This window comes from Pseudarthrobacter sp. 01T43, assembly GCF_056398665.1.
The window spans coordinates 57,672-114,100 of sequence record NZ_JBFTPV010000007.1 but is presented as its reverse complement, the minus strand read 5'-3'; the positions used below and the strand labels follow the sequence as shown (position 1 = coordinate 114,100).

General features: G+C 65.3%; 50 protein-coding genes, 7 tRNA genes, 1 pseudogene and 1 riboswitch. Of the genes and pseudogenes, 20 read left to right on the top strand and 38 right to left on the bottom strand.

What is annotated here, in order from left to right:
- Positions 1-449: 449 nt before the first annotated feature.
- From AC1DIM_RS09535 to AC1DIM_RS09500, 8 genes and pseudogenes are all read right to left on the bottom strand, one after another.
- Positions 450-626 (bottom strand): annotated as a pseudogene (locus AC1DIM_RS09535) (aldo/keto reductase); the annotation flags it as partial.
- 101 nt (positions 627-727) lie between these two features.
- The gene (locus AC1DIM_RS09530) at positions 728-1,663 is read right to left on the bottom strand and encodes a carbohydrate kinase family protein (RefSeq protein ID WP_477710239.1); all 936 of its coding nucleotides are present in this window, start codon (positions 1,661-1,663) and stop codon (positions 728-730) included.
- A 119-nt stretch (positions 1,664-1,782) separates the two neighbouring features.
- Positions 1,783-3,291: a glycoside hydrolase family 32 protein gene (locus AC1DIM_RS09525; RefSeq protein ID WP_477710238.1), complete on the bottom strand. Its 1,509-nt coding sequence runs from the start codon at positions 3,289-3,291 to the stop codon at positions 1,783-1,785.
- 113 nt (positions 3,292-3,404) lie between these two features.
- Positions 3,405-5,012, bottom strand: coding sequence for an ABC transporter substrate-binding protein (locus AC1DIM_RS09520; RefSeq protein WP_477710237.1), 1,608 nt, complete (start codon positions 5,010-5,012; stop codon positions 3,405-3,407).
- A gap of 77 nt (positions 5,013-5,089) precedes the next feature.
- Entirely contained in the window at positions 5,090-6,049 is a 960-nt protein-coding gene (locus tag AC1DIM_RS09515; protein ID WP_477710236.1) for a carbohydrate ABC transporter permease, read from the bottom strand.
- 7 nt (positions 6,050-6,056) lie between these two features.
- Entirely contained in the window at positions 6,057-7,031 is a 975-nt protein-coding gene (locus AC1DIM_RS09510) for an ABC transporter permease (RefSeq protein WP_477710235.1), read from the bottom strand.
- A complete protein-coding gene (locus AC1DIM_RS09505; RefSeq protein ID WP_477710234.1) occupies positions 7,028-8,071 on the bottom strand; it encodes a LacI family DNA-binding transcriptional regulator in 1,044 nt (347 codons plus the stop codon). The genes AC1DIM_RS09510 and AC1DIM_RS09505 overlap by 4 nt, the downstream gene beginning before the upstream one ends.
- Positions 8,072-8,763: 692 nt before the next feature.
- A tRNA-Leu gene (locus tag AC1DIM_RS09500) sits at positions 8,764-8,845 on the bottom strand.
- A 203-nt stretch (positions 8,846-9,048) separates the two neighbouring features.
- On the opposite strand from AC1DIM_RS09500, the gene AC1DIM_RS09495 reads away from it, so the two are divergent.
- Positions 9,049-9,654 carry an ANTAR domain-containing response regulator gene (locus tag AC1DIM_RS09495; protein ID WP_275213687.1) on the top strand — a complete coding sequence of 202 codons (606 nt, stop codon included), beginning with the start codon at positions 9,049-9,051 and terminating at the stop codon, positions 9,652-9,654.
- 126 nt (positions 9,655-9,780) lie between these two features.
- Here AC1DIM_RS09495 and pyk read toward each other — a convergent pair whose 3' ends face one another.
- The 11 genes from pyk to hisI all read right to left on the bottom strand — a co-directional run bounded on the left by pyk (position 9,781) and on the right by hisI (position 25,075).
- Complete coding sequence (pyk, locus tag AC1DIM_RS09490) at positions 9,781-11,265, bottom strand: pyruvate kinase (protein WP_477710233.1); 1,485 nt, start codon at positions 11,263-11,265, stop codon at positions 9,781-9,783.
- Positions 11,266-11,351: 86 nt separating this feature from the next.
- The gene (locus AC1DIM_RS09485; protein ID WP_477710232.1) at positions 11,352-12,809 is read right to left on the bottom strand and encodes a glutamate synthase subunit beta; all 1,458 of its coding nucleotides are present in this window, start codon (positions 12,807-12,809) and stop codon (positions 11,352-11,354) included.
- A complete protein-coding gene (gene gltB, locus AC1DIM_RS09480) occupies positions 12,802-17,412 on the bottom strand; it encodes a glutamate synthase large subunit (protein WP_477710231.1) in 4,611 nt (1,536 codons plus the stop codon). The genes AC1DIM_RS09485 and gltB overlap by 8 nt, the downstream gene beginning before the upstream one ends.
- Positions 17,413-17,676: 264 nt before the next feature.
- Positions 17,677-18,858, bottom strand: coding sequence for a prolipoprotein diacylglyceryl transferase (gene lgt, locus AC1DIM_RS09475; protein ID WP_477710230.1), 1,182 nt, complete (start codon positions 18,856-18,858; stop codon positions 17,677-17,679).
- A 5-nt stretch (positions 18,859-18,863) separates the two neighbouring features.
- Positions 18,864-19,670: a tryptophan synthase subunit alpha gene (gene trpA / locus AC1DIM_RS09470; protein ID WP_477710229.1), complete on the bottom strand. Its 807-nt coding sequence runs from the start codon at positions 19,668-19,670 to the stop codon at positions 18,864-18,866.
- Positions 19,670-21,097: a tryptophan synthase subunit beta gene (trpB, locus tag AC1DIM_RS09465; RefSeq protein WP_477710228.1), complete on the bottom strand. Its 1,428-nt coding sequence runs from the start codon at positions 21,095-21,097 to the stop codon at positions 19,670-19,672. The genes trpA and trpB overlap by 1 nt, the downstream gene beginning before the upstream one ends.
- A 74-nt stretch (positions 21,098-21,171) precedes the next feature.
- A complete protein-coding gene (gene trpC / locus AC1DIM_RS09460) occupies positions 21,172-21,993 on the bottom strand; it encodes an indole-3-glycerol phosphate synthase TrpC (protein WP_477710227.1) in 822 nt (273 codons plus the stop codon).
- Entirely contained in the window at positions 21,993-22,280 is a 288-nt protein-coding gene (locus AC1DIM_RS09455) for an HGxxPAAW family protein (RefSeq protein WP_477710226.1), read from the bottom strand. Before AC1DIM_RS09455 ends, trpC begins: the two co-directional genes overlap by 1 nt.
- A gap of 116 nt (positions 22,281-22,396) precedes the next feature.
- A complete protein-coding gene (locus AC1DIM_RS09450; RefSeq protein ID WP_477710225.1) occupies positions 22,397-22,999 on the bottom strand; it encodes a Trp biosynthesis-associated membrane protein in 603 nt (200 codons plus the stop codon).
- Positions 22,996-24,564: an anthranilate synthase component I gene (locus AC1DIM_RS09445; protein ID WP_477710224.1), complete on the bottom strand. Its 1,569-nt coding sequence runs from the start codon at positions 24,562-24,564 to the stop codon at positions 22,996-22,998. The genes AC1DIM_RS09450 and AC1DIM_RS09445 overlap by 4 nt, the downstream gene beginning before the upstream one ends.
- A gap of 103 nt (positions 24,565-24,667) precedes the next feature.
- A complete protein-coding gene (hisI, locus tag AC1DIM_RS09440) occupies positions 24,668-25,075 on the bottom strand; it encodes a phosphoribosyl-AMP cyclohydrolase (RefSeq protein WP_477710223.1) in 408 nt (135 codons plus the stop codon).
- 136 nt (positions 25,076-25,211) lie between these two features.
- Between hisI and AC1DIM_RS09435 the strand changes: the two genes are divergently transcribed.
- Complete coding sequence (locus tag AC1DIM_RS09435; protein ID WP_477710222.1) at positions 25,212-25,856, top strand: TIGR03085 family metal-binding protein; 645 nt, start codon at positions 25,212-25,214, stop codon at positions 25,854-25,856.
- Between the two features lie 74 nt (positions 25,857-25,930).
- Here AC1DIM_RS09435 and hisF read toward each other — a convergent pair whose 3' ends face one another.
- The 14 genes from hisF to AC1DIM_RS09365 form a co-directional block, all read right to left on the bottom strand.
- Complete coding sequence (gene hisF / locus AC1DIM_RS09430; RefSeq protein WP_477710221.1) at positions 25,931-26,707, bottom strand: imidazole glycerol phosphate synthase subunit HisF; 777 nt, start codon at positions 26,705-26,707, stop codon at positions 25,931-25,933.
- Between the two features lie 12 nt (positions 26,708-26,719).
- On the bottom strand, positions 26,720-27,580 hold the full coding sequence (gene hisG, locus AC1DIM_RS09425) for an ATP phosphoribosyltransferase (protein ID WP_477710220.1): 861 nt from the start codon (positions 27,578-27,580) through the stop codon (positions 26,720-26,722).
- A 90-nt stretch (positions 27,581-27,670) separates the two neighbouring features.
- Positions 27,671-27,934 carry a phosphoribosyl-ATP diphosphatase gene (locus AC1DIM_RS09420; RefSeq protein WP_028270786.1) on the bottom strand — a complete coding sequence of 88 codons (264 nt, stop codon included), beginning with the start codon at positions 27,932-27,934 and terminating at the stop codon, positions 27,671-27,673.
- A 109-nt stretch (positions 27,935-28,043) separates the two neighbouring features.
- Positions 28,044-28,529 (bottom strand): 6,7-dimethyl-8-ribityllumazine synthase, encoded by a 486-nt coding sequence (gene ribH, locus AC1DIM_RS09415; protein WP_477710219.1) that lies wholly within the window; start codon positions 28,527-28,529, stop codon positions 28,044-28,046.
- 17 nt (positions 28,530-28,546) lie between these two features.
- Positions 28,547-29,278: a GTP cyclohydrolase II gene (gene ribA / locus AC1DIM_RS09410; RefSeq protein WP_477710218.1), complete on the bottom strand. Its 732-nt coding sequence runs from the start codon at positions 29,276-29,278 to the stop codon at positions 28,547-28,549.
- A gap of 10 nt (positions 29,279-29,288) precedes the next feature.
- The gene (gene ribB / locus AC1DIM_RS09405; protein WP_477710217.1) at positions 29,289-30,005 is read right to left on the bottom strand and encodes a 3,4-dihydroxy-2-butanone-4-phosphate synthase; all 717 of its coding nucleotides are present in this window, start codon (positions 30,003-30,005) and stop codon (positions 29,289-29,291) included.
- Positions 30,002-30,637: a riboflavin synthase gene (locus AC1DIM_RS09400; protein WP_477710216.1), complete on the bottom strand. Its 636-nt coding sequence runs from the start codon at positions 30,635-30,637 to the stop codon at positions 30,002-30,004. Before AC1DIM_RS09400 ends, ribB begins: the two co-directional genes overlap by 4 nt.
- Positions 30,637-31,755 (bottom strand): bifunctional diaminohydroxyphosphoribosylaminopyrimidine deaminase/5-amino-6-(5-phosphoribosylamino)uracil reductase RibD, encoded by a 1,119-nt coding sequence (gene ribD / locus AC1DIM_RS09395; protein WP_477710215.1) that lies wholly within the window; start codon positions 31,753-31,755, stop codon positions 30,637-30,639. The genes AC1DIM_RS09400 and ribD overlap by 1 nt, the downstream gene beginning before the upstream one ends.
- A 175-nt stretch (positions 31,756-31,930) precedes the next feature.
- Positions 31,931-32,085: riboswitch (FMN riboswitch) on the bottom strand.
- A gap of 40 nt (positions 32,086-32,125) precedes the next feature.
- A complete protein-coding gene (gene rpe, locus AC1DIM_RS09390) occupies positions 32,126-32,806 on the bottom strand; it encodes a ribulose-phosphate 3-epimerase (RefSeq protein ID WP_477710245.1) in 681 nt (226 codons plus the stop codon).
- 18 nt (positions 32,807-32,824) lie between these two features.
- Positions 32,825-34,390, bottom strand: coding sequence for an RsmB/NOP family class I SAM-dependent RNA methyltransferase (locus tag AC1DIM_RS09385; protein ID WP_477710214.1), 1,566 nt, complete (start codon positions 34,388-34,390; stop codon positions 32,825-32,827).
- The gene (gene fmt / locus AC1DIM_RS09380; protein ID WP_477710213.1) at positions 34,387-35,307 is read right to left on the bottom strand and encodes a methionyl-tRNA formyltransferase; all 921 of its coding nucleotides are present in this window, start codon (positions 35,305-35,307) and stop codon (positions 34,387-34,389) included. Before fmt ends, AC1DIM_RS09385 begins: the two co-directional genes overlap by 4 nt.
- Positions 35,304-35,897 (bottom strand): peptide deformylase, encoded by a 594-nt coding sequence (gene def, locus AC1DIM_RS09375; protein WP_477710212.1) that lies wholly within the window; start codon positions 35,895-35,897, stop codon positions 35,304-35,306. Before def ends, fmt begins: the two co-directional genes overlap by 4 nt.
- Positions 35,898-35,994: 97 nt before the next feature.
- Entirely contained in the window at positions 35,995-36,855 is an 861-nt protein-coding gene (locus AC1DIM_RS09370; RefSeq protein WP_477710211.1) for a cytochrome, read from the bottom strand.
- A gap of 93 nt (positions 36,856-36,948) precedes the next feature.
- Positions 36,949-37,020, bottom strand: a tRNA-Val gene (locus tag AC1DIM_RS09365).
- Positions 37,021-37,248: 228 nt separating this feature from the next.
- Here AC1DIM_RS09365 and AC1DIM_RS09360 point away from each other — a divergent pair.
- The 6 genes from AC1DIM_RS09360 to AC1DIM_RS09335 all read left to right on the top strand — a co-directional run bounded on the left by AC1DIM_RS09360 (position 37,249) and on the right by AC1DIM_RS09335 (position 38,299).
- Positions 37,249-37,321: transfer RNA gene (locus tag AC1DIM_RS09360), tRNA-Gly, on the top strand.
- Positions 37,322-37,367: 46 nt separating this feature from the next.
- Positions 37,368-37,438, top strand: a tRNA-Cys gene (locus tag AC1DIM_RS09355).
- A 41-nt stretch (positions 37,439-37,479) separates the two neighbouring features.
- Positions 37,480-37,554: transfer RNA gene (locus tag AC1DIM_RS09350), tRNA-Val, on the top strand.
- Positions 37,555-37,612: 58 nt separating this feature from the next.
- A tRNA-Gly gene (locus AC1DIM_RS09345) sits at positions 37,613-37,685 on the top strand.
- 43 nt (positions 37,686-37,728) lie between these two features.
- Positions 37,729-37,800, top strand: a tRNA-Val gene (locus tag AC1DIM_RS09340).
- Between the two features lie 244 nt (positions 37,801-38,044).
- Positions 38,045-38,299, top strand: a complete 255-nt coding sequence (locus AC1DIM_RS09335; RefSeq protein ID WP_477710210.1) for an antitoxin — start codon at positions 38,045-38,047, stop codon at positions 38,297-38,299.
- A gap of 168 nt (positions 38,300-38,467) precedes the next feature.
- Here the strand turns inward: AC1DIM_RS09335 and zapE are convergent, their stop codons facing one another.
- On the bottom strand, positions 38,468-39,505 hold the full coding sequence (zapE, locus tag AC1DIM_RS09330) for a cell division protein ZapE (RefSeq protein ID WP_477710209.1): 1,038 nt from the start codon (positions 39,503-39,505) through the stop codon (positions 38,468-38,470).
- A gap of 213 nt (positions 39,506-39,718) precedes the next feature.
- Between zapE and AC1DIM_RS09325 the strand changes: the two genes are divergently transcribed.
- The 3 genes from AC1DIM_RS09325 to ybaK are packed head-to-tail and all read left to right on the top strand — an operon-like array spanning position 39,719 to position 41,619.
- On the top strand, positions 39,719-40,630 hold the full coding sequence (locus AC1DIM_RS09325) for a sulfurtransferase (RefSeq protein ID WP_477710208.1): 912 nt from the start codon (positions 39,719-39,721) through the stop codon (positions 40,628-40,630).
- 10 nt (positions 40,631-40,640) lie between these two features.
- Positions 40,641-41,102 carry a SufE family protein gene (locus tag AC1DIM_RS09320; protein WP_477710207.1) on the top strand — a complete coding sequence of 154 codons (462 nt, stop codon included), beginning with the start codon at positions 40,641-40,643 and terminating at the stop codon, positions 41,100-41,102.
- Positions 41,103-41,121: 19 nt separating this feature from the next.
- Positions 41,122-41,619, top strand: coding sequence for a Cys-tRNA(Pro) deacylase (ybaK, locus tag AC1DIM_RS09315; protein ID WP_477710206.1), 498 nt, complete (start codon positions 41,122-41,124; stop codon positions 41,617-41,619).
- On the opposite strand, the gene AC1DIM_RS09310 is transcribed toward ybaK, so the two are convergent.
- Positions 41,616-42,893, bottom strand: coding sequence for an alpha/beta hydrolase family protein (locus tag AC1DIM_RS09310; protein ID WP_477710205.1), 1,278 nt, complete (start codon positions 42,891-42,893; stop codon positions 41,616-41,618). The genes ybaK and AC1DIM_RS09310 overlap by 4 nt on opposite strands.
- Before the next feature lie 96 nt (positions 42,894-42,989).
- Here AC1DIM_RS09310 and AC1DIM_RS09305 point away from each other — a divergent pair, with 96 nt between their 5' ends.
- The 9 genes from AC1DIM_RS09305 to AC1DIM_RS09265 all read left to right on the top strand — a co-directional run bounded on the left by AC1DIM_RS09305 (position 42,990) and on the right by AC1DIM_RS09265 (position 53,116).
- Complete coding sequence (locus AC1DIM_RS09305) at positions 42,990-43,481, top strand: hypothetical protein (RefSeq protein WP_477710204.1); 492 nt, start codon at positions 42,990-42,992, stop codon at positions 43,479-43,481.
- A gap of 14 nt (positions 43,482-43,495) precedes the next feature.
- The gene (gene msrB / locus AC1DIM_RS09300) at positions 43,496-44,011 is read left to right on the top strand and encodes a peptide-methionine (R)-S-oxide reductase MsrB (protein ID WP_477710203.1); all 516 of its coding nucleotides are present in this window, start codon (positions 43,496-43,498) and stop codon (positions 44,009-44,011) included.
- 154 nt (positions 44,012-44,165) lie between these two features.
- Positions 44,166-45,533 carry a DUF6421 family protein gene (locus AC1DIM_RS09295; RefSeq protein ID WP_477710202.1) on the top strand — a complete coding sequence of 456 codons (1,368 nt, stop codon included), beginning with the start codon at positions 44,166-44,168 and terminating at the stop codon, positions 45,531-45,533.
- The gene (locus tag AC1DIM_RS09290) at positions 45,530-46,297 is read left to right on the top strand and encodes an SDR family oxidoreductase (protein ID WP_477710201.1); all 768 of its coding nucleotides are present in this window, start codon (positions 45,530-45,532) and stop codon (positions 46,295-46,297) included. The genes AC1DIM_RS09295 and AC1DIM_RS09290 overlap by 4 nt, the downstream gene beginning before the upstream one ends.
- Positions 46,298-46,313: 16 nt before the next feature.
- Complete coding sequence (locus AC1DIM_RS09285) at positions 46,314-47,429, top strand: threonine aldolase family protein (RefSeq protein ID WP_477710244.1); 1,116 nt, start codon at positions 46,314-46,316, stop codon at positions 47,427-47,429.
- Positions 47,430-47,489: 60 nt separating this feature from the next.
- Complete coding sequence (locus AC1DIM_RS09280; RefSeq protein ID WP_477710200.1) at positions 47,490-48,140, top strand: DUF3000 domain-containing protein; 651 nt, start codon at positions 47,490-47,492, stop codon at positions 48,138-48,140.
- Positions 48,141-48,185: 45 nt separating this feature from the next.
- Positions 48,186-49,505: an HRDC domain-containing protein gene (locus AC1DIM_RS09275; protein ID WP_477710199.1), complete on the top strand. Its 1,320-nt coding sequence runs from the start codon at positions 48,186-48,188 to the stop codon at positions 49,503-49,505.
- Between the two features lie 120 nt (positions 49,506-49,625).
- Positions 49,626-50,936, top strand: a complete 1,311-nt coding sequence (locus AC1DIM_RS09270; protein ID WP_477710198.1) for a thiolase family protein — start codon at positions 49,626-49,628, stop codon at positions 50,934-50,936.
- Positions 50,933-53,116, top strand: a complete 2,184-nt coding sequence (locus AC1DIM_RS09265) for a 3-hydroxyacyl-CoA dehydrogenase NAD-binding domain-containing protein (RefSeq protein WP_477710197.1) — start codon at positions 50,933-50,935, stop codon at positions 53,114-53,116. The genes AC1DIM_RS09270 and AC1DIM_RS09265 overlap by 4 nt, the downstream gene beginning before the upstream one ends.
- A 17-nt stretch (positions 53,117-53,133) precedes the next feature.
- On the opposite strand, the gene AC1DIM_RS09260 is transcribed toward AC1DIM_RS09265, so the two are convergent.
- The 3 genes from AC1DIM_RS09260 to AC1DIM_RS09250 are packed head-to-tail and all read right to left on the bottom strand — an operon-like array spanning position 53,134 to position 56,313.
- A complete protein-coding gene (locus tag AC1DIM_RS09260) occupies positions 53,134-54,684 on the bottom strand; it encodes an ABC transporter ATP-binding protein (protein ID WP_477710196.1) in 1,551 nt (516 codons plus the stop codon).
- Positions 54,685-54,686: 2 nt separating this feature from the next.
- Complete coding sequence (locus tag AC1DIM_RS09255) at positions 54,687-55,430, bottom strand: energy-coupling factor transporter transmembrane component T (protein ID WP_477710195.1); 744 nt, start codon at positions 55,428-55,430, stop codon at positions 54,687-54,689.
- 10 nt (positions 55,431-55,440) lie between these two features.
- Positions 55,441-56,313, bottom strand: a complete 873-nt coding sequence (locus AC1DIM_RS09250) for an ECF transporter S component (RefSeq protein ID WP_477710194.1) — start codon at positions 56,311-56,313, stop codon at positions 55,441-55,443.
- Between the last annotated feature and the right edge of the window lie 116 nt (positions 56,314-56,429).

Genomic DNA, 56,429 nt, shown 5'->3' with positions numbered 1-56,429 from the left:
TCCTCGTCCTGGGGCCAGGGCCAAAAGGGGGTCCCCGTCGCCCAACTAAGCTAAGTCTCTCCGCCGGAGACGTTCGGGAATAGCCGCGGACATTGCAAACTTGGCGGCTCACGAACACGTCGACTGTTGCCTGCTTAGCCCAGGAGTGAAGTCGAAGAACTGATCCACGAGCGCCGAAGACCGGCTAGGACCGGGGGATCCCGTTCCGGGAAAGATGAGTCCACAAGAACTCCCAGATTAAGCCGTCGGTACTCCCCGGTCTGGTGGGGAATAGTTCAAGCACCTGAAGGTATCCGCTCCGTCCCCGTCCGAAGCATGACTCGTGTTTGCCGGTTGACGATGCGGACAATCCTGTTGCCGTGACTGTTCCCCGATTCCAGCCCTCCACAATCAAGGCGTGGCCTGCTCCTGTCTCCCGGGCGTCCGTAGGTTACAGCCTCGGGCTAGCCCGCGCGGTTGCCTGCGTAGGCGTCGGCGGTGTCGAAAGTGGTGATGCCCAGGTCCAGCGCCTGCCGGATGCAGGCCGTGGCCGCGTCCTGGTCGATCTGCTCGCCGTGGGTGACCCAGTTCCCATAGGCCAGTTCGCTGATGTACATGCCGGAGGAGCCAAGTTTGCGGTATTCCATGCTCGCCGTGCCTTTCGGAAACAGATGCTGGCGGCGGCTTCCGGGCCGGAGGCAGCGCACGCGGATTTTTGAATTGTCAGAAGGATGGACTTGTGACCCGGCTAAGAAGCCGGCTGCAAATGGTCCCTGAGTTCCTCCAAGGTCGGCGGATTTGCGCCCGGGCGGCGCACGGTGATGGCGGCGGCCATGGAGGCTGTGCGTCCCAGCTGCTCCAGGACGGCGGGGGCTAGGCCGTCGGTGCCGCGGGTGATGAGTCCCAGGATCAGGGCTGCCATGTATGCGTCGCCGGCGCCGATCGTGTCAGCGACCCCGGATGCCACTGATGGGATGTCCAGCTGTGTCGCGGCGGTGGCGAGGAGTGAACCCTGTGAACCTTGGGTGATGACTGCCAGCCCGGCTCCGAGCCCGAGGAGGTGCGCTGCGGTGCCATCCAGGTCCTTGCGGGGGTAGAGCCAGCGTGCGTCCTCATCGCTGAGTTTGATGACGTCGGTCAGGTGAACCAGGTCTTCGAAGGTGGATATGGCCTCGGCGTGGCTGCCGAGCAGGGCGGGCCTGATGTTGGGGTCATAGGTGATTGTGCTTTCGTGCCGGCACTGCTGCAGGAGGGATTTGACCGCGTCCGCGCCCGGTGCAAGGAAGGTGGCGATCGAACCGGTGTGAAGGACCTTCGGGACATAGGCGGGGGCGACCGGTTCCAGTGCCCAGCTAATGTCGAAGTCGTAGCTGGCGGACCCGTCCGGGGCGATAGTCGCGGTCGCCGAGGCGGTTCTTCCCAGGGAGTATGAGCCGGGCAGGAGCGTCACACCGGCACTGTGCAGGTGCCGTTCGATGGCGGCACCGCGTTCGTCGTCGCCGATGGCGGTCAGCAGGCCGGTGTTGATGCCGAGCCGGCCAAGCCCATAGGCAACGTTGGCGGGTGACCCGCCAGGGTATTCGCTTGTCCCCTCGTGCGAGGTGACGACGTCGATGAGGGCTTCTCCGACAACGACGACGTCCAGGGGCTGCCGGGACGGGCCGCGGGACTCGAGATTGTGCATGTCATGTCTTTCTTGAGGTGGTGTGCTGCCGGGTTCGCGCAGGAGGTGGCCGCGTTCATGCTGCCGGCCGTGCTCAGGCCGCGGCGGCGGTTGCCGCTTCCACGGCGGGTCGGGGACCGTTATGCGTATTGGGTGACATTCAGGCTGGTGAGGGTTGCTGTGCCCCCGTTGGCGTAGAGCGAGACCTCGGTGCTGGTGGCGGCCGGGAAGATCAGCTCGGTCAGGGTGATCTGGCCTCCCTGGGCGAAAACCTCGACGGAGCAGCGGTCCACGTAGATGGTGATTTCATAGGCACCGTCTGTCGCCCGGATCGGGGCAGTGTCGATGGAGGCGAAAGATTCGTGAAAGTCCGTGTGTCCGGATTCCCTGCGGTCGATAACGATGAGCGCTTCCGCGGGACGAATGCCGATGCGGGTTCCGTGCGCTCCCTCGCCGCGAACAATCAGCCCGAATTCCTCGGCCGTTCCCGGTGTAGCGGTGAACTCGATGCGTTGGACGCTGCCGGCGGCGCCGTCCAGGACGTGCTGCCCCTCGGAAATTTCGACTGCCGCAAGGCCGAATGACGGACCCTGCCCGGCGCGTGGAGCCAGCTCCCCTGCGGCCTGCTGCGCCAGCCGCCAGCTCCCCTCGACGCTGTGCAGAGACACTTCCCGGACCAGGGACATTGGACTGCGCCACGGCGAGGTGGGGATCTCGTTGGCGTACTGCCAGTTGTTCATCCACCCGACCATGAGCCTTCGGCCGTCGGGAACGTCGCTGAAGGAAACGGCGGCGTAGTAGTCCCTGCCCCAGTCGAGCCACTGGTACTCGGCGAGGCGGCCGGGGTTCTGCAGACCGTCGGTGACTGTGGTGTCTGAGGTGAACGTGGTCCCGTCGAAGTCCCCGACGAAGTACTGTCCGGCCGAGCCGTCGTTGGGTCCCCCGGGATTGAGGTTTACGGTCAGGACCCACTTGAGGTTTTCCGGGTCACTGTCGACAGGCAGCGGGAAGAGGTCCGGGCATTCCCAGACCCCGCCGGTGGCGTTGGCCGGGCCGAAGCTGCTCAGCAGTTCCCAGGCCTTGAGGTCGTGGGATTTGTAGAAGACGACTTCGAAATCCTGGGCTTCCACGGCCGCCATGACCCAGTAGCTTCCGGCGTCGGATTCGTAGCGGAAGACCTTGGGGTCGCGGAAGTCGGCTGACCCCCGGTTCAGCACGGGATTGCCGGGGTGTTTGGTCCACGTGTAGCCGCCGTCCAGGCTGTAGGCCAGGGACTGGGCCTGGACGCCGTGGTGCGCGGAAGCGGTCTTGTAGGCGCTGGTGTAGACGGCGACCAGCGGAGCCGTTGATCCGGTGCCGAAGCCGCTGGTGTTGTGCCGGTCGAAGACGATGCTGCCGGAAAAGATGTCTTCAAATTCGTCGCAGGCGATGGCTACCGGGTGCTCAGTCCAGGTCAACAGGTCCGTTGAGGTGGCGTGACCCCAGGACATGTTTCCCCAGACGTTGTCCCGCGGGTTGTTCTGATAGTAGAGGTGGTAGACGCCCGCATGGTGGACCAGGCCGTTGGGGTCGTTGAGCCAGGTATTCCGGGCTGCATAGTGCAGGGAGGGCCGGAAGGTGTCGGCCGTCGTGGCGGTCACGGCAGTCATGAGGGTCGGATCTCGATTCTGTGCTGGTGCGTACGGGAATTTCCCGGTGCGGGGTCCCGGACGGCAGGGCAGGCCGGCGYGTGATGAACCGGCCTGCCCCGCCGTGTCGGTGGCTAGGAGTTCTTCTTGTAGCGGTCGTAGGCCTGCTGGTAGACCTCGATCATTTTCTCGACTCCGATGTTCTTGAGCTGGGTGAGGTAACCGTCCCATTCCTGCTCGATGCCGCCGGAGACGATCCATTTGGCGATGTTTTGCTTGACCAGGGAGGTGGTGTCGGTCTCGATGCTGGTGATCTGCTGGAGTTCCTCGGTGGACAGTGCCACCGAGGGGTAGCCGTCGTTACCGGCGAAGGGCTTGTAGTTTTCGTTGACCGTCTTCTGGCGTTCCGCGGCGCGCGGTTCGGGCGCGACGACGGTCTTGAAGTTATCCGCGGTGTTGGCCTTCGGTCCGCCGGGGGCCACCTTCTGTCGGCGTTCGCCTTCGCTGGTTCCGGCCGGGGCGGGGATCTGGGTCAGCATCCCGTTGGCGTCTTTTTGGAGGGTTTCGCCGATCGGTCCCCAGTTGGCCTGGGCGGACTGGGTCGGGTCGTAGAGGTTGTCGGCCCAGCGCATGGTCGCGGCGGGGTATTTGTCGGCCCGGGTAATGGCGAAGGCGCCTCGGGCGATTTCCTGGTTATTGGACTGGCTGGCGATGCGCTTGCCGTCCACGCCTTGGAGCACGGGCACAAGGGCATAGTCGTTGGCGCGGTCGGCGCCGACCATCTCGGGGACTTCCCACCAAGCGAACGAGCCGAGGTTTTCCGTGGCGGCCTTGCCCTTCGCAAGGTAGGCCTTGTCGTCCTGGGAGAAGGATTCCGGATCGATCAGGCCTTCCTGGTACCACTGGTGCAGGGTCTGGATGGCTTTTTTGTAGCCGTCCTGCGTGGGGGTGAAGATGACTTTGTTGTCCTGGACGATGCGGTGGTCCATATTGTCCGGCACCCCGCCGAGGGCGGCGATCAGGTCCACGATGTCCCCGCACCAGGAACCGGGCATGAAGCTCAGCGGGATAGTCTTGCCGGTTCCTGATGCGTCCCGGGTTTTGAACGCCAGCAGGGCGTCGTGGAATTCAGCGATGGTCTTGGGCATGGGGATGTTGAGCTTTGTCAGCCATGCGGTGTTGATGGCGATTTCGTCGGGGAACTGGACGAGGCCGAGCTCCTCTATGGAGGGCAGGGAGTAGATGTGCCCGTCCGAGGAAGTGATGGCTGCCTTGATGTCGGGACGGGCAGCGAGCAGCTTGGAGAGGTTGGGCGCGTTCTTCTCAATCAGGTTCTCCAGCGGGATCAAGGTGCCGCTTGCGGAGTACGTCGCGATTTCCGCATCCGTCAGGCCCGTGTTGAAGAACGCATCCGGAAGGTCCCCGCTGGCCAGGATAAGGTTTTTCTTTTCTTTGAAGACGGTCTCGGGCAGATTCTGCCAGTCGATATGGATGTTGGTGTCCTTTTCCCAGTTCTTCACCACGGTCATGGTGCTGAAGTCCGGTGCCAGGGCCGTCTTGGTTCCCGAGAACTTCAGGGTCAGCTGCTTGCTGACGATCGGGAACCCTGTTGCTTGGAATCCGAAGTCAGCGGAGGCGTCTTTGACCTCCGGAGAGCCGGACTGGCCGCCTGAACAGGCGGTGAATGTCATTGTTCCGGCCAGGAGGGCGCCAAGGACGGCGCATTTTCGGCTGATTGCCATGGTCATTCCTATTCTGAGGTGTGTTTTGCCGGCCCGCGGCGGGTGCCCCGGGGACCGGTGGTGCGAGGCGAGGGTCCCTATTTGACGGCGCCGATCATGGCGCCCTTGGTGAAGTGCTTCTGCATGAATGGCAGGGCAATCATCAGCGGCAGGCTCGAGACGACGATCATGGCGTACTTGGTGAGCTCCGCGATCCTCTGCGCTGCCGCATAGGACTGGATGTCTCCCCCGGTGGTGCCGGTGGATGAAACATCGGATTGGATGAGGATGTTGCGCAGCACAAGCTGCAGCGGGTATTTGGAGTCATCATTCAGGAAGATCAGGGCGTCGAAAAACGAGTTCCACTGGGCCACGACATGGATCATGATCATGAGCATGATCAGTGGCTTGGACAGCGGCAGGACCATCTTGAAGAAAAACTTGAAGTCCGTGGCGCCGTCCATCTGGGCGGCTTCGCGGAGTTCATTCGGGATGGTGTGTTCAAAGAAGGAGCGGGCGATGATCAGGTTCCAGACCCCGACCGCACCGGGAAGGACCACGGCCCAGGCGGTATTGAGCATGCCAAGGTCCCGGACGACCAGGTACTTGGTGATGAGTCCGCCGTCGAAAAACATGGTGATGACGAACAGGAGCATCAGGATTTTCCGGCCCGGCATGTCCTTGCGTGACAGTGCGTAGGCGCCGCACAGGATCGTCGTGACACTGATCGCGGTCCCAAGGACGGTGTAAATGAGGGTGTTGCCCAGGCCGTTCCAGATCCGGCTGTCCGCGAAAATCCGCTGGTATCCCTCAAGCGTCACGCCCGAGGGAAACAGCCAGACCTTGCCCTCGTAGATCGCGTTAGGATCGCTGACAGAGGCGATGGCGATGAAGTACAGGGGATAGACCACTGCCAGGATCGACAGCAGCAGCACTGCAGTGGCGGTGACGTTGAAGACGCGGTCACCATACTTTTCCCTCAGCGTCTGCCGAGGGCGGTCTTGGATGACGGCCCGTGCGGGGCTGCCGGTAGTGCGGGGGTTGGTTGTCAGGGACATTTTGGCATCACCACAGGGTCGCTTGGTTGGCCCGGCGCGCCACCGTGTTGAAGAAGAGCAGTAGCGCCAGGTTGAGGATGGAGTTGAACAGGCCGATGGCGGCCGAATAGCTGAACTGGGCCTGCTGCAGACCGGCGTGATAGACGTAGGTCTGGATGATCTCCGAGCTCGAGAGGTTCAGCGGGGTCTGCATCAGCAGTGCCTTCTCGAATCCGACGTTGAGCAGGTTTCCGATGGCGAGGATGAACAGGATCGTTACCACCGGCATGATGCCCGGTAAGTCGATATGCCGGATGCGTTGCAGCTTCGAGGCACCGTCGACCTTGGCCGCGTCATGCAGTGCCGGGTCGATGGCCGCCAGTGCCGCGAGGTACACGATCATGGAGAATCCGGCGTTCTGCCAGACGTCGGAGATAACGTAGATGGGACGGAACCACTCGGCCGATCCCATAAAGAAGATCGGCTCGCCGCCGGCCAACTGGATGGCGTTGTTCACCAGCCCCGACCTCGGCGACAGGACCACGAACATGATGCCGACCACCACCACCGTGGAAATGAATGCAGGCGAATACAGTACCGTCTGGGTGAACTTCTTGAACCTCTCGCTTTGGAGCTGATTGACCAGCAACGCGAGGATGATCGGGATCGGAAAAGCCACCAGCAGGCCCAGTACGGCAATCCACAGCGTGTTTCCGAGGACCTGGCCGAACTGGTACGAGTTCACGAACCGGATGAAGTGCGTCAGACCCACCCAGGGGCTGTCCGTGAACCCGTCAGCAGGGTTGTAGTTCTTGAAGGYGATCTGCACGCCGTACATCGGCCAGTATTTGAAGACCGCGATATAGATGAGGGAGGGGGCTAGTAATACGTATAACTGCCACGCCCGGAAAATCCTCTTCAGACGGAGCGAAAGGGAAATCTTTCGTTGCGGCGACAATGCCGCGGACGGACGCCCGCGTCGGGCCGGGATGGTGCGGCTCATGGCATCTCCTTAGGATGGGTCACTGAGTTACGTTCAATCAGAGGGCAGTCCATTAGCTCGACCCGGCCATCGGGTTCCGCGTCCTGGAGGATCAGTTCGACCGCGCGCCGGCCCATGGCGACGAACGGCAGCTCAAAGGTAGTCAGGCCCGGCCGCAGGAACGGTGCCAGCGTTGCCTGATTATCGAAACCCACAATAGAGACGTCCCGAGGGATGGACAGACCCAAATCCGAGACCGCCTGATAGGCGCCCCAGGCGCCCCGGTCGTTGGCACAGAAAATTGCCGTTGGCGGCTTCGGACTCGTCAGCAGCTCCATCGCGTACCGGTACCCGTCTTCCTCGCCGCCCCCACCGAAGCGCACCAGATCCGGATCCACGTCCAGGCCCGCCTCCCGAAGGGCCCTGGTGTAGCCCTCATAACGGCCGACAGCAGCAGGCAGCCCGCTCTCCAAGGTCTCGATGTTGATCAGCCCTATACCGCGGTGCCCTGCGTCAAGCAGCCGGCGCGTGGCGGCATAACCGCCCTTCACTTCGTCGGGGGCGACGCTCGGGAATCGCCCTGCCCGGTCCTGGGAGTTCAGCACCACCGACCGCACTCCTGCCAGAGCCGCCGGGACATCCAACACACGGTGATACATGGCGGCATAAACCACACCGGCAACCTTGTAGGAAAGCATGGTGTCCAGGGATGCGACCTCAAGCTCCTTGTCACCCCCAGTGTTTACTGCCAGCAGGAGGAGCCCGTCTTCCCAGGCCCGCTGCTGCGCCCCCTCGATAATGGCCCCGGCGAATGGTGTTGTGGCTACGGTGTCGCCAATGAATCCGATCATGCCGGCCACCCCGTCGCGGAGGACCTTGGCGTGCGCGTTGGTGCGGTACCCCAGCCGATCCACGGCCTCGCGGACCCGCCGGCGGGTGTCCTCAGAGAAGCGCGACCCGGAAGCCGAATTTAACACCAGCGACACGGTCGCCTGCGAAACCCCGGCAGCAGCCGCGACGTCATGCATCGTCGGTCCTGACTTCGGCCGCGATCCAGCCATGACACCTCCTCGAGCCTTAGGTAATTTGGTAGGTTATGCGTATAACTTCTGATGAACTGTATCGTGCATCACACCAGCCGTCAACAGTGCGCGTTGACTCATTGAAAACCTCCGCGTAGCCGGATACGTTGCCTCATTTGAAAACCTCCGCCTGGCGGCGTGGTCTCCGACCGAGGCGGCGGTTGGCAGGACCCGGAACGATTGGGAGACCGCGGGTCTGGGCTACAAAATCATGTCGCCTGGAACAGAGACCTGCATGAAGTGGTTCAGGCAGCGCCAGGAGGAGGAATCAAAATTCAGGCCGAAAAGCCGTACGTGCACGAGAGTGTGCACAATGTGCACACTCCCTTTGGCCGGACAAACACGCATGGGCGCCCTTCACCTCGCTCGCCTAAGGCAGTTATCCGAGGAAAATCCCGAAAAGCATTTCGTCTGGTCATGTCGACACAACAACTACTAACCATGAACGAGTGAAGGCCAACAACTGGCCACCGGAGCAGTCAGAAGGGACGACGCATAGCCCTAGATCCCAGCAGGCGGAGGACCCCCAGGCAGGACCCTGACCCCGCCACCCACACAACCAAATAGGCGACCGCGGCGCCAGGCACCGACCGCGGACAGTGTCAGAGGGACCCTCCGAGAGACAATGTCCACACATTAAAGCAAAAACCCCTCTGGCGAGGGGTCATGCGTGCCCGAGGTGGGACTCGAACCCACACACCTTTCGATACCGCATTTTGAGTGCGGCGCGTCTGCCAATTCCGCCACTCGGGCGCGGAATACGTGCTGCAGACCGGTACGCCCACAGCTGATTGTGAGCAACGCGATCGCTTCACGTACGCGGAATTACTCTACATGCAGATAGGCTAAATCCCAGAATCGCGCCGCTGAAGCCGCAATAGACCATGCAGTTCAAAGTACGGCCGCGGGCGCACCTAAAATGGTGATGTTCCCCCGTACCCTTCCAAGGAGATCCCGTGACTGAACCGACGGAGTCAAACCCCACGTCCCAGCCGGCGCGCCGCGTCATTGTGGCCGAAGATGAAACCCTCATACGGCTCGACATCATCGAGATCCTGCGCGGCGAGGGGTACGACGTCGTGGGCGAAGCAGACAACGGCGAGAAGGCCGTGCAGCTCGCCGAAGAACTTAAACCTGACCTTGTGCTGATGGACGTCAAGATGCCCGTCATGGACGGCATCACCGCGGCCGAGAAGATCGTCAAGGCCCGCATCGCCCCCGTGGTCCTGCTGACRGCGTTCAGCCAGAAGGAACTCGTGGAGCGCGCCCGCGACGCCGGCGCCATGGCCTACGTGGTCAAGCCCTTCACCCCGGCAGACCTCATTCCGGCCCTGGAGATCGCCCTCTCCCGCCACGAGGAGATCAAGGCCCTTGAGAGCGAGGTGTCGGACCTGCAGGAGCAGTTCGCCACCCGCAAGCTCGTGGAGCGCGCCAAGAGCCTGCTGACCACCAAGATGGGCCTGACCGAGCCGGAAGCTTTCCGCTGGATCCAGAAGACCTCCATGGACCGCCGCCTCAGCATGCGCGAAGTCGCCGAGACCATCATCAATCAGGTCAACTAGCGAGCCTGGCCGGAATTTCGGCAAGCTCAAGCACCGGGCCTCAGGCTCAAGGAACTGTTTAAATGGAAGAACCCCCGCCAACCGGCGGGGGTTCTTCCATTTAAGCCGCCAAGGCGTCTTAACTCGTCAGGACGTCGGCCAGGGGCCGAGCTTCTCCCTGGGAGCACTCTCACTGCCGTCGCCCAGGCTGCCGGCGTCTGCGAAGTCGCCCACCCTGTGCGCCTTCAGGATGTTGGTGGAACCAGCCTTGCCGGGAGGCGAACCGGCGGCGATGATCACCAGGTCACCATCTTTCACCAGCTTCATTTCCAGGAGGCTGCGGTCAACCTGTGCGGTCATCTCATCGGTGTGGCCCACCATAGGAACCAGCACCGGCTGGATACCCCAGGTCAATGCCAGCTGGTTCCACACGCGCTCCACCGGAGTAAATGCGAACACCGGCTTGATGGGGCGCAGACGCGACAGACGGCGTGCGGAGTCGCCGGACTGGGTGAAGGTACAGATGTACTTCGCATCCAGCTGGTCAGCGATTTCGACGGCGGCACGCGTGATGGCGCCACCACGGGTCTTGGGCTTGGTCCCCAGCGGGGGGACGCGCTCCAGGCCGTGGACCTCGGTGGACTCGATGATCCGGGCCATGACCTTGACGGTCTCGATCGGGTACTTGCCCACGCTSGTCTCKCCGGAMAGCATSACTGCGTCGGCRCCGTCGAGSACKGCGTTGGCGCAGTCCGARGCCTCSGCMCGGGTSGGRCGCGGGTTGTCRATCATGGAYTCRAGGACCTGGGTGGCCACGATGACCGGCTTGGCCCAGCGGCGCGCCAGTTCAATGGCGCGCTTCTGTACAATCGGCACTTCCTCCAGGGGAAGTTCCACGCCGAGGTCGCCACGGGCCACCATGATGGCGTCGAAGGCGTCGATGATTTCGTGGAGCTGTTCCACCGCCTGCGGCTTTTCGATCTTGGCGATGACCGACACTCGCCGGCCCTCTTCATCCATGATCTCGTGCACGCGGGTGATGTCTGACGCATCGCGAACGAAGGACAGCGCAATGAGGTCCACACCGCGGCGCATCGCCCAGCGAAGATCGTCCTCATCCTTTTCGCTCAACGCGGGAACATTCACGGCAACACCGGGCAGGTTGATGCCCTTGTTGTTGGACACCATGCCGCCGACAGTGACGACCGTAACGACCTTGACGTCGTCCACCTCGGTCGCGCGCAGGGCGACCTTGCCGTCGTCGATCAGCAGGGCATCGCCCACCTTGACGTCTTCGGTGAGGCTCTTGAGCGTCGTGGAGCAAATCTCCTTGGTGCCCGGAACATCCTCGGTGGTGATGGTGAAGACGTCACCCTCGGCGAGCTCATGCGGGCCGTCAACAAACCGGCCCAGGCGGATCTTCGGGCCCTGCAGGTCAGCCATGATGGCCACCGGCTTGCTCAGCTGTGCTGCAGCCTTGCGAACGTTCTCGTAGGTGATGTCATGCACGGAATAGTCGCCGTGGCTCATGTTCATCCGGGCCACGTCCACGCCGGCTTCCAACACCGCCAAGGTGTTCTCAAAACTGGCAATTGCCGGGCCAAAGGTGGCCACAATCTTAGCGCGTCTCATATACCTACCCTAATAGTGTGCTGCATTGATTAAGTCGTTATGGAAGTGAACCTGAGGCGAACTGACCGTGCGTCTGGGACCGTTCGTCAGAGTACGGTGATGGCGCGGTCCGTCGGCGCCACCGGCGCCGGCAGGATGGTGCTCCCCATAAGGAACTTGTCCACCGCGGCTGCGCAGGCACGGCCCTCGGCGATGGCCCACACGATGAGAGACTGCCCGCGGCCGGCGTCGCCCGCCACGAAGATTCCCTCAGTGTTGGTCATGTAGTAGCCGTCGCGGGACACGTTGCCGCGGCCATCGAAGTCGGCACTGACCTGCTCGGTGATGCCGGCCGGCTCTGCTCCGGTAAAGCCCAGGGACAGGAACACCAGGTCCGCTGGAATGATCCGCTCGGTACCGGCCTTGGGGAGCCGCTTGCCGTCGACGAATTCCGTTTCAGCTACCTTCACGCCGGTGAGCTTGCCGTTCTCGCCCACGAACTCCACGGTGGAGGCGAGGTACGTGCGTTCGCCGCCCTCCTCGTGGGCGCTGGCCATTTCGAACAGCGTGGGGAACGTCGGCCAGGGCTGGTGCCCGGCACGTTCGGACGGCGGCTGCTTGCCGATGGCCAGGGTGGTCACCGAGGCGGCCCCGTGGCGGTGCGCGGTGCCGAGGCAGTCGGCTCCGGTGTCGCCGCCGCCCAGGATCACCACGTGCTTGCCCCTGGCGTGGATCTGGTTCTCCACGGTCTCCCCCGCGACAACGCGGTTGGCCGGCACCAGGTAATCCATGGCGTAGTGCACGCCCTCCAGGCCGCGGCCGGGAATGGGCAGGTCACGCGGGACGGTGGCGCCGGTGGCAACCACCACGGCGTCGTACCGGCGGCGCAGCTGCTCCCACGTCACGTCGGTACCCACGGCGACGCCGGTGCGGAAGCGGGTGCCTTCGGCCTTCATCTGCTCGACGCGCCGGTCCACCTGCTCCTTCTCCATCTTGAAGTCGGGGATGCCGTAGCGGAGGAGCCCGCCGATCTTGTCGTCACGCTCGTACACCGCCACGGTGTGGCCCACGCGGGTCAGCTGCTGCGCGACGGCCAGGCCGGCAGGGCCGGAGCCGACGACGGCAACGGTCTTTCCGGTCAGGCGCGTCGGGGGCAGCGGGTTAACCCAGCCGTTGTCCCAGGCCTCATCGGCGATCGAGACTTCAACCTGCTTGATGGTCACGGCAGGCTGGTTGATCCCCAGCACGCACGACGCCTCACAGGGCGCCGGGCACAGCCGGCCGGTCCATTCGGGGAAGTTGTTGGTGGCATGCAGCCGCTCAATCGCTTCCTCGCCTTTGTCCCGCCAGGTGAGGTCGTTCCACTCCGGGATCAGGTTGCCCAGCGGGCAGCCCTGATGGCAGAACGGAACGCCGCAGTCCATGCAGCGGCCCGCCTGGGCCTTCAGGACGCCCTTTTCCTGGGCCTCGTAAACTTCCTTCCAGTCCATGATGCGGACCGGAACAGGGCGGCGTGGCTGGGTTTCACGCTGGCGTACTTTTAGAAATCCGCGTGGATCAGCCACCGGTTACCTCCAGGATTCGAGCCCAAACTTCTTCGCCGTCGGGGTCCAGGCCCTCTTCGATGGCGTCAAGCCGGGTTTGCAGGACTGCCGCGTAATCGCGCGGCAGCACTTTGGTGATGCGGGCAGCAGTGTCGTCGAAGTTCTCCAGCAGCCGGGCAGCGTGCAGCGATTCCGTTTCCTCAACGTGCTTCAGCAGCAGGCCGTGGACAATGTCGCGGTCTTCGGCGTCGAGCTCCATGAGCTGGAGCTCACCTGATTGCAGGGCGTCCTTGTTGACCCGCGTGATCCGCAGGTCCAGCACGTAAGCGGTACCGCCGGACATGCCGGCACCGAAGTTGCGTCCGGTCCGGCCGATGATCAGCGTCTGACCGCCGGTCATGTACTCGCAGCCGTGATCACCGATGCCTTCAACGACGGCGGTGGCGCCCGAGTTGCGGACCAGGAAGCGTTCGCCCACCTGGCCGCGCAGGAACATTTCGCCGCTCGTGGCGCCGTAGCCGATCACGTTGCCGGCGATGACGTTGGCTTCCGCCTTGAACACGTTGCTGCGGTCCGGCCGGACAATGATGCGTCCGCCGGAAAGGCCCTTGCCGACGTAGTCGTTCGAGTCGCCGAACAGGCGCAGCGTGATGCCGGCGGGCAGGAACGCGCCCAGCGACTGACCGGCTGTGCCCGTCAGGGTGATGTCGATGGTGTCCGGCGCCAGCACGTCAGTACTGAACGTCTTGGTCACCGTGTGCCCGAGCATGGTGCCCACCGAGCGGTCAGTGTTGATGACGTCCACGGCGATCTTCACCGGGCTGCGGTCAGTCAGCGCCTCCGTAGCCATGGTGATCAGCCGCTGGTCGAAGTGCTTATCCAGCTCGTGGTTCTGCGAGGTCATGTTGCGCAGCGGAGCGTCGTCGTCGAACTCGAGACCGTGCAGGATCGGGTCCAGGTCCAGGCCGTCGGCCTTCCAGTGGTTAATCGCCTCGCGGGCATCCAGCACCTCGGCATGGCCAATGGCCTCCTCGATGCTGCGGAACCCAAGTTCGGCAAGGATCTCGCGGACTTCCTCGGCCAGGAACTCGAAGAAGTTGACCACGAACTCGGGCTTGCCGCTGAAGCGGGCCCGCAGTTCCGGGTTTTGCGTTGCCACACCCACGGGGCAGGTGTCCAGGTGGCAGACGCGCATCATGATGCAGCCTTCCACCACCAGCGGAGCGGTGGCGAAGCCGAACTCCTCACCGCCGAGCAGCGCGGCAATAACCACGTCCCGGCCGGTCTTGAGCTGGCCGTCAACCTGCACCACCACGCGGTCGCGCAAGCCGTTGAGCATCAGCGTCTGCTGGGTCTCCGCGAGTCCCAGCTCCCACGGCACACCCGCATGCTTGAGCGAGTTCAGCGGGGAGGCGCCCGTGCCGCCGTCGTGTCCGGAGACAAGTACGACGTCGGCCTTCGCTTTCGTGACACCCGATGCCACAGTGCCGATCCCCACTTCGGAGACGAGCTTGACGTGGACCCGGGCCGAGGGATTGGCGCGCTTCGCATCGTAGATGAGCTGCGCGAGGTCCTCGATGGAGTAGATGTCGTGGTGCGGGGGTGGAGAAATGAGCCCGACGCCGGGCGTCGAGTGACGCGTCCGGGCAACCCAGGGGTACACCTTCTGCGCCATCAGCTGGCCTCCTTCGCCGGGCTTGGCACCCTGCGCCATCTTGATCTGGATGTCGTCGGCGTTGGTCAGGTACAGGCTGGTGACACCGAACCGGCCCGAGGCGATCTGCTTGACCGCAGAACGGCGCTTGGGATCCAGCAGCCGGTCCACGTCCTCGCCGCCTTCACCGGTGTTGGACTTTGCGCCCAACTGGTTCATGGCGATCGCGAGGGTCTCGTGGGCTTCCTTCGAGATGGAACCGTAGCTCATGGCGCCGGTGGAGAAGCGCTTCACAACGCTGGAGACAGGCTCCACTTCCTCCAACGGAACCGCGGGACGATCATTCTTGAACTTGAGCAGACCGCGCAGGGTCATCAGGTTCTCGGACTGGTCGTCCACACCCTTGGTGTAGGCCTTGAAGATGTCGTAGCGGCGCTCACGGGTGGCGTGCTGCAGCCGGAAGACGGTCTCCGGGTTGAAGAGGTGCGGCTCGCCGTCGCGACGCCACTGGTATTCGCCGCCGCCAAGCAGGGGGCGGTGCGGCTGCTCGATTCCGCCTTCCGGGTACGCCATTTGGTGCCGTGCGGAAACCTCGGCAGCGATGACGTCCAGGCCCACGCCGCCCAGCTGCGAGTGAGTGCCGGCGAAGAATTCGTCCACCAGTTCCTGCCCAAGGCCCAGGGCCTCGAACGTCTGCGCGCCGGTGTAGGAGGCCACGGTGGAGATGCCCATCTTGGACATGATCTTCAGGACGCCCTTGCCGAGGCCCTTGATGAGGTTGTACACGCCGTCCTGCGGCGTCACCCCCACCACGTCGCCCGTGGAAATGAGCTGTTCGACAGATTCCATGGCGAGGTACGGGTTCACTGCGGAGGCGCCGTAGCCGATCAGGACAGCAACGTGGTGCGTCTCGCGGACGTCGCCGGCCTCGACCACGAGGGCGGTCTTGGTGCGGTTGGCGCTGCGGAGCAGGTGGTGGTGCACGGCGCTGACCAGCAGCAGCGAAGGAATCGGTGCCCACTGGGCGTTCGAGTCACGGTCGGAGAGCACCACGTACTGCACGCCGCGGTTGATGGCACCGGAAACCTGCTCGCAGATTTCGGTGAGACGGGCACGCAACGCGGACTCGCCGCCTTCGGGGCGGTACAGGCCACGGACCTTCATGGCTATGCGGTCGCCGTCGGGCGTTTCAATATTGGCGATCTTGGCGAGCTGGTCGTTGGTGATCACCGGAAACGGCAGCGAAACCTGCGGCTGCCGGACCCGCTTGGTGTCCAGCAGGTTGCCGTTGGGGCCGATGGCGCAGGTCAGCGAAGTGACCAGCTCTTCACGGATGGCATCCAGCGGCGGGTTGGTGACCTGCGCGAAGGACTGCACAAAGTAGTCGAAGAGCAGCCGGGGGCGCTTGGACAGCACTGCCACCGGGGTGTCGGAGCCCATGGCGCCCAGCGGTTCCGCACCGGTGCGGGCCATCGGTCCCAGCAGGATCTTGAGCTCTTCGGTGGTGTAACCGAAGGTCCGCTGGCGGATGTTCACCGACGCAGCCGTATGGACCACATGCTCGCGCTCCGGGAGGTCCTTGAGGTCGATCAGGTTGTCCTTGAGCCATGCGGCCCAAGGGTTCGCCGCGGCGACGTCCGCTTTGACCTCTTCGTCGTCAATGATGCGGCCGGCGTCAGTGTCCACCAGGAACATCTTGCCCGGCGAAACGCGGCCCTTCTTAACCACTTTGGAGGGTTCGACGTCGATCACGCCCACCTCAGAGGCGAAGATAACCAGTCCGTCCTCGGTGATCCAGTAGCGTCCGGGCCGCAGGCCGTTGCGGTCCAGGGTGGCGCCTACCAGGTTGCCGTCAGTGAAGGAGACGGCGGCGGGACCGTCCCAGGGCTCCATGAGCAGTGAATGGTATTCGTAGAACGCGCGCCGTGCGGGATCCATGGTGGCATGGTTCTCCCAGGCCTCCGGGATCATCATCATGATCGAGTGCGTGATGGGCCGGCCGGAGAGCCAGAGCAGCTCAGCCACCTCGTCGAAGGACGCTGAGTCGGAGGCACCGGGCGTGCAGATGGGGTACAGCTCTTCGGGGGAATCCCCCAGGAGCGGGTTGGCGAGCTGGGACTGGCGGGCGCGCATCCAGTTCCGGTTGCCCTTGACGGTGTTGATTTCACCGTTGTGGGCGATGGTGCGGAACGGCTGGGCCAGCGGCCAGGACGGGAAGGTGTTGGTGGAGAAGCGCGAGTGGACGATCGCCAGCTTGGTCTTGAAGCGCTTGTCGGAGAGGTCCGGGTAGAACGGCTCCAGCTGGGCAGTGGTCAGCATGCCCTTGTAGACGATCGTGCGGGAAGACAGGGACGGGAAGTAAACACCGAACTTGTTCTGGGCACGCTTGCGGATCCGCCAGGCCCGGGCGTCGAGCTCATTGCGGTCCAAGTGCTCGCCGGTTGCCGAGGCAAGGAAGGGCTGTGAGAAGTACGGCATGCAGGCGCGGGCCATGGCACCCACCAGGTCAGCCACGATGGGCACTTCGCGCCAGCCCAGGACGGTGAGGCCTTCATCAGTGGCAAGGCCTTCGATGCCTGCTTTGGCGGCGTCGGCCTCGCGCTGCTCGGACGGCAGGAACGCAGTGCCCGCCACGTACTGTCCGGGCGCGGGAAGTTCGAATTCTGTAATGGCCCGGAAGAACTCGTCGGGGATCTGCATCAGGAGGCCGGCACCGTCACCGGTGCCTTCGTCTGCGCCCACGGCACCACGGTGCTCGAGGTTGCGCAGCGCGGTCAGGGCGGCGTCGACGATGTCGTAACCAGGCTCACCGCGGAGCGTGGCGATGATCGCAAGGCCACAGGCGTCTTTTTCGTTTTCCGGGTTGTATAGACCCCGGGCCTCCGGCAGCGCAGCGAAGCGCTTGAACGGAGAGACGGGGCCGTCGGATCCTATTTTTTCGGACCAACGCGGGCTATGAAGATGGGTCATTGAAGACGTCCTTCCTCGAGATCGTACGTATGGAAGGGACACCGTTGGCCCCACTTCTGAGCGCCGATGTGATGGGCACAACAAAGTGTTATTTACTGGAAATTGTAGGCCAGACAGGCCTGCTGAACGAACAGTTACGCAGGCCCCTGACCCGGGCTTGACCAAACAGCGGCTATCTGCTGCCTGGGCGGGCCCTTCTTGCCACGACGCTGTGGTGTGTGGGCGCTCCGAGGGGTGACTCTGCTGCCCTGCCGTGCCGGCGTGCTACTTGCTTGTGCCAGCCTCCGGCGCGGATTCCGTTGCCTTGTGGCCGGAATTCCCGGCCTCCGACGTCACAGGGATGGCCGTGTCGCCGTCCCTGGATGCCGGTTCCTCTTCCGTTGGGGTGGAAGAATTTCCGGGTCCATTTTGGATATCAGGCAGATTATCATGCGATTCACTATCTGAGACACGGGTATCCGCATCGCGGACAGCCGGAATCCCGGGCGCCACACGAACACCATCTTCCCCGCCGTCCCTGACCTCGCCCGCACCCTCGGCGGCCGGGCCACGACCCGCCAGATAAGGCGTATCCGGTTCGGGCCGGCCTTTCCGCCCCAGCAGGACGAACACGATAAGCGCTGCCACAAAGACGAAAATGCTGGTCCAGACATTGAGCCTGGTGGTGATGCCGAAGAGGTTGACCTGCTCAGCATCATCGATGCGCATCGCTTCGATCCAGACCCGGCCCAGCGTGTAGTACATCGCGTAGAGCCAGAACAGCCGGGCACGGCGGAAGTTGAACCTGCGGTCAAGGGCGAGCAGGATGAGCACGCCCGCAATGTTCCAGAGGGACTCATACAGGAACGTAGGGTGGAACAGCGTATCTGCCGGCATGCCAGCCGGGAAGTTGGCATTGTTCGGATCGATCTGCAGACCCCAGGGCAGCGTTGTGGGCCCGCCGAAAAGCTCTTGGTTGAAGTAGTTTCCCCACCTGCCGATGGCCTGGGCCAACAGCAGGCCCGGTGCCGCTGCGTCAAGGAAGGATGTGAGCTTCACGCCAGCGCGCCGGCAGCCGATCCAGGCTCCCAGGACGCCCAGGACCACGGCACCCCAGATGCCCAGTCCGCCGCGTTGGATCTGCGGGATCAGCCAAAGATCCCCGGTGCCGTCGAAACCGGGGCCGAAGTACTGGTCCGGCGACGAGACCACGTGATAGAGACGGCCGCCGATGATGCCGAATGGAATCGCCCAGATGACGATGTCCCAGACACTTCCTTCAGGGGCGCCGCGCCGGGCCCACCTGACGGAGGTCAGCCACAGGCCCGCGATGATCCCGGCCAGGATGCACAGGGCATAGGCGTGGATCCGGAGTGACCCCCAGGGCAGCGGGATGTCGAAGCCGGACCAGCCCGGGCTGGGAATGCTGGCCGGCACCAGGGCGGCGGCCTGAAGGAGGATCTGCATCGTGGCTAGGCTACTTCCCTGGCGAGGCCGGCACTCAGGTCGTGGGTAAGCTCTGCGATGGCGGGGACACCGCCGTCGCGGATTGCGGCAACCAGCGCGGTGCCTACGATGACGCCGTCAGCGTAGGCGGCGATCTCGCGGACATGCCCGGCGTTGGACACGCCGAGCCCCACGCAGACGCGCTCGGCCCCGGCGGCACGGGTGTCGGCGACGAGCTGCTCAGCGCTGCTGCTGACATCCTGGCGGGTGCCCGTGACGCCCATGATGGACACTGCGTACACAAAGCCCCGGCTTGCCTTCACGGTCATGGCCAGTCGCTCGGGAGTGGAGGAAGGGGCCACGAGGAACACCCTGTCCAGTCCGTACTTATCCGAGGCAGCGAACCATTCTGACGCTTCGTCCGGGATAAGGTCCGGCGTGATGAGCCCTGCTCCCCCGGCTTCGGCCAGCCTGCGGGAAAACTCGTCCACGCCCATTCGGAGCACGGGGTTCCAGTAGGTCATGACCAGCACGGCCACATCGGTGGCCGCCGTGATGCCGGCCACGACGTCAAACACGCTCTCCACGCGGAATCCATTGGCGATGGCTTCGGTGGTGGCCGCCTGGATGACGGGACCGTCCATGACCGGATCCGAGTACGGAATGCCGATTTCGATCAGGTCGGCACCGTTCTTCGCCATGGCAATGCCTGCGTCGATGGTGGCCTGGACATCGGGGTACCCAGCCGGCAGGTAGCAGACCAGGGCTGAGCGTCCGGCGTCGCGGGCGCGGTCGATGGCGGCGGCGGACTTGCTGGCCGTCAGTTCAGTCATCAGTGGTCCTCGTTGTTGTCTACGGCATGGGTGTCTGCGACGGCTTTGTCGCCAACGGCAGCAGGCGCGCCGGCGGCGGGAACGGCTTCAGTTTCGGTCCGGTCGGCAGGGCCCTTGGGCTTGCGGGTGGAAAGGTTCGTGCCCTTGACCTTTCCCTCCTCGTCGAGCATGCCGAACCACTCCGCGGCGGTCTCCACATCCTTGTCTCCGCGGCCGGAGAGGTTGACGATGATGACCGTTTCGGAAGGGTCGGCGCTGCCCTCGGTCAGGCGCTTGCCCACCTTGATGGCGCCGGCGAGGGCGTGGGAGGACTCGATGGCAGGAATGATGCCCTCGGTCCGGCACAGCAGCTTGAACGCATCCATGGCCTCGGTGTCGGTGATGGGCTCATACGTGACCCGGCCGATATCGGCCAGGTAGGCGTGCTCCGGACCCACACCCGGGTAGTCCAGGCCCGCTGAGATGGAGTGGGACTCGATGGTCTGACCGTCGTCGTCCTGCATGAGGTAGGAGCGCGCACCGTGGAGGACACCGGGCTTGCCGAGCGTAATGGTGGCCGCGTGGCGCCCTGTCTCGACGCCGTCGCCGCCGGCCTCGAAACCATAGATCTTGACGCCGGGGTCATCCAGGAAGCCGTGGAAGATGCCAATCGCGTTGGAGCCGCCGCCAATGCAGGCAACGACGGCGTCGGGCAGCTTTCCGGTCTGCTCCAGGATCTGGGCACGGGCTTCCTCGCCGATGACCTCGTGGAAGAAACGGACCATGGCCGGGAACGGGTGCGCGCCTGCGGCGGTACCGAGCAGGTAATGGGTGGTGTCAACGTTGCTGACCCAGTCCCGGAGGGCGTCGTTGATGGCGTCCTTCAGGGTCTGGGAACCGTTGGTCACCGGCACCACCGTAGCGCCCAGCAACTGCATGCGGGCCACGTTCAGCGCCTGGCGGCGGCAGTCCTCGGCGCCCATGTAGACAACGCATTCGAGGCCGAGCAGTGCCGCGGCGGTGGCGCTGGCCACGCCGTGCTGCCCCGCGCCCGTCTCTGCGATGACGCGGGTCTTGCCCATGCGCTTGGCCAGCAGGGCCTGGCCCAGCACGTTGTTGATCTTGTGCGATCCGGTGTGGTTCAGGTCCTCGCGCTTGAGGAAGATCCGGGCCCCGCCGGCGTGCTTCGAGAACCTCTTGGCTTCGGTCAGCAGTGACGGGCGGCCGGAATAGTTCTTGTTCAGGTCCGCGATCTGGGCCAGGAACTCAGGATCAGCCTTGGCCTTTTCGAAGGTGTCCTCAAGCTCGTCCAGCGCGGCGATGAGCGATTCGGGCATCCACCGTCCGCCGTAACCGCCAAAGTAGGGCCCGGGGGCATGCTTCAGCGAGCCGCCCTGCAGGAATGCCTCCGCGGGGTTGTTGTCAGCGTTCTCTGAGGCTTCAGCCATCGGTCCCGTCCTGTTCCAGTTGATCGTTCAGAAGTATTGTGCCGCCGGCACCAGGGCCGGCGGTTGCCGGGGGGCTAGGCCCGTGCGGCGATCGCGGCAGCGCCGGCCGCTGTGAACTCGGCGATCCGCTCCCGCGGAGTCGAGTCGCTCACCAGGGCTTCGCCCACCAGGATCGCGTTTGCGCCGCTCGCCGCGTAATGCGACACGTCGTCCACACTGCGCACGCCGGATTCGGCGACAACCAGCGCTTCGCTGGGGATCAGGCCGGCGAGGGACGCGAAAACGGAACGGTCGACGTCGAGCGTTTTGAGGTTGCGGACGTTGACGCCGATGATGCGCGCCTGCGCCGCCACGGCACGTTCGATTTCGGCTTCTGTGTGCGTTTCCACCAGGACATTCATGCCCAGTTCCCGGCTGAGCGCGCTGAATTCGTGCAGCTGGCCGTCGGAGAGCGCCGCCACGATGAGCAGGATCAGGTCCGCGCCGTGGGCACGGGCTTCCCAGATCTGGTACTCGTCGAGCGTGAAGTCTTTGCGCAGCAGCGGAATATCCACGCGGGCGCGGACGGCATCCAGGTCGGCGAGGGAGCCCTTGAAACGCCGCTGTTCAGTGAGGACACTGATCACGGCGGCACCGCCGTCGGCATACTGGGCCGCGAGTGAGGCAGGATCCACAATGGTGGCAAGGTCCCCCTTCGAGGGACTGCGGCGCTTGATTTCGGCGATCACCTTGAGCTGGTCGCGCGGTGCGGCCGGGCCGCCAAGGGCTGCCCACGCATCACGCGCCGGGGCGGCCGCTGCGGCCAAATCCTTCACTTCGGCAAGGGAAACCAGGCGCTTCCTGGCTTCCATATCCTCCCTGACACCGGCATTGATGTCATCGAGAACGGTGGCCATCAGTGGCCGATGTTCTTCAGCTTGCTGCCTTCGACGCCGTAGCCTGCCTTGCGCATGATGAAGCCGAGGATCAGGCCGAGGACCATAACGCATGCGCCCGCGATGAAGATGGGAGTGTTGGCGATGACAAAGGCGATTGCCGCGATGAGCGCGCCCACCAGCATGACAATCACGCAGGTCCACGCAGCGGGGCTGTTGCCGTGGCCCAGATCCTGGCTGTGGTCAACGCCGTGGTGCACGGCAGATGCCGGGGCGGTTTTGGACGCGGGTGCGGGTGCTTTGCTCATGTGAATCTCCTCAGGATCAATACTGCTTACATTCTGCCATTTTTTGGTCGCAACCTGCCCATCGGCGGGCCGGGCCGCGGTTTGAGCGGCTTATTTCCGGCGGCGGCCGGCGGCGCTCAGGTGGGATCGTCGCCGCGTGAGAGCCTGTCCCAGCTGTCGATCTCATCCACTGGCCCTGCGGCTGCGGCGGAAGTTCCTACCGCGGCATCGTGGGCGGCCGCGTCATATTTGGTGCGGGACTTCCAGTACCGGCCCGCCGGGACGATCAGCAGGGCGCCCAGCGCCAGCAGGATTCCGACGACGACGGCGACCACCGGGAAGGGGGTCACCCCGGTTCCTGCGCGGCTTCCGCTGACTCCGGTGGCGGCAGCAATGGAACCTTGCGCGGCGCTCAGCGGATCGGCCAGCACCGTGGCGGCTGCGGTGATGATGCCGGCCGCAGCGAGGACCACGATGGCGGTAATGACCCACCGTGCGATCCTCCCGGCAATGGACGCAGCCAGCCCCCCGGCCAACGCCACCAGCGCCAGCGCGGTCACCGCTGTGGCTGCCTTGCTGCCCTGGACGGTGAGGGTGTGCTGGCCCCCTGCGGCCTGGCCCGCCTGGTCCGGATCCAGGGTCACTGTGATCCAGGTTTGGGTGGTGGTGCCGAAGACTGCCAGGGCCAGCACGGCAATCAGCAGGACCAAAGTGGATTTCCGCGCCCAGACCGGGGTCATTCGCGTGCCTTCCCCGGTTCGGGCAGTGACTCTGCGGCGATGTTGCGCAGCGATCCGGCCGTGTGCACCGCCCGGAGCGGGGCGGCGGCCTTGTTCACGGTTTCGATCGCTTCGGTGGGGTTCACCGAGTCCGCCACGATGCCGCCGCCGGCCTGGACGTAGGCCCGGCCTTCACGCAGCAAGGCAGAGCGGATGGCGATGGCCATATCCATGTCGCCGGCAAAGTCGAGGTAGCCCACCACGCCGCCATAGATCCCGCGCCGGTGCGGCTCCAGCTGGTCCAGCAGCCGCAGGGCCCGGGGCTTCGGGGCGCCGGAGAGCGTACCGGCGGGGAAGGTTGCTTTGAGGACGTCGTAGGCCTTGGCCTGGGGGGACAAGGTCCCCACAACCGTCGAAACCAGGTGCATGATGTGGCTGAACCGTTCCACTTCCATGAACTGGGTGACATCCACCGTGCCAGCCACACAGACCTTGGACAAGTCGTTGCGAGACAGGTCCACCAGCATCAGGTGCTCGGCGCGTTCCTTCTGGTCGGCCAGGAGTTCCTCGGCCAGGGCCTTGTCACCTTCAACCGTCTTGCCGCGGGGCCGCGAACCCGCGATGGGGTGCGTAATGACTTCATCGCCGGTCACGGTCACCAGGGCCTCCGGCGAGGAGCCGACGATCGTGTACTCCCGGCCGTCGGCGTCCTCAAGGCTGAAGAGGTACATATACGGGCTGGGGTTGGTGTTGCGCAGGACCCGGTACACGTCCAGGGGCGAGGCTCCGCACTCCATCTCGAAGCGGCGGGAAATCACTACCTGGAAGACTTCACCGTCCACGATGGCTTCCTTGCCGCGGTCCAGTGCCTCCAGATAGGCGGGTTCGGCCCAGCGCTCCTCGACGCTGGAGGCGAAGTCCAGAGCAGCAGGTTCCAGCACGGAAACGGGTTGCGCCACCGGGGTGCTGACCTTGGTGAGGAGGGCTTTCACCCGGGCAACGGCATCGTGCCAGGCCTCGTCAACGCGCTCTGAGCTGTTGTCGAAGTTGATGGCGTTGGCGATGAGCAGCACACTGCCGTCGTGGTTGTCATGGACGGCCATGTCCGTCACCAGGTTCAGTGCCAGCTCGGGAAGGTGGAGGTCATCCTCGGGCGGGCTGGTGAGGCGTTCCCAATGCCGGACGGTTTCCCAACCTAGGAAGCCCACCAGGCCGGACGTGAACGGCGGCAGACCCTCGAACCTGCTGGTCCGCAGCGCTTCGATGGTGTCACGGATGGCGTCCACCGGGTTGCCGTCCAAGGGCACACCTGCAGGGGGCTGCCCGAGCCAGTGGGCCTGGCCGTCCTTGGTGGTCAGAGTGGCCCGGGACTTGGCGCCGATAAAGGAGTACCGCGACCACGTGCCGCCAACCGCCGCGGACTCCATCAGGAAGGTTCCCGGCTGGCCGTTGGCCAGCTTCCGGTACAGGCCGATGGGCGTCTCAGCATCCGCCAACACCTTGAGCGTGACGGGGATGACCCGGCTGGTGCCGGCGAGTTCGCGGAACTCCTCGAGGCCCGGGCTGATGATTCCAAGGTCCTGCATGGCTATGCTTTTCCGCCTGTTCTTATGTGCCGCCGGGTACGGCGTCAGTCTTTATGCTGGCAAAAGTATGAAGCCTGCGGCGGGTTCCGCCCCAGGGAGTCGGTCAGGGAGCCGAACCTGCCTGGACATCAAGTGCACGCCCGTCGAAGCAGGTCCGGGTGCCCGTGTGGCAGGCCGCGCCCACCTGGTCCACCCTGACCAGCAGGGCATCGCCGTCGCAGTCCATGGCCACGGATTTGACCCACTGGACGTGGCCCGAGGTGTCCCCCTTGCGCCAATATTCCTGGCGGGAGCGGGAGTAGAACGTGACCCGGCCGCTGGTCATGGTGCGGTGCAGCGCCTCATCATCCATCCAGCCCAGCATGAGCACCTCGTTGGTGTCGAATTGCTGGACCACGGCAGCAACGAGACCGGCGCCGTCACGCTTTAGCGCCGCAGCCACGGCCGGCGGAAGCGGGCCGGTGACGGGGGCCGGGACAGGTACGGGGGCGGGGGCAGGCTGCTCAGACATCAGGTCAAGTCTAGTGCCTGATCTGAGGGGCCTGAATATGCTCCGCCCGGCATACACGCCGTGTGTTACCAACGGCACCCGTGCTATGGCGGTTCTGCTGCCCAACTCCCGCGCTCTCGTGCTAGTTTCACAAGTGATGCATTACGTTGACCCGTCCCGAGAAGTCCTGGCCGAGACCCTTCTGGCGGCCGGCCCTGATGCCCCCACCCTCTGCCGAGGCTGGCTCACCAGGGACCTTGCCGCGCATCTGTACCTGCGCGAACGCAAGGCTGCCGTGGGCCTGGGCCTCATCATCAAAAGCCTGTCCAAGGCCTCCGATAAGGCCACAGCCAAGCTCGCCGCCAAGCTGAAGACCCCGGACGACTACACGGGCCTCGTTAACACTTTCCGCGGTGGGCCACCTGCCCTGTCGCCCATGAAGATCAAGGCACTGGACGAGAGCTCCAACCTGATCGAATACTTCGTCCACACGGAGGACATCCGCCGGGCCGGTGACCGCTGGGCGCCGCGGGCCCTCGACGAGGCGTACTCGGACGCCCTGTGGGACGAGCTCATCAAACGGGCCGCCATCCTCTACCGCGGCGTGGACCTCGGCATTGTGCTGGTGCGTCCCTCCGGGCCCCGGCACGTAGCCAAGCGCGCACCGGTTTCGGTGGCGATCGTCGGCGAGCCGGGCGAACTGCTCATGCACGCCCACGGCCGGACCCGCCACGCCTTGGTCACGTTCGAAGGCCAGCCCGACGCCGTCGCCCTCCTACAGTCAGCCGAAGTCGGCCTCTAACTTTTGGGCGGGTGGTGGGCCCACGCCCGCAGGGTTCCCTGACCGAGCCTGCGAGGTTAAGGTGCGAGCGGGGACTAGCGGACTTCGAAGCCTGCTTCCCGAATGGCCTGCTTAACCTGGGCCATCATGTTGTCCGGGCCCCAGTGGAAGATCGAGGCGGCCAGGACGGCGTCGGCGCCGGCGGCCACGGCCGGCGGGAAATGGGCGGGTTCCCCGGCTCCGCCTGAGGCGATGATCGGCACCTTCACGGCGGCCCGAACCAGGCGGATGAGTTCCAGGTCGAAACCGTCCTTGGTGCCATCGGCGTCGATGGAGTTGAGCAGGATCTCGCCGATGCCGCGGTCGGCGGCTTCCTTGGCCCACTCGATGGCGTCAATGCCGGTGCCGGTTCTTCCGCCGTGGGTGGTGACTTCAAAGCCCGACGGCGTGGGCTTCTTTCCGGGGCGTGTCCGGCGGGCGTCGACGGACAGGACGAGGACCTGTGACCCGAAGTGCCTGCTGATTTCGTTGATGACGTCCGGCCGGGCAACGGCGGCCGTGTTGATGGAAGCTTTGTCCGCGCCGTAACGCAGGAGCTTGTCCACCTCAGCCACGCCGCGGACTCCGCCGCCCACGGTCAGCGGGATAAAGACTTCCTCGGCGGTGCGCCGGACCACGTCAAAGGTGGTCTCGCGGTTGCCCGAGGACGCGGTGACGTCAAGGAACGTGAGCTCATCAGCCCCGGCGTTGTCGTAACGGTGAGCCAACTCCACAGGATCGCCGGCGTCGCGAAGCCCCTCGAAGTTGATGCCCTTCACAACGCGTCCGGCATCGACGTCGAGGCACGGGATGACTCGTACAGCTACAGCCATGACGATCTCCTCCTAGATCCGGCAGGCGTGGATGCTGCTGACCAGGATGGCGCGGGCACCGAGATCGTAAAGCTCGTCCATGATGCGGTTGGTTTCCTTTTTCGGGACCATGGACCGCACGGCCACCCACTCGGAGTCACGCAACGGCGAGACCGTGGGCGATTCCAGTCCGGGCGTCAGGGCTGCAGCCTGCTCCACCAGTTCCTTGCGGATGTCGTAGTCCATGAGGACATACTGCCGCGCGACAAGGACACCCTGCAGGCGGCGAATGAGTACGTCGATCTCCTTGGCAGTGCCGTTCGCGGCGCCGCCTTTTCCGGTCCGGCGGATGAGCACAGCCTCGGACTTGAGGATCGGATCGCCGAAGATCTCCATGCCGGCGGCCTTGAGTGTGTTGCCGGTTTCGACGACGTCGGCTATGGCGTCCGCGACGCCGAGGCGCACGGAGGATTCAACGGCGCCGTCGAGCCGGACCACTGTGGCGTTGACGCCCCGCTCGGCGAGGTAGCCGCGCAGCAGCACGTCGTAACTGGTGGCGAGGCGCTTGCCTTCAAGTTGTTCAACTGCCGTAAAGTCCCCGACCGGTCCGGCAAAGCGGAACGTGGAGGCGGCAAAGCCCAAAGGCAGCAATTCATCTGCTTCCACCTCAGCGTCCAGCAGCAGGTCGCGCCCGGTGATGCCGACGTCGAGCGTTCCGCGGCCGACGTAGACGGCGATATCGCGCGGGCGGAGGAAGAAGAACTCAATGCCGTTGTCCGGGTCCATCATGACCAGCTCGCGGGTGTCGCGGCGCTGGCGGTACCCGGCTTCGGACAGCATGGCTGAGGCGGCTTCGGACAGGGAGCCCTTGTTGGGGACGGCTACTCGCAGCATGGGGGTCTTTCTTGTTGGGAGGTCTATTGATCAGGCAAACGGGCCACAGAAGGCAGCGGCGGACCGGGAAGTCCGCACAATGCGCAGTGGCTACAGATGCTTGTAGACGTCTTCCAGGGTCAGGCCTTTGGCGAGCATCAGAACCTGCAGGTGGTAGAGCAGCTGGGAAATTTCCTCGGCCGCGGCCTCATCGGATTCGTACTCAGCGGCCATCCAGACTTCGGCTGCTTCCTCCACGACTTTCTTGCCAATGCCGTGGACTCCGGACTCCAATTCAGCGACGGTGCGGGAGCCTGCCGGACGGGTGGCTGCCTTTTCACTCAGTTCAGCGAACAGCGTCTCGAAATTCTTCACGCCCTACAGCCTACTTGCTGCGCGCCTGACGGCGCCTGTCGGGCCGTTGCATGACGGGCGCGATGTGAGGGAACACACACGCGCCCGTCAGCTGTTCTTTGTCGAACTGCTACTTGTAGGGCTTAAGCAGAACAGCGGTGGCCAGGGCCGCCGTCACTGCTTCGTGGCCCTTATCCTCGTTGGAGCCGGGCAGGCCAGCCCGGTCCAGGCCTTGCTGCTCCGTATCGCAGGTCAGCACGCCGAAGCCCACCGGCACTCCGGTGGAGACGCTCACGTCGGTAAGTCCCGACGTCGCCGCCTGGCAAACGTATTCGAAGTGCGGCGTGCCGCCGCGGATCACGACGCCGAGGGCCACCACTGCGTCAAAGTGCGGCGCCAGCCGCGCAGCAGCGACCGGAAGTTCGAAGGCTCCCGGAACCCGCAGGACGGTGGGGTCGCTGATTCCTGCGTCTTTGGCGGCGCGCAAGGCCCCGTCCAGGAGTCCGTCCATGATCTGGGTGTGCCAGCTGGCAGCCACGATGGCCAGCCGGAGCTGCGACGTTTCCTCCGGGTTGAGGGTGGTGAGGTCGATATCTGGTGCGCCGTGTCCGCTCATGCGTGTATGTGGTCCGTTCAGTCTTGTTCGAGGGCGAAAGTGTCAGCAGCGGCGCCGGGCACCGATACTACGTGGGTGTCCAGCGTCAGCCGGTGCTCCATGCGGTCCTTTTTGGTCTGCAGGTAGCGGATGTTCTGGTCGCGGGACGGAACCTCGGTGGGAACCATTTCCACCACCTTCACGCCGGCCTTGGCAAGCCGGTTTTGTTTGTCGGGGTTGTTGCTCAGGAGCCGGACTTCGTGCAGCCCCATCTCTGCCAAGATCTGGGCGGCAGCCTTGTAGCAACGCGCGTCCACGGGCAGCCCGAGTTGCTCGTTTGCCTCCACGGTGTCGAAGCCGGCTTCCTGAAGGGCATAGGCCTTGATCTTGTTGGCCAAGCCGATCCCCCGGCCTTCCTGTCCGCGCAGGTACAGGAGCGTGCCGCCGAACTCGTTGATGAGCTCCAGGGCATAGGCCAACTGTTCGCCGCAGTCACAACGGTAGGAACCGAAGACGTCGCCGGTCAGGCACTCGGAGTGGAGCCTGACGAGGGGCGCAAGGCCGTCCTTGGGAGGATTGGGTGAGCTCACCGCCAGATGCTCGGCACCCGTGACCAGGTCAGTCCAGGCCTGCGTAATAAAGTCACCAAAGGCGGTGGGCAGCTGCACGATAGGACCGGCGCTCACCGGGTGGTGGGCATGGCCGTTACTGGCTGCCCCGCGGTGGTGACCGTTCTGGTGGCTATCGTCCGAAAGTCCGGAAACCGTCATCGTTACTCCTCTACTCCGCCCGGGCGTCCAGCCCGGTGTTACTGTCGGCGGGAACCGCGGCCCCTGCTTCAAGGTAAGCCACCAAGTCCTCAATCGAGATCAAGGGGCACCCGTGTTCGGCGGCGAATGCGCGCAGCCCGTCGAGCCGCATCATTTCACCGTCGTCATACACAACCTCCGCGATCACGCCCACCGGCTCCAGTCCGGCAAGCCGGCAGAGGTCCACGGCCGCTTCGGTGTGGCCGGGGCGTTCACGCACTCCCCCGTTAACGGCCCGGAGCGGAAAAATATGCCCTGGCCTCGTCACGGCCGCCGGTCCGGAAGCGGGGTCTGCCAGCACGCGTGCGGTCAGGGCCCGGTCCGTGGCGGAAATTCCGGTGCTGACGCCCACCGCCGCGTCGCAGGAAACGGTGTAAGCCGTACCTTTGGAGTCCTGGTTCACAGCCACCATGGGAGGCAGTCCCAGGGCGTCGGCGCGGTCCCCGGTCAGCGGGACACAGATGACACCGGAGCTGTACCGGATGGTCCAGCCCATCAGGGCGGGTGTGGCGTGCTGGGCCGCGAAGATAATGTCGCCTTCGTTTTCGCGGTCCTCGTTATCGACCACCAGCACGGGCAGGCCGGCGGCCATGGCACGGATGGCATCTTCCACGAGGTCAAGGCCCTTGGCTGCGTCGGGACGCGGCGTCGCCTCCGCGGCGGCCTCGAGGCGGACTGTAGTGTTCATCGGGTTCCTCCGTTTGCTGCGCCGGTGCTGAATGCCAGCAGCCGTTCGGTGTACTTGGCCAGCACATCCACTTCCAGGTTGACGCGGCTGCCGGTGCTCTTGGCTCCGAGGCCGGTGTCCGCGAGCGTGGTGGGGATGAGCCCCACTTCGAACCAGGGTTCGGTCTTCTCCGCCGGGCTGACCGCCGTGACGGTGAGCGAAACGCCGTCGATCGCTATGGAGCCCTTTTCCGCGATATAGCGGGCGAGGTTGGCCGGAACGGCGAAGCGGAGGCGTTCCCAGTTGCCCAGGGCTTCGCGTTCCACCAGCTGCCCGACGCCGTCCACATGGCCCTGCACCACGTGGCCGTCCAGCCGCCCGCCAGCCGGGACGCAACGCTCCAGGTTGACCGAATCACCGGCGGCGAGCTCGCCGATGGTGCTGCGCACCAGGGTTTCGCCCATCACGTCAACGCTGAAGTCCTTGCCGTCAATTTCGGTGGCAGTCAGGCAGACGCCGTTCACGGCAATGGACCCGCCGAGGGCAAGCCCGTCGGTGGTGCCCGGGGCGTGCAGCCGGAGGGTTGCGCTGGTATCGCCGTCCCGCTCCACGGACAGCACCTTTCCTTGTTCGGCAATAATTCCGGTAAACATCAGTAGCCTCCCATGGCTGGTTCCGCGGCAGTGCGGGATGGTTGTGGTTCCAAAGCTTCAAGTGGTTCCGGACGGAGGTGCAGCCTCAGGTCGCGTCCCAGCGTCAGCACCGCGCCGCCGTCGGACGGGTCCCATTCCCAGTGCCGGGCGTCTTCGAGGGTGGTGATTCCCAGGCCGTTCAGGGCCGGTGTTCCGGAGCCCAGCAGGGTGGGCGCGAGGTAGACAATGAGTTCGTCCACGAGCCCGGCGGCAAGGAAGGAGCTGAGGATACGCGAGCCGCCTTCCACCATGACGTGGCGGATTCCTGCGGCGTACAGCAGCGACAACGCCTCCTGCGGATCGCGCGTGGGCAAGTGGAGCACGTGGCCGTCGTCGCCGTGGACCGCGGCATCGGCCGGGATCTCCCGCAGCCCCATCACGGCGCGCAGTGGCTGTTTACCGCTGGCCGCACCTGACCCGTCACGCGCTGTCAGGCGAGGGTTGTCCACCAGCACCGTCTGGGTGCCCACGAGGATGGCGTCGATCCGCCCCCGCAAGCTGTGGTTGTCCGCGAGCGATTCAGGGGACGAAATCCATTGGCTGGTCCCGTCCTCCGCCGCGATCCGGCTGTCCAAAGTCTGGGCGATGTGCAGGGTAACGAAGGGCCGTTGGGCGGCTACGGCCAGGAACCATTGGCGGTTCAGCTCGAAAGCCTCGACGGCGGCCAGTCCGCTGCGGACCTTGACGCCGGCGTTCCGCAGGGTGGCTGCGCCGCCCGCGGCAGGGTCATGGGGATCGTCAACGGCATACACCACGTCTTTGATCCCTGTGGCGATGATCGCCTGCGTGCAGGGTCCTGTCCTGCCGCTGTGGTCACAGGGTTCCAGCGTGATCACCATCGTGCAGCCGGTCAGGTCCAGCCCGGCCGCCTCAGCCTGGCTAATCGCGTCCGCTTCGGCGTGGGGGGTCCCGGCGCCGCGGTGGTATCCGGTCACCAGGTGCCGGCCGTCAGCATCGATCACGACGGCGCCCACCAGCGGGTTCGCTCCGCGCGGCCCGCGCAGGGCTGCTTCGAGGGCTGAGTCCATGGCGGCGGTCTCGGCGGTGCTGAACGCCGTCACATTGTCGGCGGCAGTCATAGGGCGGCCACCGTTTTGGCGTTTTCGGCGTCCCGTCCACGGGACAGCCTGGCTTCAAAGAGCCATCGCAAGGGGTTCATGTGTGTGTGTCGTTCCTTCCCTCTAGAACCGCGATGGCTCCGGGGGTATACGACAGCAGAAGACGTGGCGTCACTGTGACGCCACGGATACAGCTGTACGTGCTTCTCTCATCCAGACTTTAACTGTCGGTACCGGAATTTCACCGGTTCAACCGTCCGCCGGTTCCCTCCCTGGTTGGGGAAAGCGCCGGCTCGCGGGTCGCGGACTATCACCGCCGGTTCGGACTTACACCGACCCCGGAGCACGTATTGTGTGTTGCTATTGTGCCATAACTGCTAAGGACTCAAGACTATTCCCCGGACCCGCTGCGTAACCTAAGGCTGCCGGCCTCGCGCAGCCGTCCGATGGCCGCGGCAGGGTCCTCGGCACCGTAAACGGCCGAGCCGGCCACGAAGACGTTGGCCCCCGCCTCTGCAGCCCGCAGGATGGTCTCCTCGGTGATGCCGCCGTCGACCTGAAGGGCAACCTCCAGGCCGGAACCATCGATGGCTGCGCGGGCGCGTCGGATCTTGGGGAGGGCCAGGTCAAGGAAGGCCTGGCCACCGAAACCCGGCTCCACGGTCATGATCAGGAGCATGTCCAGTTCTTCAAGCATGTCCAGGTACGGTTCCACTGCGGTGGCCGGACGCAGTGCCATTCCGGCTTTGGACCCACGGGCCCGCAATTCCCGGGCAAGCTTGACCGGGGCAATGGATGCCTCGGCGTGGAAGGTCACCGAGGCCAGCCCTGCGTCGGCGAAACCGGGCGCCCAGCGGTCGGCGTCGGAGATCATCAGGTGGGCATCCAGCGGGACGGGGCTGACGGCCTGGATCCGCTGGACCACGGGCAGCCCGAGGGTGAGGTTGGGGACAAAGTGGTTGTCCATAACGTCCACGTGGACGGCGTCTGCGTTGCTGATCCGCTGCAGTTCGGCTTCGAGGTTGACGAAGTCGGCGGACAGAATGCTCGGGTGGATGCAGCACTGCGGCATGGGCGAACCTTTCACGGGTCAGGCCTTTTTGCGGATGAGGGCCAGGAACATGGCATCGGTGCTGTGGATGTGCGGCCAGAGCTGGGCCGTGGACTCGTGCCCGGCCCCCAGGTTCCCGGTGAGGCTCACGCCGTCCAGGACCGCGCCGGCGTCCAACAGTTCCAGGTCGTTGCGCTTCCGGAGGGCGTCGGTGACGACGGCGGTGGTTTCGGCCGGGTGCGGTGAACAGGTCACATAGGCCACCACTCCGCCGGGTCGGACGGCGTCCAGTGCGGAGGTGAGGAGGGCACGCTGCAGCGGGCCAAGGTCGGCCAGGTCCTTGGGTGTGCGGCGCCAGCGGGACTCCGGCCGGCGCCGCAGGGCACCTAGTCCGCTGCAGGGAACGTCCACCAGGACACGGTCGAAGGATTCGGGCTGTTCAGTACCCATTTCCCGGCCGTCCCCGGTCCGGACGCGCCAGACATCCGCCGGCACTGCGGACAGGGCCTGGCTCACGAGCTTGGCACGGTGCGGGGCCGGTTCGTTGGCGAGCAGCGTGGCACCTTGCTGCCGGGCGAGGGCGCCGAGCAGTGCGGCTTTGCCGCCCGGACCGGCACAGAGATCCAGCCAGGCTTCGCCGGTGGCACCAGCCCCTTCGTTGGTGCGAGGACCCAGGTCGACGGCGGCCATGGCCCGGGCCACCAGCTGCGAGCCAACGTCCTGGACGCGGGTGCTGCCTTCGCGCACCGAGGCGAGCCTGCCGAGGTCGCCGCCGCTGGACAGTGCCGAGCCTTCCACGAGTTCGCCGGGGGTGGCACCGTTTTCCAAAGCCTCAGCCAGGCTTCCCAGGCCAGGCAGGGCAACCAGGTTGACCACCGGAGCGGCGTTGTCGGCTTCCAGCAGGTCGTTGATCTCCGTGGCGGAGCGTCCGTGTGCCACCAGCGACTGCCGCATGGCCCGGACAATCCATTCCGGGTGGGCGTAGAGGATGGACGCGATTTTGGTTTCATCGCTTTCCCCGGCGACCAGGAGCTCAACCCATTCCTCCAGGGTGTGGGCCGTGACCTTCCGCAGCACCGCATTGATGAGGGCAGACGGGCCTGCGCCGATCACGGCGCGGGCCAAGCCAACTGTCTGGTCCAGGGCGGCGTGGGCAGGGACGCGCATGGCCAACAGCTGATGGACGCCGATGCGCAGGGCGTCAAGGATGGCGGGGTCGAGCTGGTCCAGGGGCCGGTCCACACAGCGGGCCAGGATGGCATCGTAGGTGCCTTGGCCGCGAAGGGCACCGTAGCTCAGTTCGGTCGCGAAGCCGGCGTCGCGCTTGTCCAGCCCGTGATGGCGGATGCGGGACGGGAGGACCAAGTTCGCGTAGGCGTCCTCCGCGGCGACCGCCCGAAGGACTTCGAACGCAACCAGGCGAGCAGGATCCGCCCGGCGGGTGCGCTGCGCGGGGGCGTTCTCGGTGAAACTCTTCTGGGAGCTTCGGTTCCGTTCCCGGCCCTGGGCATTTCGTGTGCTTGAATCACGCGGGCCGCCCTTGCCCCGGCCGCTTCCGCCGCCACCCCTGCCACGGCCGCCTGTATTACCGCCGGACTCGCTCATTCGAACACCACGCTTTCAAGTGAAGCCATGCCGCGTGCCCAATCGGCCGCGGCCATCATTTTCTTGCCGGAAGGCTGGATCCTGGTCAGCTCCACCGCGTGGGACCCCGTCCCCACCAACACGTTTTTGCCGTCCAGGAAGACTGCCCCCGGCGCCAGGGCGGGGCCGGCCGGTCGAAGCAGAACGGGTTCCAGCTTGACCCGTTGCCCCTCCAGCGTGGTCCAGGCCCCGGGCTCGGGAGTAACTCCCCTGGCCCGCCTCCCGATGGCCAGTGCGGGCTGCTTCCAGTCGAGCCGGCCGTCATCGATGGTCAGTTTGGGGGCCAGCGAAATGTCGCCGGCCTGCGGCTGCGGAGAGGCCTTTCCGGCTTCCACCGCTGACAGTGTCTGCGCGAGGAGCACGGCTCCGCCATGGGACAGCCGTTCCAACAGCGCCCCCGCGGTATCGTCCGGCCTGACGCTTTCGGTCAGCGTCCCGAAGACAGGCCCGGTGTCCAGCCCTTCCTCCAGCAGGAAGGTGACAGCGCCGGTCACGTCGTCGCCGGCCATAACGGCCCGCTGCACCGGGGCAGCCCCGCGCCAGGCGGGAAGGAGGGAGAAGTGCAGGTTGATCCAGCCATACGGCGGAACAGCGAGGGCGGCAGGGGGAATCAGTCCTCCGTAGGCCACGATGGCGGCCACGTCCGGTTTGGCGGCGGTAATTTGCGCCGTGACTGCGTCATCAACGCGGGTAGCGTGGATGACCTCGATGCCCAGTTCGGCGGCGCGGGCAGCAACGGGCGACGGCGTGAGCACGCGTTTGCGGCCAATCGGCGCGTCCGGGCGGGTCAGGACGGCAACGACGTCAAAGCCCGCCTTGACCAGGGCGACCAGGGAGGGAACGGCGACGGCAGGTGTACCCGCGAAAAGGACCCTCATGAGTTCGATCCGCCGCCGAAACTGGTGCCGCCAAAGCTCGCGCCCCCAAAACTGGACCCGACTGACTTGGCGCGCTTCGCCGTCGTGCGTTCAGTGATGGCGTCATAGTTGGCATTCCGGATGGAGCGCAGCGCACTCTTCCGGTCTTCGCCTTCCAAGCGGTCGGTGTAAAGGATGCCGTCGAGGTGGTCGGTTTCATGCTGGAAGCAGCGGGCCAGCATGCCCTCCCCCTCAACGGTGACAGGGTTGCCGTGGAGGTCCATGCCAGTGACCTTTGTAGCCCTGAACCGGCGGACGGGGAACCCCAGACCGGGGATGGAGAGGCAACCTTCCATCTGGTCGGGCTGGTAGTCGTCGCTGTTTTCCAAAACCGGGTTGATGATGTGGCCGTCAACCCCGCCCACACGGTAAGTAAAGACGCGTTGGCTGACACCGATCTGTGGTGCGGCCAGGCCTGCACCCTCCACGTCTTCCATGGTCTCGGTCATGTCCGCAACGAGCTTGGCGAGCTCGGGCCCGAATTCCGTCACAGGATCGGCCACTGTGCGGAGCACGGGATCACCAATGATGCGGATATTCAGAATGGCCATGTGTTGTCTTTCCTCACGGTGGGTGTTGGCGAACCTATCCAGTTTAGGTGCAGGGGCATCACCGCCGGGACTGATGCCTTTGATGCCCCTTCTACTGCTAGGCGCTGCGTACGTGCACGGAAGGCGGCGGAGCTACTGGAAGGAGGGCCGTACCCGCGGCGAGCGTGTCCGCGGAGAGCTCCCAGACGCGGCGCAGGGCGCAGAACTTCCACCAGTGATGCTTAAGGACCTCCGGGTTGGCGCGGACAGGCCGGACTTCAGTCTCACCAATGGCCACGGCAAGAAGCAGCGGGTTTTCGCCGTACTTCCATGCCTCCCACTCGCCGGTTATCGGGTCAACCAGGCTTTCCTCGGCCTTCATGCCTGCCACGAGCTGCATGACCACCTTGTCGTCCAGTGGCTTGACGGTGCCGTCCCGCGTGGTGCCTTTCGTCTTGTAGTCGATGAGGCAGATGCGGCCATTGATCCGCGCCACCAGGTCCAGCGTCCCGGCATAGCCCACGGACTTGTTCCAGACGGTGATTTCGGGGGCGATGGGTTCGACGTCGTAAAGCTCCCACCACTCGTCAAACCGCAGTGCAAAGGCTTCCTCGCCGTTGGCCGCCAGCGCCTCGCGGGTTTCCTTCATGGCGTGCGGCCGGCCCAGGGCCCGGAGCGCAACCTGCTCACAGTAGTTATGGACACGGTCGCCGCGTTTGGCCGCGTCGTCGCGATACGTCTCGGCCGCCTTCGAGGCCCGGTTGACGGCCTGCCGAATTTTTGCCGGACTGCCCAGGCAGTCGGCGAGCAGCGGGTCCTTGGCCAGGCTGCTGGCGCCCATGTAACCGAACCAACCGTCCAGCCCGTGCGGCTGCTGGCCGATCACGGTGGTGATGGACGGAACAGAGAACTGTTCGGACGTGGACCGGGCGTACATACGGCCATATTCCGTGGCGTGGGCAAGGAGTGGATCAGTCATACAAAGACTCTTTCACAGGGGGCTGACAAAATGCGGGGCACAAAAAAGGTCCGTCCCCGCTCAGCTTGAGCGGGAACGGACCTGATTCCTCGGTGGGCGATACTGGGTTCGAACCAGTGACCTCTTCGGTGTGAACGAAGCGCGCTACCACTGCGCCAATCGCCCCGATGCCTTTGAATGCTAGCGGACCCGAAGGGGTTTATGGAAATCGAGATTGCTCCAGCCATGAATTACACACTTGTAATTCGCAAAAACGCCTAGATTGCAGGGATCCACGGCCGTCGTCGCCGGTCCGGCAGGCCCGATTTGGAGTTTCCCTGAACCTCCTATAGAGTTCTTACTCGTTGGAACGCGAGGAAATGCCCGAAACGGCACGGAATCAACAGTCAACATGCGGACGTAGCTCAGCTGGTAGAGCACCACCTTGCCAAGGTGGATGTCGCGAGTTCGAATCTCGTCGTCCGCTCGCAGGACACTGTCACGGCAACGGCTCTTGGAACCGGCGCTTACACGGTGGGTTGGCCGAGAGGCGAGGCAGCGGCCTGCAAAGCCGTWTACACGGGTTCGAATCCCGTACCCACCTCGGTGAAAACCWTGGTTTTCCGGTYCASSCCGGAKKGCAATGGGCGATTGGCGCAGCGGTAGCGCGCTTCCCTGACACGGAAGAGGTCACTGGTTCGATCCCAGTATCGCCCACCAAGCAAGGCAAACTTGCTTCATGCAGTACTTCCGCCTCATGTCGGAAAATACTTCATACGCGGACGTAGCTCAGCTGGTAGAGCACCACCTTGCCAAGGTGGATGTCGCGAGTTCGAATCTCGTCGTCCGCTCTCTTCTCCCAGATATACCCCACCAAGCCGGCATTCCGGTTCCGGGCGATTGGCGCAGCGGTAGCGCGCTTCCCTGACACGGAAGAGGTCACTGGTTCGATCCCAGTATCGCCCACAGCAGCAGCTCCTCGTGAGCTGCTTTTTTGTTGCCATTCCCCCCGTTGCTCTATCAGATATGGTCGCCAACGGCCGTTATTCGGCAGGTTTGACGACCAAACCTGATAGAGCAACGAGTGTTGGACAATGCATCCGCTGCGGGCGAACGCCCACCACGCCTTATCTCCTTGGCACGCCCCGGAGACAGGGCTAGGATCGGTTGCGGAGGAGCGACCTGGCTCCGCGATTGAAGGGAGGTGCTCGTGGGACTCATTGACGATCTTAAGGGCAAGGCTCAGGGTCTAATCCATGGCAACGAGCAGGCCATCAAAGACGGCATCACCAAGGCCGGGGACTTCGTCGACACCAAGACCGGCGGCAAGTACGCCGAACAGGTCGACAAGCTCCAGGATGGCGCTTCCAAACTCGTTGATCACAACGGAACACCGGGCGAGACTCCTGCCAGCGAGCAGGTGCCGCCGGCCAACCCGGTTCCGCCGGTTGACCAGGCTCCGTAACAAGGATTTGGCCAGGGCGTTGCCCTAGTACGTCAAGGAGGTGCGGGTCCCGCCGTGAGGCGGCACCCGCACCTTTGGCGTTTAAGCGGGATCGGACTCCCCCAAGGAACCGGCGGGGAAAAGCCGCGCGCGGCCCGCAGGAGCGCGGTTTGGCGCTGGCGGGGCAGCCTAGGACGGCTCGTGGTTCTGGCCCTCGCGCGCCAATGCGGTCAGGCGCGATACGGCGCGGTAGTACTTCTTGGTGTAACCGCCGTGCATCATCTCGTCGGTGAACAGTTTGTCGAACGGGACGCCGCTGGCCAGGATGGGCACATCCTTGTCGTAGAGGCGGTCCGCCAACACCACGAAGCGCAGGGCAACTGCCTGCTCGGTGATGGTTTCCACGTTGCGCCAGACCACGCCGTCAATGCCGTCGATGAGCTGCCGGTACCGGCTCGGGTGCACACCGGCGAGATGGCCGATCAGCGAACTGAATTCGTCCTGCGCCACCGTCTTACCGTCAAACTCGGCCTTCATCTGGGCAGAGAGCTGGCTATTTTTCAGCGGGGCCGGGGCGGCCGGCAGGCCGCGGTGGCGGAAGTCCTCGCCGTCGATCCGGATGACGTCGAACTGGTCGGCGAGGACCTGGATCTCACGGGCGAAGTCGACGGCGGCAAAGCGGCCGTCACCCAGCGAGCCCGGCAGGGTGTTGGACGTCGCGGCGAGCTTGACGCCGGCGTCGGCCAGTTCACGCATCAGACGCGACATCAGCACCGTGTCGCCCGGATCATCGAGCTCAAACTCGTCAATGCACACCAGTTTGTAGTGGCTCAGGGCCTCAACGGTCTTCCGGAACGACAGGGCGCCCACCAGGTTGGTGTACTCCACGAACGTGCCGAAGGCTTTAGGCCCCGGGGCGGCGTGCCACAGTGAAGCCAGCAGGTGGGTCTTGCCAACGCCGAAACCGCCGTCGAGGTAAATTCCGGCCCTGGTTTCGACCTTCTTGGCGAAGAGCTTCTTGAACATCCCCGCGCCGTCGCCGGCGCCGACGCCGGCCGCGAATCCCTCCAACGCCTTGACCGCCGCCGCTTGGGAAGGCTGGTTGGGGTCCGGGCGGTAGCTGGCAAAGGAAACTTGGCCAAACCGTGGGGAAGGATAAAAACCCTTGAGGAGTTCATCCACCGATACCGCCGGCGTGCGTGCGGCAAGCTGTTCGATCTGTACCAAGGTGGTCCGTTCTGCTGGTGGGTTGTCCCCAGAAAGAATACCGGCAACAGCCCGGCCTCCCCCGCGGAGCCGGCCGTCCGCAGCCCCCGCGTGACGAAGGCCATATTTCCCCCGGTTAACGGGCGGGCGGACATGCAGGACTGCCATGGCTAGGCTGGAGTGAGGTTCGGACCATGTGCAGATCCGCCAACACCCTGATGAAAGGCCATCACCATGCCCTACGCCGTTGAAAAGAATGAGAAGTTCGCCGCCTACGCCAATCCTGAGCGCCTGGTCTCCACCGAATGGCTGGCCGCTGCCCTGGAGGCGGGCGCGGTTGCTGACGGCAAGCTCGTGCTGGTGGAGTCCGATGAAGACGTCCTCCTCTACGAGACCGGCCACATCCCCGGCGCCGTCAAGATTGACTGGCACACAGACCTCAACGACGAAGTGTTGCGTGACTACGTGGACGGCAAGGCATTCGCCGCGCTGGCGGCTTCGAAGGGCATCTCCCGTGACACCACTGTGGTGATCTACGGGGACAAGTCCAACTGGTGGGCTGCCTACGCCCTCTGGGTTTTCACCCTCTTCGGCCACGAAGATGTCCGTCTGCTCGACGGCGGCCGGGACAAATGGATCGCCGAAGGCCACCAACTGACCACCGACCGGCCTTCGCCCACACCCGGCGAATACCCCGTGGTGGAGCGCAACGATGCCCCGATCCGTGCGTTCAAGGAAGATGTGCTGGCACACTTCGGCAAGCCGCTCATCGATGTCCGCTCCACCGAGGAATACACCGGCCAGCGGACCCACATGCCGGCCTACCCGGAAGAAGGCGCACTGCGCGGCGGCCACATCCCGACGGCCGCATCCATCCCCTGGGCACGCGCTGCAGCAGGCGATGGCACGTACCGCAACCGCGGCGAACTGGAGGCACTCTACCTGGGCGAGGCCGGCCTCAAGGAAGGCGACGACGTCGTGGCGTACTGCCGCATCGGCGAGCGTTCCAGCCACACCTGGTTCGCCCTGAAGTACCTCCTGGGCTTCGAGACTGTGCGCAACTACGACGGCTCCTGGACCGAGTGGGGCAACGCCGTCCGCGTGCCGATCACCAAGGGAACCGAGCGCGGCACGGTACCGGCGTAAACTGAACCTGATGACTACCCAAGCCCTTCCCGCCGCGCTGGCGGACATAGTTGACGACTTTCAGGCCCTCGCCGAACCCGAGCGGCTCCAGCTGTTGCTGGAATTCTCCCAGGGGCTCCCTGAGCTTCCGGAACGGTTGAAGGACCATCCGGAACTCCTTGAGCAGGTTGTGGAGTGCCAGTCACCGTTGTTCCTGACCATCGAAACGGAAAAGAACGACGCCGGCAGTCCGGACAGCGTGCGGCTGTACTTCAAAGCACCACCGGAAGCCCCCACAACACGGGGATTCGCAGGGGTGCTGCACGAGGGACTCAACGGGCTCAGCGCTGCGGAGATACTGGCCATTCCGGACGACATGCCGGAACTGCTGGGCCTCACGCGTGCCATCACACCGCTGCGGATGAGGGGCATGACCGCCATGCTGGGACGGATCAAACGCAAGGTCGCGGCTACCCAACGGCTCGAGTCCTGAGGTCCTGACCGAACTGGCCATGGGACGCAAAAGTTCTTCGCAGGGAACGCCGGCAACAGCAGCATTGGCTGCGGCCGGCGTTCCCTTTGTGCTGCATCCGTACGTCCACGATCCGTCCGTGGCCAGCTACGGCACCGAAGCTGCCGAGGCGCTGGGAATTGCGCCGGAAAAGGTCTTCAAGACCCTCATTGTCGACGTCGAAGGCCGGCTGGCAGTGGGCGTGGTGCCGGTCAGCGGAAACCTCGACCTCAAGGCCTTCGCCGCCGCCCTCGGAGCCAAGAAAGCCGCCATGGCAGACCCTGCTGCAGCCCAACGGCGCACCGGCTACGTCCTGGGCGGCATCTCGCCGCTCGGCCAGCGCCAGGCCTCACCCACAGCCGTTGACGCCAGTGCCCTCGGCCTCCGGACCATGCTGGTGTCCGGCGGAAGGCGTGGCCTGGATATAGAGCTGGCGCCGGCCGAGCTCATCCGGCTGACGTCCGCCGTCACCGCCGACATCGGCACGGGCACGCCCTAAGGTTCCTCCGGACTGCGCTGGCCTGGATTGGTACGTGGAGCCACCTGGGGGCGGAGCCACGCCTTGACCAGGCTTTCCCAGCGCTCAGGATCGACGTTCCATTCCTTGGTATGCCTGGCGCGGCTGAAGGTTTCGAACGTGACCATGTCCGGATTCCGTTCGGCCAGGATGGCAGACGGCTCATAGGGAACGTACTCGTCGTCGACGCTGTGAATGATCAGCGTGGGCGTGCGGACTTCAACGGCACGCGCCACCCAGTCCATGGCCTTGAGGTCGACGGGCGCGGAAAGGCCGGTAAGCCTGCGTCCCAGGGGATGGCCCAGCATCAGCTGCCCGTAGCGTCCCACCAAGGACGGAATCCTGTTCAGCTGGGCGTGGTGGGCCAGCACATTAACCCAGTTGATGACCGGCGCATCCAGGACCAGGGCCCGGATGAGGTGACGGTAATGGGACAGGTCAGCGGTCTGCAGGCAAATGGCGCCACCCATGGACCAGCCGAAGAGGACAATCTCCTCCGCGCCGTTGGCCAGGGCATACTCGATGGCCGCTTCCACATCCCGCCACTCCGTGGATCCGAGGCCGTACCGGCCGTCGTCGGCAGACGGGGCCAGCCCGTCGTTCCGATAAGAGATCAGCAGGCTGGTCAGTCCGAGGTCGCGGGCAGGGGCTACGGCGCGCAGTGTCTCCTGGCGGGTTGCCCCTCGGCCGTGAACCATGATGGCCCATATCCGGGCGCCGCCCTCTGCCCGGACCAGCCATGCCGGCGCCTGGCCGCCGTCGACGTCGATCAGCACGTCCTCGGACGCGATCCCGGCGGCGGCTGGATCCGGATACAGTGCCCCGCTCCACCACCCGCGGCGTGCGGTGTCGAAGTCGCCGGCATACACGGCCTCCACTTCCCGCAGGACTGTGCCGTCTGCCGGCGAGTAGGAGACGATTCGGCCGATTCGGGCATGCCCCTTGCCGCCGTCGAAAAAGAAGCCGTAGACACCGTCCACGGTCGTTTCCGGCGTAGCGGCCAGGATGACCTGCATTCCGTCGCCTTCCCGGATGACCGCCAGAACTTCCTGGTCGGCCGCCCGTTGCTTGACGGGAGTGATCACCCGCCGGGCAAAGTAAAGTGCAAGGGCTGAGGAACCCGTGGCAAGCAGGCCGGTAAGGGCACCGCCACCTATGGCCCCGCCCAAAGCCCATTTCGCGCGCAGCGACAGGCGGCCGCCGGCGTCAACAGGGAGTATCGCCGTCAACGTGGGAGTTCGCGTGGAAGGTGCCATGGAACCATTCTTACCGCCGCGGGCCGGTTGGCCACATTTCGACCGCCGTGGTGTCCATTCTGTGCAGGCACCAGCGCGCACCGCTAGGCTGATGCCATGAGCGATCCAATCGTCATTCTGACTGAAGAACCCCTGGGTGCAGATGACCGCGTCAACATCCAACGGCTGGTGGACGGCTCGGACACAGGACTTGTCCTGCTGGTCCCGGCCAACACCGAGCGGCACCTCCTGGTGGATTTCCTTGAGAATCTGTCCATGCTGGATGTCGCCAAAGCCTTCCGCGACCTGGCCGCGCATAGCCCTGATCCCAGCGCTGAAAGGGCGGAGGCTGCAGAGACGCTGGCGGTCTCACTGGCTGCCCTCGAAGGGCTGGGTGGCGGCGTCACCGGCGAAGTGGTGGATGGCGGTGCCGTTAATGGCCTGGTTGCCAAAGTGAAGGAACTCGGTGCTTCACAGGCAGTGGTGATCACCCGGCCGCATGCGGTTGCGGACACCTTCCATACGGACTGGGCCAACAAAGCCCAGGACCAGTTGGGGCTCCCCGTGCTCCACCTGTATGCCGGTTCGGGATTTATCGGCGACTCCTGAGCGTTGAGCACACTATGAGTATCTTTGGAAAGAGCGTTTTCGGAAACAAAGCCACCGATTCGATCCCGGCGTCGGCGCTGGGCGCCGGACCCGACGCGCCCGAGCCCGCCGTCCGGAAGTCCGACGACGAGTGGCGGCAGGAGCTCACTCCGGAGGAGTACCACGTGCTGCGGCAGTCGGGCACCGAGCGTCCCTACACCGGCGAGTACGTGGACACCCACGCAGAGGGTGTTTACCAGTGCCGTGCCTGCGGGGCAGAACTGTTCAGGAGCAACGAAAAGTTCGATTCCCACTGCGGCTGGCCGTCTTTCTGGGCGCCCCTGGCTGACGGCACTGTGCGGTACATCCATGACCGCACCCTCGGCATGGAGCGGGTTGAGGTGCGGTGCTCAAACTGCGACTCGCACTTGGGCCATGTGTTTGCCGGGGAAGGTTACGGTACCCCCACTGACCAGCGGTACTGCATCAATTCGGTGTCCCTGAAACTGGTTCCACGGGCTGCGGACGGGCACAAATCCGCAGAGTCCTGACCCGCTCAGGCAGAGGTCCGGCCGTATCTGGCCGGGCTTCGATACGGCTTGAGCATGAGACTTTCTTATGCTCAAGCCGTCTTTTGAGTTAGGGACTCTGGATGCTTGCTACGCTCGCCGTAGATGCCCCAAGCAAGGAGAAAGGCAGTCGTCAATGACCGTCACCATCACCGCCCGCCCCACCAGGATCAGCGCCGAAAATCCCACCTGGCTGACGCTCAGGACCGCAGCGGAAGCTCTCCAGGCGCTGCAGAGCCAGGACGGTTCAGTGCCTGAACCGGCCCACCACGCCGCTGCTGCCCTGGAAGTTGCCGCCATCACCGAGGCCGTCAAGGAACTGGCACCCCTCTTCCCGCACGACGCCGCCTACCTGGGTGCCGTCGTCGCCGACTTCGAGGCTTGGGTGAAAAATGGGTTCGGCGTGCCGGACTTCCTTTCCTCGCTGCTGGCTTTCCAGCCGCAGCTGCAGCGCCAGGACGGGCTGGCACACCTTGTCATCTTCCCCATGTACACGCAGAACGGAAGCAGCAGCAGGCTGGTGGAGGCCGTCCTGGTTGAAGTGATCTGGCCAGAGTTCGTGGCCGAGCTGGAAGCTGGAGAATATTCCAACAAACTCTTTGTACCCATCCGGTTCCTGGACTTCACCCGCGGCTACAACACCAATTCGGCCGTGCTCTTTCCGGAAACCATAGCTGTCCGGGAAACGCCTAGCTTCACCTGGGGCGCCATCTTCGCGGACCGCGAAGCTGCCCGCTTCCGCCGCGTCCTGCGCGCGGCGGCGGACATTACGTCCCTGGATCTTCCGGAGGGTGCCGCTGAACTCCTGGCGGACCAGGAACTGGCTGAGGCCACGTTTGTGATGTGGGACCTGATTCATGACCGCACCCACATGCGCGGGGACCTGCCCTTTGACCCGTTCATGATCAAGCAGCGCATGCCGTACTTCCTGTATTCGCTGGAGGAACTGCGCTGCGACCTCACCGCTTTCCGGGAGTCCGTCCGGATTGAAAAGGACGACGATGCCCGGCCGGAAGCGCGCCGGCACGCAAAACTCGTGCAGTACGCCATCATCTTCGACCGGATCTTCCGCTTTGCGATCAGCGGCAGCCGGGTGCGCAACTATGACGGCCTCGGCGGCCAGTTGCTCTTCGCCTGGCTGCACCAGCACCACGTTCTGCACTGGACCGACACCCGGCTCCGCATCGACTGGGACCAGGTGCCGGACGCAGTGATCGCACTCGGGACCGCCATCGACGACCTGTACTGGCGCTCCATCGACCGGCCCAAGACCGCGCATTGGCTTGCCGCCTATGACCTGATTTCCCGAACCGTCACACCCAGCCCCGCATCTGTCTGGGCCAAAGGCGCCGACGCCCTTCCGGTGTCCGGCCCGCCCCGCGGCCTCACGGACCAGGTGCTGGACGACGAATTCCCGCTGTCCATGTTCTACGAGGCATTGGAGAAGAAAATGCGCCCGGTCATCGAATCCACCGCAGGCATCACAGGAGCCTCCGCCCTATGAACGAACCCAACGAGTTGAATGTTTTGGTCACCGGCGGCAGCGGACCTTCGGGGATCGCTGCGGCCAAAGCGCTGCGGCAGGCCGGGTTCCGGGTCTTCACCGTGGGTTCCGATAAGGCGCGGATCGACGCCGCCGCAACAAGAGCGGGCGACGGCGTCACTCCCCTGGTGTGCGACCTTGCTGATCTGGCCGGTGTCCGCGCCCTCCGGGACGCACTCGCGGAATCGGCGGGGCCGATGGATGCCGTCATCCATCTGGTGGGCGGCTGGCGCGGTGCCAAGGGCATCACGGACCAGAGCGATGCCGACTGGGACTTCCTGGAGCGCGGCGCCATCACCACGCTCCGGAACGTGTCCCGGGTTTTCTATGACGACCTCGCCGCCTCCAGCAAAGGGAGGCTCGCCATCGTCTCCTCCACCGCAGTGGCGCATCCGGCGGCAGCCACTGCCAGTTACGTCGCGGCCAAGGCCGCTGCCGAAGCCTGGACCTTGGCCGTGGCCGATGGACTGGCCCGCGCGGCCGCCGGCGCAGGCACGGAGCTCCGCAGCGCCGCCGTTGTGTTCGTGGTGAAGGCGCTGGTGGACGCCGGACTCCGGCAGGAGCACCCGGAACGGACCTTCCCCGGCGCCACCGATGTCGAGGACCTGGCGGCCGCCGTCGTCGGACTTTTCGGCCGCCCGGCGACTGAGCTGAACGGCCGGCAGTTGCGGCTGGTTCCAGGATCCGGCTCCACGGCACCCGTCGCCCTGACGTCCCTAGACTGAGAACGTGAGCAAATCAATGACAACTACGGCACCTGCCGCCACCCGGACCGACAACGCCACCGCGCGGCTGCATGATCCGTCCGTTCGCGGCTTCGCGTCTGACAACTATTCGGGCGTCCACCCCGAAGTCCTGGCCGCACTCGCGGCAGCCAACCAAGGCCACCAGGTGTCCTACGGCGAGGACGACTACACGGTCCGCCTGCAGGAACTGATGGAAGAGCACTTCGGGCCCGGCATCGAATGCTTCCCCGTCTTCAACGGCACCGGGGCCAACGTTTTGTCCCTCCAGTCGCTGCTGCCACGCTGGGGCGCTGTGGTGTGTGCGTCGACGGCCCACATCAACATGGACGAGAACGGCGCCCCGGAACGCATCGGCGGTATCAAGCTGCTGCAGGTCCCCACACCCGACGGCAAGCTGACCCCGGAGCTGATCGACCGCGAAGCGTGGGGCTTCGGCGATGAACACCGCGCACAGCCGCTGGCTGTCTCCATCACCCAGACCACCGAGCTGGGCACGTGCTACACCCCGGACGAAGTGCGCGCCATCGCCGAGCACGCCCACTCAAAGGGCATGAAACTCCACATGGACGGGGCGCGGCTGGCTAACGCGGCTGCCCACCTCGGCGTGCCACTGCGGGCGTTCACGCGTGACGCCGGAGTGGACATCCTCTCCTTCGGCGGCACCAAGAACGGGCTACTTTACGGCGAAGTGGTGGTTGCCCTGAACCCTGAAGCCGCCCATGGCCTGGTGTTCCTCCGCAAGATGAACATGCAGCTCGCCTCAAAAATGCGCTTCCTCTCGGCCCAGTTCATTGCGCTGCTGGAGGGCGATCTGTGGCTTCGTTCAGCCGCGCACGCCAACGCCATGGCCGCCCGGCTGCGGACCGCGGTGGAGGCGATCGACGGCGTGGAGCCCACCCAAAAGACCGAATCCAATGGCGTGTTCGCGGTCCTGCCGGCCGGGGTGGCGGACCGGTTGCGGGAGTCCTTCCGTTTCTATGACTGGGATGAAGCCGCCCGGGAGGTCCGTTGGATGTGTTCCTTCGACACCAGCGAAGCGGACATTGACGCGTTCGTAGCCGCGATCCGGCGTGAACTTGCCGCCCACGATGAGGGCAGGGCGGCAAGGTAGCATGACCGGACGACGGCGAGCCTGCACTGCGTGCCCGGCGCTGTTGCGTAATCTGCGAAGGTGAACGCACTCGCCCAGGTTCCCCCGGAATTTCTCCACGCCTTGGGATCCCTCAGGAAGGCCCAATGCCGCAGTGAACTGCGCTTGGCGGAAATTCCGGCGCCGGCGCGGCTGGCACCGTTCGCCGTGGCACTGGGCGCCGAGGTCATGGCGTCCGGTCCCGGCAGCGGCACCACCCCCGTCCACGGGCCCGCAGCCATGGCCCTGGCCGCAGCCTCCGGCACGAAGGATGAGGACGACACCGAGCTGGCCACCGGACGGTTCATCCTGCTGCACGACCCCGAGGGGTCCGAGGTCTGGGACGGCGAATTCCGCATCGTCACCTACATCCGGGCCCAGCTCGAGCCCGAAATGGGCAATGACGAGATGCTCGGCACCGTCGCTTGGACGTGGCTCGTTGACGCCCTCGAAGAGCACAAGGCCCCTTACCGGGCCGCCGGCGGGACTGCCACCCGTGTCCTGTCAGAGAGCTTCGGGACGCTGTCGGACCGTCCCGGGTCGATCGACATCGAACTCCGAGCGTCCTGGACCCCGGCGTCGTCGGACGTCACCGCGCACCTGGAGGCGTGGTCCGACATGGTCTGCACGTTTGCCGGACTTCCCCCTCTGCCCGAAGGCGTCTCGGCCCTTCCCCACCGCCGCCGGAACTAGGACCGGTCATCGTCATTGAACACTGGTCGGTAAACTGAAAGCACCATGACCCCTCACATTCCGGATAACACCACAGCCGGCGCCCCGGCTGATGAAACGACTGCCCACATCACGGTGGAAGGCTTCGACAGCCAGGTCCCCGTCGTCATCGACCTCGATGCACCCCGCGACGGCGTCCCGCTCGTCATCGAAACGCAGTCCGGGCTGGAGCGGTGCGCGGCTGCCATCGCCGCCGGAACCGGACCCGCCGGAGTCGATGCCGAGCGCGCCTCAGGATTCCGCTACGGCCAGCGCGCCTTCCTGGTCCAGATCCGCCGCGAAGGCTCCGGCACCTGGCTGATTGACCCCGAGCCGTTCGAGGACCTGGCCATCATCAACGATGCCCTCAAAGGCGTGGAATGGATCCTCCATGCCGCAAGCCAGGACCTGCCCTGCCTGCTGGAGCTTGGCATGTGGCCGGACAAACTTTTCGACACCGAACTCGCGGCACGGCTGGCCGGATTGCCCCGCGTGGGCCTGGCCGCCGTCATCGAACAGCTGCTTGGTTTTGGACTGGCAAAGGAACATTCCGCCGCCGACTGGTCCACCCGGCCGCTGCCGGAACCCTGGCTGCGCTATGCCGCCCTGGACGTGGAAGTCCTGACGGAGCTGCGCGAAGAACTCATCGAACTGCTCCTGGCCGACGACAAGCTGGAATACGCGGAGCAGGAATTTGCCGCAATCCTGGCCGCTGGCGTGGCGCCGCCCAGGATTGACCCCTGGCGAAAGACCTCCGGCCTCCACCAGATCCGCGACCGCCGCCAGCTCGCGGCAGTCCGTGAGATGTGGCTCGAGCGGGACTCGCTGGCGCAGAAGCGTGACGTTGCGCCGGGCCGGCTGATTCCTGATTCGGCCCTGGTCTCCGCGGCCAAGGCCATGCCCTCAACCGTGCCCCAGCTCCTGGGCACCAAGGGTTTCCACGGGCGGGCTGCGCAGCGCGAAGCGCCCAGGTGGCTCCGGTGCATTGCGGCCGCCAGGGAGCTCGAGGAACTCCCGCCCCTGCACCTGCCCACCAACGCCCCTCCCCCGCCGCGCGTATGGGCCGACCGCGATCCCGAGGCCGCACAGCGCCTGTCCACAGCCCGCCCGCTCCTGCAGGCGAAGGCCGAAGAACTGAACCTGCCGATGGAAAACCTGCTGACGCCGGACTACCTGCGTCGCGTGGCCTGGCGTCCGCCGTCGGACCTCAACGAAGAAACGGTGGCCGCCGAACTCAGCTCCCTGGGAGCCCGAGCGTGGCAGATCGACCTGGTCGCGCCGCTGATCACGGACGCTTTCCTCAACCCGCAGCCGCTGCCGGATAAGGAAACCAAAGCCACCGAGTAGCACCTCCTCATCGGACTCTTGCCCACTATGTTACTCACGGGTAACATAGTGACAAATGCCGTCCGGCCGAGCGCCGTTTACTAGCCTCGGACGGCGCCAATGTCTCGATGAGGAGTAAACGTGAGCCAAGCCCGCCACAGCGAAGAACACAGCAGCGGGTCCCCGCGCACAGTCCGCGACGTCGTTTTTGTCGACGGCGTGCGCACCCCTTTCGGGAAAGCCGGCGAGAAAGGCATCTATGCCGGCACCCGGGCAGATGACCTGATGGTGAAGTGCATCCGCGAACTGCTGCGCCGCAACCCCACCCTGCCTGCAGCGCGGATCGACGAAGTGGCCGTGGCCGCCACCACCCAGACCGGGGATCAGGGCCTGACGCTCGGCCGCACGGCCGCCCTCCTGGCCGGGCTCCCCCGCACAGTCCCCGGCTTCGCCATCGACAGGATGTGCGCCGGTGCCATGACAGCAGTCACCACGACGGCGAGCGGCATCGGCTTCGGCGCGTACGACGTCGTGATTGCCGGCGGCGTGGAGCACATGGGCAACCATCCGATGGGCTCCGGCGCCGATCCGAACCCGCGCTTTATGTCCGAGCGCCTGGTCGATCCGGCCGCGCTGAACATGGGCAACACGGCCGAAAACCTGCATGACCGTTTCCCCGATATCACCAAGGAACGCACGGACGCCTACGCTGTTGCCTCACAGGACAAGCTGGCGGCAGCTTACGCCCGCGGGCAGATCCAACCTGACCTCGTCCCCGTGGCCACCCTCAAGCCAGGCCAGGGCTGGACGCTGAACAGCGTTGATGAGCCGCCCCGCCCGGGCACCACGTTGGAGGATCTTGCCGCCCTGCGCACTCCCTTCCGCGCCCATGGCCGCGTGACGGCCGGCAACGCAGCCGGCCTGAACGACGGAGCCACGGCCGCGGTCCTGGCATCATCCGAGGCCGCCGTGGAGCTGGGCCTGCCCGTCAAGATGCGCCTGGTCAGCTACGCCTATGCGGGCGTCGAGCCGGAAGTCATGGGCATCGGGCCGGTTCCCGCCACCGAAAAGGCATTGAAGAATGCGGGCCTGACTATTGAGGACATCGGGCTTTTCGAAATCAACGAAGCCTTCGCCGTCCAGGTGCTAAGTTTCCTGGACCACTTTGGAATTTCCGACGATGATCCCCGGGTTAACCGCTACGGCGGAGCGATCGCGGTGGGCCACCCGCTGGCCTCGTCCGGCGTCAGGCTGATGACCCAACTGGCGCGGCAGTTCGAGGAAGACCGGTCGGTCCGGTACGGCATCACCACCATGTGCATCGGCCTGGGCATGGGCGCCACCGTCATTTGGGAAAACCCGCGTCACTCGAAATACGCAGACTACAGCGGTGCCGCCTCAGCGGCCGCAGACACAGCAGCCGAAGCAACCACCGAAGGAGCTGCCGCATGAGCGCCGCAGATTTCACCAAGCTTGCCGAACTCTTTCCGAATGAAACTGTGACACACTCCTACGTCCAGGACGTTGAACTGCCGGCGTCACCGGGCCAGCCAAGCCCCGGAGTCTTTGCACTGATCACCCTCGACAACGGCCTGGACCACTCCAAGCCCACCACCCTGGGCCCGAACACCCTGGTTGAGCTGGGCACGGTCCTGGAGCAGCTGAAGGAGCGTGCCGCCCGCGGCGAGATCGTTGGCGTCGGCGTCACCGGCAAGCCCTATTTCCTGGTGGCCGGCGCAGACCTGTCCGCAGTCAAGTCACTCGAGAACCGCGAACACGGCCTGTGGATGGCCCAGCTCGGCCACGATGTGTACGCCACCCTGGCCAACCTCGGGGTACCCAGCTTCGCCTTCATCAACGGCGTGGCCCTGGGCGGCGGCCTGGAGATCGCCCTGCAGTCCACTTACCGCACCGTATCTACGGGAGCCGGCGCACTGGCGCTGCCTGAGGCCTTCCTGGGCCTGGTCCCGGGCTGGGGCGGCGTCTACATCCTGCCGCGGCTGATCGGGCCGGAGAATGCGGTCAAGGTGATGATCGAAAACCCGCTCAGCAACAACCGGACCCTCAGCGGACCGCAGGCCTTCGAACTCGGCATCGCCGACGCCCTGTTCGAGCCGGCCGACTTCCTGGAACAGTCCCTCCTCTGGGCGGCCAAGGTTATCAGCGGCGAGGTGGCTCCGGAGCGGGCCAACGCCGTCGATCCAGCAGACCACGCAGTCGCCGCCCGCTGGTCAGCAGCGGTGGCAGGCGGCCGCGCGCTGGTGGAGGCCAAGACGTCCAACGCGTCCCCGGCACCGGCAAAGGTCCTGGACATCCTCGAGGTCAACCGCACCATGAGCCAAGCTGATTCCGCCGCACTCGAGTGCGAGACCCTGGCCGGGCTGATGCAGACCGACGAATTCCGCGCCACCGTGTACGCCTTCCTGGACCTGGTCCAGAAGCGGTCCAAACGGCCGGCGGGTGCACCCGACCGGAAGCTCGCCCGGCCGGTCACCAAGGTCGGCGTGGTGGGAGCAGGGCTGATGGCCAGCCAGCTCGCCCTGCTGTTCGCCCGCCAGCTCAAGGTCCCCGTGGTCATGACGGACATAGACCAGGCCCGCGTGGACAAGGGCGTGGGTTACGTCCATGCCGAGGTGGACAAACTGCTGGGCAAGAAACGCATCAGCCCGGACGCAGCCAACCGCACCAAGGCACTGGTCACCGGCTCGGTCTCCAAGGCGGCCTTCGCCGACGCCGACTTCGTCATTGAGGCCGTTTTCGAAGAACTGAACGTCAAGAAGCAGGTCTTCGCCGAGGTGGAGGCCATCGTCTCACCGGAGTGCATTCTCGCCACCAATACCTCATCCCTCTCCGTGACGGCGATGGCTGAGGACCTTCTGCACCCGGAACGGCTGGTGGGCTTCCATTTCTTCAACCCGGTGGCGGTGATGCCGCTGCTGGAGATCGTGCGGGCGCCCAAGACCGACGACGCCGTCCTGGCCACCGCGTTTGAGCTGGCCAAGGGCCTGAAGAAGACGGCGGTCCTGGTCAAGGACGCGCCCGCGTTTGTGGTCAACAGGATCCTGCTGCGGCTCATGGGCGAAGTGACGGCGGCCTTTGACGAAGGCACCCCCGCCGACATTGCCGACAATGCCCTCCGGCCCATGGGCCTGCCGATGACCCCGTTCACGCTCGGCGCCATGGTGGGCCTGCCGGTGGCCCAGCACGTCCAGGAGTCCCTGCACGCCGCATTCGGAGACCGCTTTGAGGTGTCGGCCAACTTGAAGAAGCTGATCGATAACGGCGTAAAGTCGCTCTGGGCTCCGGCCGCTGACGGCAGCCAGGAAATACCCGCGTCCACCCTCGCACTGATGTCCTTCGGCACGTCCCCCTCCACCGGAGCTGACGTCCTGCACCGGGTGCAGGACGCCCTGGCCGAGGAGATCGGCCTGATGCTGGACGAGGGCGTGGTGGCCGGTCCCGAGGACATCGACCTGTGCATGATCCTCGGCGCGGGCTGGCCGATGTTCCTGGGCGGCATTACGCCGTACCTTGACCGGGTCGGCGCCTCGGAGCGGGCGAACGGCAAGCCCTTCCACGCACCCGGCGTTGCATCCAGCACCGCCCCATCACAGTCCACCATCCCAGCCTGACGTCCCAGCCCGGCGGCTCACATCTCGTGCAGGCGGCCGGCCTCCAAGCGCACTGTCCGGTGCGCCACGGACCGGGCGTAGGCCAGGTCATGCGTGACCAGCACGACGGCGGCACCCTCCGCTGCAGCTAGCAGCACCGCGGCGTCCAGCATGGCCAGCCCGCGGCGGTCGAGGGCTACTGTCGGTTCATCCAGTGCCATCACGCGCGGCTGCCTGGCCAGGACCGTGGCCAATGCCAAGAGCCGCTGCTGGGAGGCCGGCAGTTCAGCGGGGTGCTTTCCAGCGTCTTCCGCGAGGCCCACAGCGGCCAAAGCACGCCGAACCGAGGCTGTGGCTGCCGGGCCACCAGCCAGGCCAAATCCGACTTCCCGTTCCGCTGTCCGCTCGAAGAGCTGGTCACGAGGGTCCTGGAAGAGCAGGCCGACGTCGGCGGCCACCCTGCCCGGGAGCAGCCCGGCAATGTCCTGCCCGTTGATCCTGACGTTGCCTGCCAGCGGCTGAAGCAGGCCGTTCAGGTGCCGCAGCAGCGTGGATTTTCCGGCTCCATTCGGCCCGGTGACAGCAACGATCTCCCCTGGCTGGACTGACAGGCTGACGCCGTCCAGGACGGCGGGATTCGCGGTGCCGCCAGCGGCCCGCCTCCGCGCAGGCAGCCTGTCATAGGCGAAGCTCACGTCGCGGAGCTCCAGCGCGGGTACCCGTGCCGGCACCGGCCTGACGCCCGCTTGACGCGTGACAGCCTGACCGGCCCGGGCCGGCTGGTGCGGCGGCGAGCCGTCCCCGCCGCTACCCGTCCCGATGACGCCGGCGGCAGCGAGTTCCGGAGAGGTGGCCAGTTGCGCCGGGGTGCCCTCGGCAACTGACGCGCCGTTGTTCAGCAGGATGCAGTGCCCGGCCTCGGGCAGCAGGGCGTCCACCGCCTGGCTCAAAAGCACGACGGCGGTGCCACCGGCCACGAGGCTCCGCACCAGGGCCGTCAGGGCTGCTGAGCCGTCGGTGTCCAAAGAGGCAAATGGTTCGTCGAGAACCAGCACGGCCGGGCCCGTGATGATGGCGCAGCCGATGGCCAGGCGGCGAAGCTCGCCCCCTGAGAGCCTGGCCGGATCACGGTCCAGGAGATGCTCCAGCCCGGTCAGGGACGCCACCCGCCGGACGGCTGCCTGCATCTCCGGCCGGGCCGTCCCCAAGTTTTCGAGACCAAACGCCAACTCCTCGGCCACGGTGGCACGGACAGAAGACAACGACGCCGCCGCGTCCTGCGGGACAAAGCCGACCTGGCGGCACCACCCGGCCGGGTCGATGTGCGGATCCTCCGGCGCGCCCCGGAACTCGAGCCGGGTGCCGGCCAGTTCCAGGAATCCTTCGAAAGCACCGCCGCTGCCAGGGCGGAGCCAGCCGGCCAGGAGCCGTCCCAGAGTCGATTTGCCACTGCCCGAGCCGCCGAGGACTGCTGTCAGGGTTCCCGGGGCCAGGGACAGGCTGATGGCGCCCAGCACCGGGCCTGCATCACCGTGATACGTGAAGCGGCTTATGTCTGCGGCCAGCGCCGGAGCCGACGTGTCGTGCATGGCTACGCGCCCGCCGTCGGGAACCCGAGCCGGGCGGCAACTGCCGCAACAGCTGCCACGAGCAGCACCATCCGCACAACACGCTGGGATGGCGGGTCCGGAACCTCGCGGTAGCTCGTTCGAGGGCCCTGGCTGCTGAAACCGCGTGCCTCCAGCGCCTGGGCGCGCGTCCCCGCCTCCTCCACCAAGGCCAGGACCAGGGGGACGGCCTGAAGGCGAAAGGCGATCACCCGGTGAGCCCAGCCCCGGCGGATCACCAGGCCGCGGGACTCCTGCGCCTGCCGGATCCGCTGCACCCGCGCGCTGATGGCAGGCAAGAGAGTGAGGGTCGAGGCGAGGACGTAGCCGAACCGCCCCTTGACGCCCCGCGACGACAGCGCCGCCACCAGGTCGGGCACGCTGACACTGAAGGAGAACAGCAGCAAGGCAAGCACTGCAGCAGAAAGCTGCGCCACGCGCTCCACGGCGAACTGCAGCCCTTCGGTGGTCACCCGCGCCGGTCCCCACTGCGCCAGGACGGTGACGCCCTCCGGGAAGAACAGGCCATGCAGCAGCAACAGGGACACCCCCAACGGAACCAGGACGGCGGCCGCCGCGGGCAGCATCCGGTGGGAGATTCCGGCCGCGAACGCCAATCCCACGGCAGCGGCACCAACGGCGGCAGACAACGGCAACCAGGCTGCCGCCGTCGTGATGACCGCTGTGCTGCCGGCAGCCGCCAGCGACGTGAGGGGGTGGAGGCGCATCAGTGGCGGGTCAGGAGTCCTGGCCGCTTGCCCTCCCGCCCTCCACATCAGGTACTGGCTGCACGTCCCGTCTCTGCAGCACGTCCTGGCCGGCCAGCACCCGGTGCCGCCGGACGAAGGGGAACTGCAGCCTGGTGCGGCGCGGCAGCGCATAGACCAGAAGGGCCACGAGGGTGAAAACAATTGCCTTGTCCATCGGGTCCGAGATCAGGGCTTGCTTGGTGATGGCGGCCAGCAGGCTGTCCCCCATGGAGCGGAAGGCGCTGACGATGGCGCCGGTGGCCAGGCCGGACGTGCCGCCGAAGACGAAGGCGGCAACGGGAGCGGACACCACGCCGCCGATGACGCCGGTCAGGAATCCAGCCACGGGAACCAGGTAGAAGCGGCGGAAGAGGCCGTAGCGTGCGGCGAGGCCGGCCAGGCAGCCGATCAGGGCCGCGCCGGCGGCGAAGGGCAGGACGGTGGGGTTGAAGAAAGACCAAACGATGCTGCTGAGGGCGCCCGTGGCAGCGCCCGCGGCCGGACCGGCCAGGACAGCGATCAGGACAGTGCCGATGGCATCAAGGTAGAAGGGCACCAAGGTGCTGCCCACGAACTGGCCCAGGACGATGTTCAGCACCAGAGCTACCGGAATCAGCACCAACGTTAACACGGGCAGAGTGGGCAGCACGGCAACGATCAGCAGGACGGCGCCCACGAGGAACCCGGAGAGTGCGATCAGCGCCGCGGCGCTGCCCGGGCCGCCGGTGATGTCGGCGGGCTGGTTAACGACCAGGTAGATGTAGGTCCCTGCAATGGCCAGGGCTCCGAGGATTTCCAGCAGGCGGCGCTTGCGGGCTGTGGCGGGCGTCTGCGGCGGCAGCGTAAGAAATGGCGATGACATGGCGTTCCTTTTGGGGAGGCAGGCTCTGACGACCGGAATGCCGGGCGGCGCGGAACGCCGCCTATGTCACCTCGGCGGCAGCCGGGGGCTTCTGCGCCGGCCCGGGTCCGGCATCA

What these genes read in the sequence shown, in the direction of transcription:
- hisF (WP_477710221.1), bottom strand. Translation starts at nt 26,707, where the DNA reads ATGGCTGTAGCTGTACGAGTCATCCCGTGCCTCGACGTCGATGCCGGA.
- AC1DIM_RS09515 (WP_477710236.1), bottom strand. Translation starts at nt 6,049, where the DNA reads ATGTCCCTGACAACCAACCCCCGCACTACCGGCAGCCCCGCACGGGCC.
- ribH (WP_477710219.1), bottom strand. Translation starts at nt 28,529, where the DNA reads ATGAGCGGACACGGCGCACCAGATATCGACCTCACCACCCTCAACCCG.
- ybaK (WP_477710206.1), top strand. Translation starts at nt 41,122, where the DNA reads ATGGGACGCAAAAGTTCTTCGCAGGGAACGCCGGCAACAGCAGCATTG.
- AC1DIM_RS09285 (WP_477710244.1), top strand. Translation starts at nt 46,314, where the DNA reads ATGACAACTACGGCACCTGCCGCCACCCGGACCGACAACGCCACCGCG.
- trpC (WP_477710227.1), bottom strand. Translation starts at nt 21,993, where the DNA reads ATGGCCACCGTTCTCGATGACATCAATGCCGGTGTCAGGGAGGATATG.
- hisI (WP_477710223.1), bottom strand. Translation starts at nt 25,075, where the DNA reads ATGTCTGAGCAGCCTGCCCCCGCCCCCGTACCTGTCCCGGCCCCCGTC.
- def (WP_477710212.1), bottom strand. Translation starts at nt 35,897, where the DNA reads ATGGCCATTCTGAATATCCGCATCATTGGTGATCCCGTGCTCCGCACA.
- ribD (WP_477710215.1), bottom strand. Translation starts at nt 31,755, where the DNA reads ATGACTGCCGCCGACAATGTGACGGCGTTCAGCACCGCCGAGACCGCC.
- AC1DIM_RS09310 (WP_477710205.1), bottom strand. Translation starts at nt 42,893, where the DNA reads ATGGCACCTTCCACGCGAACTCCCACGTTGACGGCGATACTCCCTGTT.
- AC1DIM_RS09450 (WP_477710225.1), bottom strand. Translation starts at nt 22,999, where the DNA reads ATGACCCCGGTCTGGGCGCGGAAATCCACTTTGGTCCTGCTGATTGCC.
- AC1DIM_RS09445 (WP_477710224.1), bottom strand. Translation starts at nt 24,564, where the DNA reads ATGCAGGACCTTGGAATCATCAGCCCGGGCCTCGAGGAGTTCCGCGAA.
- ribA (WP_477710218.1), bottom strand. Translation starts at nt 29,278, where the DNA reads ATGACGGTTTCCGGACTTTCGGACGATAGCCACCAGAACGGTCACCAC.
- AC1DIM_RS09325 (WP_477710208.1), top strand. Translation starts at nt 39,719, where the DNA reads ATGCCCTACGCCGTTGAAAAGAATGAGAAGTTCGCCGCCTACGCCAAT.
- hisG (WP_477710220.1), bottom strand. Translation starts at nt 27,580, where the DNA reads ATGCTGCGAGTAGCCGTCCCCAACAAGGGCTCCCTGTCCGAAGCCGCC.
- trpB (WP_477710228.1), bottom strand. Translation starts at nt 21,097, where the DNA reads ATGGCTGAAGCCTCAGAGAACGCTGACAACAACCCCGCGGAGGCATTC.
- AC1DIM_RS09505 (WP_477710234.1), bottom strand. Translation starts at nt 8,071, where the DNA reads ATGGCTGGATCGCGGCCGAAGTCAGGACCGACGATGCATGACGTCGCG.
- AC1DIM_RS09290 (WP_477710201.1), top strand. Translation starts at nt 45,530, where the DNA reads ATGAACGAACCCAACGAGTTGAATGTTTTGGTCACCGGCGGCAGCGGA.
- AC1DIM_RS09295 (WP_477710202.1), top strand. Translation starts at nt 44,166, where the DNA reads ATGACCGTCACCATCACCGCCCGCCCCACCAGGATCAGCGCCGAAAAT.
- AC1DIM_RS09250 (WP_477710194.1), bottom strand. Translation starts at nt 56,313, where the DNA reads ATGTCATCGCCATTTCTTACGCTGCCGCCGCAGACGCCCGCCACAGCC.
- AC1DIM_RS09435 (WP_477710222.1), top strand. Translation starts at nt 25,212, where the DNA reads ATGCATTACGTTGACCCGTCCCGAGAAGTCCTGGCCGAGACCCTTCTG.
- AC1DIM_RS09530 (WP_477710239.1), bottom strand. Translation starts at nt 1,663, where the DNA reads ATGCACAATCTCGAGTCCCGCGGCCCGTCCCGGCAGCCCCTGGACGTC.
- gltB (WP_477710231.1), bottom strand. Translation starts at nt 17,412, where the DNA reads ATGACCCATCTTCATAGCCCGCGTTGGTCCGAAAAAATAGGATCCGAC.
- ribB (WP_477710217.1), bottom strand. Translation starts at nt 30,005, where the DNA reads ATGAACACTACAGTCCGCCTCGAGGCCGCCGCGGAGGCGACGCCGCGT.
- AC1DIM_RS09305 (WP_477710204.1), top strand. Translation starts at nt 42,990, where the DNA reads ATGAGCGATCCAATCGTCATTCTGACTGAAGAACCCCTGGGTGCAGAT.
- AC1DIM_RS09455 (WP_477710226.1), bottom strand. Translation starts at nt 22,280, where the DNA reads ATGAGCAAAGCACCCGCACCCGCGTCCAAAACCGCCCCGGCATCTGCC.
- trpA (WP_477710229.1), bottom strand. Translation starts at nt 19,670, where the DNA reads ATGACTGAACTGACGGCCAGCAAGTCCGCCGCCGCCATCGACCGCGCC.
- lgt (WP_477710230.1), bottom strand. Translation starts at nt 18,858, where the DNA reads ATGCAGATCCTCCTTCAGGCCGCCGCCCTGGTGCCGGCCAGCATTCCC.
- fmt (WP_477710213.1), bottom strand. Translation starts at nt 35,307, where the DNA reads ATGAGGGTCCTTTTCGCGGGTACACCTGCCGTCGCCGTTCCCTCCCTG.
- AC1DIM_RS09385 (WP_477710214.1), bottom strand. Translation starts at nt 34,390, where the DNA reads ATGAGCGAGTCCGGCGGTAATACAGGCGGCCGTGGCAGGGGTGGCGGC.
- AC1DIM_RS09370 (WP_477710211.1), bottom strand. Translation starts at nt 36,855, where the DNA reads ATGACTGATCCACTCCTTGCCCACGCCACGGAATATGGCCGTATGTAC.
- rpe (WP_477710245.1), bottom strand. Translation starts at nt 32,806, where the DNA reads ATGCCGCAGTGCTGCATCCACCCGAGCATTCTGTCCGCCGACTTCGTC.
- AC1DIM_RS09265 (WP_477710197.1), top strand. Translation starts at nt 50,933, where the DNA reads ATGAGCGCCGCAGATTTCACCAAGCTTGCCGAACTCTTTCCGAATGAA.
- AC1DIM_RS09255 (WP_477710195.1), bottom strand. Translation starts at nt 55,430, where the DNA reads ATGCGCCTCCACCCCCTCACGTCGCTGGCGGCTGCCGGCAGCACAGCG.
- AC1DIM_RS09525 (WP_477710238.1), bottom strand. Translation starts at nt 3,291, where the DNA reads ATGACTGCCGTGACCGCCACGACGGCCGACACCTTCCGGCCCTCCCTG.
- AC1DIM_RS09320 (WP_477710207.1), top strand. Translation starts at nt 40,641, where the DNA reads ATGACTACCCAAGCCCTTCCCGCCGCGCTGGCGGACATAGTTGACGAC.
- msrB (WP_477710203.1), top strand. Translation starts at nt 43,496, where the DNA reads ATGAGTATCTTTGGAAAGAGCGTTTTCGGAAACAAAGCCACCGATTCG.
- AC1DIM_RS09260 (WP_477710196.1), bottom strand. Translation starts at nt 54,684, where the DNA reads ATGCACGACACGTCGGCTCCGGCGCTGGCCGCAGACATAAGCCGCTTC.
- AC1DIM_RS09400 (WP_477710216.1), bottom strand. Translation starts at nt 30,637, where the DNA reads ATGTTTACCGGAATTATTGCCGAACAAGGAAAGGTGCTGTCCGTGGAG.
- AC1DIM_RS09520 (WP_477710237.1), bottom strand. Translation starts at nt 5,012, where the DNA reads ATGGCAATCAGCCGAAAATGCGCCGTCCTTGGCGCCCTCCTGGCCGGA.
- AC1DIM_RS09275 (WP_477710199.1), top strand. Translation starts at nt 48,186, where the DNA reads ATGACCCCTCACATTCCGGATAACACCACAGCCGGCGCCCCGGCTGAT.